The 57,671-nt window shown below is 50.1% G+C and carries 50 protein-coding genes (1 of these 50 only partly in view); 47 read left to right on the top strand and 3 right to left on the bottom strand.

Annotation, left to right across the window (positions count from 1 at the left end; all coding sequences use genetic code 11):
• The first annotated feature begins 711 nt into the window (after nt 1–711).
• From DFQ01_RS06740 to pduL, 42 genes are all read left to right on the top strand, one after another.
• Nucleotides 712–5,031, top strand: coding sequence for a PolC-type DNA polymerase III (locus tag DFQ01_RS06740; protein ID WP_110043113.1), 4,320 nt, complete (start codon nt 712–714; stop codon nt 5,029–5,031).
• A 236-nt stretch (nt 5,032–5,267) separates the two neighbouring features.
• Nucleotides 5,268–5,729 carry a ribosome maturation factor RimP gene (gene rimP / locus DFQ01_RS06745; protein ID WP_110043114.1) on the top strand — a complete coding sequence of 154 codons (462 nt, stop codon included), beginning with the start codon at nt 5,268–5,270 and terminating at the stop codon, nt 5,727–5,729.
• Nucleotides 5,730–5,766: 37 nt separating this feature from the next.
• Nucleotides 5,767–6,867, top strand: a complete 1,101-nt coding sequence (gene nusA, locus DFQ01_RS06750; protein ID WP_110043115.1) for a transcription termination factor NusA — start codon at nt 5,767–5,769, stop codon at nt 6,865–6,867.
• 45 nt (nt 6,868–6,912) lie between these two features.
• Nucleotides 6,913–7,227: an RNase P modulator RnpM gene (gene rnpM / locus DFQ01_RS06755; RefSeq protein ID WP_110043116.1), complete on the top strand. Its 315-nt coding sequence runs from the start codon at nt 6,913–6,915 to the stop codon at nt 7,225–7,227.
• Nucleotides 7,220–7,564 carry a L7Ae/L30e/S12e/Gadd45 family ribosomal protein gene (locus tag DFQ01_RS06760; RefSeq protein ID WP_110043117.1) on the top strand — a complete coding sequence of 115 codons (345 nt, stop codon included), beginning with the start codon at nt 7,220–7,222 and terminating at the stop codon, nt 7,562–7,564. Before rnpM ends, DFQ01_RS06760 begins: the two co-directional genes overlap by 8 nt.
• Nucleotides 7,536–10,601: a translation initiation factor IF-2 gene (gene infB / locus DFQ01_RS06765; RefSeq protein WP_110043118.1), complete on the top strand. Its 3,066-nt coding sequence runs from the start codon at nt 7,536–7,538 to the stop codon at nt 10,599–10,601. The genes DFQ01_RS06760 and infB overlap by 29 nt, the downstream gene beginning before the upstream one ends.
• 7 nt (nt 10,602–10,608) lie before the next feature.
• Nucleotides 10,609–10,965, top strand: a complete 357-nt coding sequence (gene rbfA, locus DFQ01_RS06770) for a 30S ribosome-binding factor RbfA (RefSeq protein WP_110043119.1) — start codon at nt 10,609–10,611, stop codon at nt 10,963–10,965.
• Nucleotides 10,962–11,981, top strand: coding sequence for a DHH family phosphoesterase (locus DFQ01_RS06775; protein WP_245946562.1), 1,020 nt, complete (start codon nt 10,962–10,964; stop codon nt 11,979–11,981). The genes rbfA and DFQ01_RS06775 overlap by 4 nt, the downstream gene beginning before the upstream one ends.
• 45 nt (nt 11,982–12,026) lie before the next feature.
• Nucleotides 12,027–12,935 (top strand): tRNA pseudouridine(55) synthase TruB, encoded by a 909-nt coding sequence (gene truB / locus DFQ01_RS06780; protein ID WP_110043120.1) that lies wholly within the window; start codon nt 12,027–12,029, stop codon nt 12,933–12,935.
• A 41-nt stretch (nt 12,936–12,976) separates the two neighbouring features.
• Nucleotides 12,977–13,963 (top strand): bifunctional riboflavin kinase/FAD synthetase, encoded by a 987-nt coding sequence (locus DFQ01_RS06785; protein ID WP_110043121.1) that lies wholly within the window; start codon nt 12,977–12,979, stop codon nt 13,961–13,963.
• Between the two features lie 184 nt (nt 13,964–14,147).
• The gene (gene rpsO, locus DFQ01_RS06790) at nt 14,148–14,417 is read left to right on the top strand and encodes a 30S ribosomal protein S15 (protein WP_110043122.1); all 270 of its coding nucleotides are present in this window, start codon (nt 14,148–14,150) and stop codon (nt 14,415–14,417) included.
• Nucleotides 14,418–14,554: 137 nt separating this feature from the next.
• Nucleotides 14,555–16,660: a polyribonucleotide nucleotidyltransferase gene (gene pnp, locus DFQ01_RS06795; protein WP_110043123.1), complete on the top strand. Its 2,106-nt coding sequence runs from the start codon at nt 14,555–14,557 to the stop codon at nt 16,658–16,660.
• A 218-nt stretch (nt 16,661–16,878) separates the two neighbouring features.
• A complete protein-coding gene (locus tag DFQ01_RS06800; protein ID WP_110043124.1) occupies nt 16,879–17,868 on the top strand; it encodes a polysaccharide deacetylase family protein in 990 nt (329 codons plus the stop codon).
• A 197-nt stretch (nt 17,869–18,065) separates the two neighbouring features.
• Nucleotides 18,066–19,331, top strand: a complete 1,266-nt coding sequence (locus DFQ01_RS06805) for a M16 family metallopeptidase (RefSeq protein WP_110043125.1) — start codon at nt 18,066–18,068, stop codon at nt 19,329–19,331.
• Nucleotides 19,276–19,755: a dUTP diphosphatase gene (dut, locus tag DFQ01_RS06810; protein ID WP_110043126.1), complete on the top strand. Its 480-nt coding sequence runs from the start codon at nt 19,276–19,278 to the stop codon at nt 19,753–19,755. Before DFQ01_RS06805 ends, dut begins: the two co-directional genes overlap by 56 nt.
• Nucleotides 19,756–20,240: 485 nt before the next feature.
• Nucleotides 20,241–21,140 (top strand): dipicolinate synthase subunit DpsA, encoded by a 900-nt coding sequence (gene dpsA / locus DFQ01_RS06815; RefSeq protein ID WP_110043127.1) that lies wholly within the window; start codon nt 20,241–20,243, stop codon nt 21,138–21,140.
• Nucleotides 21,137–21,730, top strand: coding sequence for a dipicolinate synthase subunit B (locus DFQ01_RS06820; protein ID WP_110043128.1), 594 nt, complete (start codon nt 21,137–21,139; stop codon nt 21,728–21,730). Before dpsA ends, DFQ01_RS06820 begins: the two co-directional genes overlap by 4 nt.
• A gap of 260 nt (nt 21,731–21,990) precedes the next feature.
• The gene (gene dapG / locus DFQ01_RS06825) at nt 21,991–23,202 is read left to right on the top strand and encodes an aspartate kinase (protein WP_110043129.1); all 1,212 of its coding nucleotides are present in this window, start codon (nt 21,991–21,993) and stop codon (nt 23,200–23,202) included.
• 90 nt (nt 23,203–23,292) lie between these two features.
• The gene (dapA, locus tag DFQ01_RS06830; protein WP_110043130.1) at nt 23,293–24,153 is read left to right on the top strand and encodes a 4-hydroxy-tetrahydrodipicolinate synthase; all 861 of its coding nucleotides are present in this window, start codon (nt 23,293–23,295) and stop codon (nt 24,151–24,153) included.
• Nucleotides 24,154–24,542: 389 nt separating this feature from the next.
• Nucleotides 24,543–26,222: a ribonuclease J gene (locus DFQ01_RS06835; RefSeq protein WP_110043131.1), complete on the top strand. Its 1,680-nt coding sequence runs from the start codon at nt 24,543–24,545 to the stop codon at nt 26,220–26,222.
• Between the two features lie 153 nt (nt 26,223–26,375).
• Nucleotides 26,376–27,131: a ClpP family protease gene (locus tag DFQ01_RS06840; protein ID WP_110043132.1), complete on the top strand. Its 756-nt coding sequence runs from the start codon at nt 26,376–26,378 to the stop codon at nt 27,129–27,131.
• Nucleotides 27,128–27,352: a YlzJ-like family protein gene (locus DFQ01_RS06845; protein WP_110043133.1), complete on the top strand. Its 225-nt coding sequence runs from the start codon at nt 27,128–27,130 to the stop codon at nt 27,350–27,352. The genes DFQ01_RS06840 and DFQ01_RS06845 overlap by 4 nt, the downstream gene beginning before the upstream one ends.
• 81 nt (nt 27,353–27,433) lie before the next feature.
• A complete protein-coding gene (locus DFQ01_RS06850) occupies nt 27,434–30,298 on the top strand; it encodes an FtsK/SpoIIIE family DNA translocase (RefSeq protein WP_110043134.1) in 2,865 nt (954 codons plus the stop codon).
• A gap of 377 nt (nt 30,299–30,675) precedes the next feature.
• On the top strand, nt 30,676–31,458 hold the full coding sequence (gene sleB / locus DFQ01_RS06855) for a spore cortex-lytic enzyme (protein ID WP_110043135.1): 783 nt from the start codon (nt 30,676–30,678) through the stop codon (nt 31,456–31,458).
• A 166-nt stretch (nt 31,459–31,624) separates the two neighbouring features.
• On the top strand, nt 31,625–32,905 hold the full coding sequence (gene yfmF / locus DFQ01_RS06860) for an EF-P 5-aminopentanol modification-associated protein YfmF (RefSeq protein ID WP_110043136.1): 1,281 nt from the start codon (nt 31,625–31,627) through the stop codon (nt 32,903–32,905).
• Between the two features lie 3 nt (nt 32,906–32,908).
• On the top strand, nt 32,909–34,201 hold the full coding sequence (gene yfmH, locus DFQ01_RS06865; RefSeq protein WP_110043137.1) for an EF-P 5-aminopentanol modification-associated protein YfmH: 1,293 nt from the start codon (nt 32,909–32,911) through the stop codon (nt 34,199–34,201).
• A 17-nt stretch (nt 34,202–34,218) separates the two neighbouring features.
• Nucleotides 34,219–34,947: an elongation factor P 5-aminopentanone reductase gene (gene ymfI, locus DFQ01_RS06870; protein ID WP_110043280.1), complete on the top strand. Its 729-nt coding sequence runs from the start codon at nt 34,219–34,221 to the stop codon at nt 34,945–34,947.
• Nucleotides 34,948–35,060: 113 nt separating this feature from the next.
• Complete coding sequence (locus tag DFQ01_RS06875; RefSeq protein ID WP_110043138.1) at nt 35,061–35,309, top strand: DUF3243 domain-containing protein; 249 nt, start codon at nt 35,061–35,063, stop codon at nt 35,307–35,309.
• Nucleotides 35,310–35,604: 295 nt separating this feature from the next.
• Nucleotides 35,605–36,369 carry a DUF3388 domain-containing protein gene (locus DFQ01_RS06880; RefSeq protein ID WP_110043139.1) on the top strand — a complete coding sequence of 255 codons (765 nt, stop codon included), beginning with the start codon at nt 35,605–35,607 and terminating at the stop codon, nt 36,367–36,369.
• Between the two features lie 47 nt (nt 36,370–36,416).
• Nucleotides 36,417–37,412 (top strand): helix-turn-helix domain-containing protein, encoded by a 996-nt coding sequence (locus tag DFQ01_RS06885; RefSeq protein ID WP_110043140.1) that lies wholly within the window; start codon nt 36,417–36,419, stop codon nt 37,410–37,412.
• Between the two features lie 126 nt (nt 37,413–37,538).
• Nucleotides 37,539–38,030 (top strand): YajQ family cyclic di-GMP-binding protein, encoded by a 492-nt coding sequence (locus tag DFQ01_RS06890; protein ID WP_110043141.1) that lies wholly within the window; start codon nt 37,539–37,541, stop codon nt 38,028–38,030.
• A gap of 233 nt (nt 38,031–38,263) precedes the next feature.
• Nucleotides 38,264–38,839, top strand: coding sequence for a CDP-diacylglycerol--glycerol-3-phosphate 3-phosphatidyltransferase (pgsA, locus tag DFQ01_RS06895; RefSeq protein ID WP_110043142.1), 576 nt, complete (start codon nt 38,264–38,266; stop codon nt 38,837–38,839).
• A 78-nt stretch (nt 38,840–38,917) separates the two neighbouring features.
• Nucleotides 38,918–40,177, top strand: coding sequence for a competence/damage-inducible protein A (locus tag DFQ01_RS06900; protein WP_110043143.1), 1,260 nt, complete (start codon nt 38,918–38,920; stop codon nt 40,175–40,177).
• 251 nt (nt 40,178–40,428) lie between these two features.
• Nucleotides 40,429–41,490 carry a recombinase RecA gene (gene recA / locus DFQ01_RS06910; RefSeq protein ID WP_110043281.1) on the top strand — a complete coding sequence of 354 codons (1,062 nt, stop codon included), beginning with the start codon at nt 40,429–40,431 and terminating at the stop codon, nt 41,488–41,490.
• An 82-nt stretch (nt 41,491–41,572) separates the two neighbouring features.
• A complete protein-coding gene (locus DFQ01_RS06915; protein WP_110043145.1) occupies nt 41,573–42,250 on the top strand; it encodes a regulatory protein RecX in 678 nt (225 codons plus the stop codon).
• 285 nt (nt 42,251–42,535) lie between these two features.
• Nucleotides 42,536–44,077 carry a ribonuclease Y gene (gene rny / locus DFQ01_RS06920; protein WP_110043146.1) on the top strand — a complete coding sequence of 514 codons (1,542 nt, stop codon included), beginning with the start codon at nt 42,536–42,538 and terminating at the stop codon, nt 44,075–44,077.
• A 755-nt stretch (nt 44,078–44,832) separates the two neighbouring features.
• On the top strand, nt 44,833–45,627 hold the full coding sequence (locus tag DFQ01_RS06930; protein WP_110043148.1) for a TIGR00282 family metallophosphoesterase: 795 nt from the start codon (nt 44,833–44,835) through the stop codon (nt 45,625–45,627).
• 200 nt (nt 45,628–45,827) lie between these two features.
• The gene (locus tag DFQ01_RS06935; RefSeq protein WP_006211249.1) at nt 45,828–46,088 is read left to right on the top strand and encodes a stage V sporulation protein S; all 261 of its coding nucleotides are present in this window, start codon (nt 45,828–45,830) and stop codon (nt 46,086–46,088) included.
• Nucleotides 46,089–46,201: 113 nt separating this feature from the next.
• On the top strand, nt 46,202–47,164 hold the full coding sequence (locus DFQ01_RS06940; protein ID WP_110043282.1) for a dipeptidase: 963 nt from the start codon (nt 46,202–46,204) through the stop codon (nt 47,162–47,164).
• 286 nt (nt 47,165–47,450) lie between these two features.
• Nucleotides 47,451–49,184 (top strand): 2-oxoacid:acceptor oxidoreductase subunit alpha, encoded by a 1,734-nt coding sequence (locus tag DFQ01_RS06945; RefSeq protein WP_110043149.1) that lies wholly within the window; start codon nt 47,451–47,453, stop codon nt 49,182–49,184.
• Entirely contained in the window at nt 49,185–50,051 is an 867-nt protein-coding gene (locus tag DFQ01_RS06950) for a 2-oxoacid:ferredoxin oxidoreductase subunit beta (protein ID WP_110043150.1), read from the top strand.
• Nucleotides 50,052–50,145: 94 nt separating this feature from the next.
• Entirely contained in the window at nt 50,146–50,718 is a 573-nt protein-coding gene (gene pduL, locus DFQ01_RS06955; RefSeq protein ID WP_110043283.1) for a phosphate propanoyltransferase, read from the top strand.
• A gap of 99 nt (nt 50,719–50,817) precedes the next feature.
• Here pduL and DFQ01_RS06960 read toward each other — a convergent pair whose 3' ends face one another.
• Nucleotides 50,818–51,495 carry an LrgB family protein gene (locus DFQ01_RS06960; RefSeq protein WP_110043151.1) on the bottom strand — a complete coding sequence of 226 codons (678 nt, stop codon included), beginning with the start codon at nt 51,493–51,495 and terminating at the stop codon, nt 50,818–50,820.
• Nucleotides 51,492–51,896, bottom strand: coding sequence for a CidA/LrgA family protein (locus DFQ01_RS06965; protein ID WP_110043152.1), 405 nt, complete (start codon nt 51,894–51,896; stop codon nt 51,492–51,494). The genes DFQ01_RS06960 and DFQ01_RS06965 overlap by 4 nt, the downstream gene beginning before the upstream one ends.
• Nucleotides 51,897–52,003: 107 nt before the next feature.
• On the opposite strand from DFQ01_RS06965, the gene DFQ01_RS06970 reads away from it, so the two are divergent.
• The 4 genes from DFQ01_RS06970 to DFQ01_RS06985 all read left to right on the top strand — a co-directional run bounded on the left by DFQ01_RS06970 (nt 52,004) and on the right by DFQ01_RS06985 (nt 56,505).
• A complete protein-coding gene (locus tag DFQ01_RS06970) occupies nt 52,004–52,900 on the top strand; it encodes a LysR family transcriptional regulator (RefSeq protein ID WP_174812757.1) in 897 nt (298 codons plus the stop codon).
• A 115-nt stretch (nt 52,901–53,015) separates the two neighbouring features.
• Nucleotides 53,016–54,575, top strand: coding sequence for a tRNA (N6-isopentenyl adenosine(37)-C2)-methylthiotransferase MiaB (gene miaB / locus DFQ01_RS06975; RefSeq protein WP_110043153.1), 1,560 nt, complete (start codon nt 53,016–53,018; stop codon nt 54,573–54,575).
• Nucleotides 54,576–54,632: 57 nt separating this feature from the next.
• Nucleotides 54,633–55,127, top strand: coding sequence for a YlbF/YmcA family competence regulator (locus DFQ01_RS06980; protein ID WP_110043154.1), 495 nt, complete (start codon nt 54,633–54,635; stop codon nt 55,125–55,127).
• 214 nt (nt 55,128–55,341) lie between these two features.
• Nucleotides 55,342–56,505, top strand: a complete 1,164-nt coding sequence (locus DFQ01_RS06985; RefSeq protein WP_110043155.1) for an iron-containing alcohol dehydrogenase — start codon at nt 55,342–55,344, stop codon at nt 56,503–56,505.
• Between the two features lie 81 nt (nt 56,506–56,586).
• On the opposite strand, the gene DFQ01_RS06990 is transcribed toward DFQ01_RS06985, so the two are convergent.
• The gene (locus DFQ01_RS06990) at nt 56,587–57,207 is read right to left on the bottom strand and encodes a biotin transporter BioY (RefSeq protein WP_110043156.1); all 621 of its coding nucleotides are present in this window, start codon (nt 57,205–57,207) and stop codon (nt 56,587–56,589) included.
• Nucleotides 57,208–57,343: 136 nt separating this feature from the next.
• On the opposite strand from DFQ01_RS06990, the gene DFQ01_RS06995 reads away from it, so the two are divergent.
• Nucleotides 57,344–57,671: the start of an ATP-binding cassette domain-containing protein gene (locus DFQ01_RS06995; RefSeq protein WP_146216838.1), read on the top strand. Its footprint extends 542 nt past the window's final position; the window shows 328 of its 870 coding nt (coding positions 1–328); it begins with the start codon at nt 57,344–57,346; its stop codon lies beyond the right edge, outside the window.

Below are 57,671 nucleotides of genomic sequence, written 5' to 3' on the forward strand. Positions count from 1 at the left end.
AGCACCAACCAACAGCGTGTCCCGTAGGGACGACAAGCGGCTTAATCGCACGCACCGACGATCGAGCTCGATCATAGCATTTCATTCATCAACCGTACCTAGATACATCATCCGTAAAGCGTGTCCCGAACAGGGACGAAAGCGACTCCACCTCCCACACAGCTAAACTGCGTATCCAGGAGTCCAGAGGGCGGAGCCCTTTGGAGCCCTCCCTCTTCGGAGAGGGAGGGTTTGGGTGGGAGTGGGAAGTTGGGTTTCAGGGCTTCGCCCCTCATCAGCGGTTCCCAAGGGGCGAAGCCCCTAATTCACGGTCGGGCACCAACCAACAGCGTGTCCCGTAGGGACGACAAGCGGCTTAATCGCACGCACCGACGATCGAGCTCGATCATAGCATTTCATTCATCAACCGTACCTAGATACATCATCCGTAAAGCGTGTCCCGAACAGGGACGAAAGCGACTCCACCTCCCACACAGCTAAACTGCGTATCCAGGAGTCCAGAGGGCGGAGCCCTTTGGAGCCCTCCCTCTTCGGAGAGGGAGGGTTTGGGTGGGAGTGGAGAAGTTGGGTTTCAGGGGCTTCGCCCCTCATCAGCGGTTCCCAAGGGGCGAAGCCCCTTATAACAAAGGGGGTTGGGGATTCATCCCCAATTTTAACTAAAAAGGGGGCATGGGGAACTCCTCATTGTCCTCTCAGGAAAGGAATAAAGTTATGGACTCTAATAAGCGTCAGCGGTTCGAGCTGCTTATGCGTCAGGCGCAGCTGCCGGAAGAAATGATTCATACGCATTTTCAAGACGGACATATCGAGCGGGTTGTCGTCAGTGAAACCAATCGACAGTGGACGCTTCATATTCATAAACCATCCTTGGTTCCAATGACGGCGTTCTCGTTGTTCACACGAACGATTGCTGAACGTCTTTCACATATTGCAGCGATATCCGTTGTCATGCATTACGATAACACAATCGCAACATCTGTTATTTCGAAGGAATATTGGCCATTATTCGTTGAATATGCACAACGCGAGATGGTATCGGTTAATGGCTGGCTGGCAAGGGCCGGCATCGAGGCACACGAGGATACACTAAGTATTCTAATGATGGATCAGACAGGTCTTGAGCTCGCCAAGAAAAAAGGAATCGATGAGGCCGTATCGCGTTTTTACGACGATCGGTTTGCACGGAATGTACGTGTGAAGCTGATTGCATCACAAGGACACGAGAGCAAGCTGGAAGCGCTCGAACAGTTTGCACGCAAATTGGAGCAAGAAGAACGTGAAGCGATTCAGCAGCTCATGGTAAGCGCACCTGTAGAATCGTTTGATGATGCGGCTGATGATGGTGAAGTGCCGCTCGCAGTTGGCTATGATATCCGTGAAGAAGCTGTTCCGATTATGAACATCCGTGAAGAAGAGAAGAAGATTGCGGTACAAGGTACTGTATTTGGTCTAGAAGTGAAAGAGCTGCGTAACGGCAGCACGCTGTTTACCTTCAACGTAACCGACTTCTCGGATTCCATCGCGATGAAAATGTTTGCGAAAACGAAGGAAGACGTCAAGATTCTTAGTCAGCTCTCGAATGGCAAATGGATCAAGGCACGTGGTCGCGTCGAGTATGACCGATTCATGATGGAACCAGAACTCGTCATGATGCCGAACGATTTGCATGAAGTGAAAGCCCCTGCAGACCGTAAGGATGAAGCAGCCGAGAAGCGGGTTGAATTCCACCTTCATACGTCAATGAGCACGATGGATGCTGTTACTTCGATTAGTGATTACGTGAAAACCGCTGCCAAGTGGGGCCACAAAGCAATCGCGGTTACTGATCACAGCAACGTTCACTGTTTCCCAGAAGCGGCGAAAGCAGCGAAGAAGCATGGCATTAACGTGCTGTATGGTGTTGAAGCCAACGTCGTCAATGATTCCGTTCCGATGGTCATCAACCCCCGCGAGCAATCGCTGCTCGACAGTGAATATATCGTATTCGATATCGAGACCACGGGTCTGTCGATTATTAACTGTAAGATTATCGAGCTTGCAGGTGTCAAAATGCGCAATGGTCAAGAAGTCGACCGCTTCTCGACCTTCATCAACCCGCACGAGAAAATTCCTTACCATATCCAGCAGCTCACCAACATCAACGATGAGATGGTTGCAGACGCTCCTGATCTTGAACCGAAGCTGCGCGAATTCGTTGAGTTTATCGGTGACACGGTGCTCGTTGCGCACAATGCGCGTTTTGATATCGGGTTTATCCAAGCGAATTGCAAGGCGATCGGACTTCCTGAAGTACAAAATCCTGTGCTCGATACACTGGAGCTCGCTCGTTTCATACATCCGACGATGAAAAACCACCGGCTGAATACGCTCTCTGATAAGTACAAAATTAGCCTTGACAACCATCACCGAGCAATCGATGACTCGATCGCGCTTGGCGGCGTTTTGTTCGGACTACTGAAGGACTGCGCCGATCGGAATATTACAGGACTTCATCAGCTGAACGATTATGCCGGACTCGACCTATCGAATCAGCGTCCCTTCCACTGCGGTGTTTATGCACTTAATGGTACAGGCAAAAAAAATCTATTCAAGCTGATTTCGATGTCACATACACAGCATTTCAAGAAAGTAGCTATTATGCCGAAGAGCAAGCTGACCGCTATGCGTGAAGGACTGCTTATCATTTCTGGCTGTGAGAAAGGTGAATTCTTCGAAACCGTACTTAATAAGACGGAGGAAGAGGCAGAGGAAGTCGCACATTTCTATGATGTATTGGAGATTCAACCTGTTGATTTCTACATGCATCTAGTTGAAAAAGGGTTCGTCGCCAGCCGTGCGGAGATCGAAGAGGCGCTTCGCCGCGTTGTTCGTATTGGCGCTAAGCTGAACAAGCTCGTTATCGCAACAGGTAACGTTCACTATATGAATCCGCGTGACAAAGTGTTCCGGGATATTACGATTCAAGGCATCACTGGCTTCAGCCCGCTGAAAGGGATGCGCAAGCCGGATGCACATTTCCGTACAACAGATGAGATGCTTCGTGAGTTCTCTTTCCTAGGGGAAGAGAAAGCATATGAAGTCGTCATCCGCAACACGAATGAGCTCGCGGATCGATTCGAGAAATTCGATATGTTCCCTAGCAAGCTGTTCACACCGATTATCGAAGGCGCAGAGGAAGAAATTCGTTCGACCTGCTACAACACAGCCAAGTCACTTTACGGAGAAGAGCTGCCGGAGGTTATTATTCAGCGCCTTGAGAAAGAGCTTGTGCCGATTATCAGCTACGGCTTCTCGGCCAACTATTTGATCTCGGCACGTCTGGTTAAGAAATCGAATGAAGATGGCTATCTCGTAGGCTCCCGTGGATCCGTAGGTTCTTCGATCGTAGCAACGTTCCTCGGAATCTCGGAAGTTAACCCGCTGCCACCACACTACCTATGTCCGTCCCCGGCGTGTAAGCATAGTGAATGGTTCCTGGATGGCAGCATTCGCAGCGGTTTCGACTTGCCGAACAAGTCGTGTCCGAATTGCGGTTCTCCGATGAAGGGTGAAGGCCAAGATATTCCGTTCGAGACGTTCCTTGGATTTAAGGGTGATAAGGTTCCCGATATCGACTTAAACTTCTCAGGCGTTTATCAGCCGGTTGCGCATAACTACACGAAGGTCATGTTCGGCGAGAAATGCGTATTCCGTGCAGGTACGATAGGCACCGTTGCGGAGAAAACCGCTTATGGCTTCGCTAAGAAATATGAAGAAGAGCAGGGCAAGAAGTGGCGTGGAGCTGAGCTGAGCCGACTAGCATCAGGCTGCACAGGTGTAAAGAGAAGCACGGGCCAGCATCCGGGCGGTATTGTTGTTGTGCCGGACTACATCGAGGTAGAGGATGTTACGCCGGTTCAGTATCCGGCTGATGATGTCAATGCAGAATGGAAGACGACTCATTTTGATTATCACGCCTTTGAAGAAAACTTACTCAAGCTCGATATACTCGGACACGATGATCCGACGATGATGCGGATGCTGCAGGACTTGACTGGCGTCGATCCGACGTCGATTCCGATGAACGATCCAAAGGTGATGAGCATCTTTAACTCGACGGATGCACTTGGTGTCATGCCGCAGCAAATTCGATCCGCCGTTGCGACATACGGTGTTCCCGAGATGGGTACAAAGTTTGTTCGTCAGATGCTTGAAGAGACGAAACCAGCAACGTTCGCCGACTTACTGCAGATTTCTGGGTTGTCTCACGGAACAGGCGTATGGCTTGGCAATGCGCAAGAGCTGATTAAGAACAATACATGTACGATCAAGACCGTTATTGGTTGTCGTGACGAGATCATGTTGTTCCTCATCTACAAAGCGGGCATGGACGCCGCACTTGCATTCAAAATTACAGAGAGCGTACGTAAAGGTAGAGGTTTGACACCAGAGTGGATCGAAGAGATGAAGAACTGCAAAGTGCCGCAGTGGTACATTGATTCTTGCTTGAAGATCGAATACATGTTCCCGAAAGCCCATGCTGCGGCATACGTTATCTCGGCTGTTCGTACGGCTTACTTCAAACTGTATTATCCGATCCAATTCTATGCGACCTACTTCTCCGTTCGGATATCAGAGGACTTCGACCTTGATCTGCTGTGCCAAGGCTATGATGCAATCTTCCGTAAGCTCGAAGAGATTGAGAACAAGGGCTTTAACGCTACGCCGAAAGAAAAGAACAGCGTTTCGCAGCTAGAGATGGCATTAGAGATGACATCTCGCGGGTTCTCATTTAAGCCAATTGATCTTTACCGTTCGGATGCGACAAACTTTATCGTGGATGGCAATTCGCTGATCCCACCGTTTTCGGCTATTGCCGGAATCGGCGAGAACGCGGCGAAGAATATTGCGGGTGCACGTGAGGAAGGCGAGTTCCTATCAATAGAAGACTTCCAGATGAAATCAAAGGCAACGAAGACGATTGTCGAGGTTCTGACCGGCATGGGCTGCTTCCGTGGATTGCCGGAGTCGAACCAACTGTCGCTCTTCTAACCAAGTATTATCTGATCTAATGGCTTTAATTTCTCCGGAATGAAACGTATTGTCTCATTAATATAACGTTGACAGTCGTTTCACCTTGAACAAGGCGGTTGTCACCTGTCATATGGTTATGTTATAATTTTTCTGGTAAAGATGTGGATAGGCTGACTGACAAAGAGTGGGGAAACCCACTCTTTACGTTTTGTCTCGCCATTTTTCCATTGTCACATTCGGGAGGTTCGTAACATTTGAGCAATTCGAAAATCAAACAAATCGTCGAAGACATGGTCAAACCTTTCATCGACGAGAACGGATTTGAGCTTGTTGACGTTGAATATGTGAAGGAAGGCAGCAATTACTTCCTGCGCGTATTTGTCGATAAGGAGGGCGGCATCGATATCGATGAGTGCGGTCGCGTAAGTGAATATTTGAGCGAACGTCTCGACGAGAAGGATCCGATCACGGAAGCGTATTTCCTGGAGGTTTCTTCGCCCGGTGCTGAGCGCCCTCTCAAAAAACCGGAAGACGTGCACAAAGCGGTCGGTAAGCATATCTATGTAACTACGTACGAGCCAATTAAAGGGCACAAGGAATTTGAAGGACTGCTGCAATCGTTCGACGGAGAGCTCGTGAAGATGCGTGTCGGACAAAGCAACGTTGAAATTCCATATGCTAAAGTTGCCTCGGCCCGCTTGGCTATTGTATTCTAGCACGTCTGTCATCGTATGAAAGGGGGAGCTCATTGCAATGAGCATGGAGTTTATTGAAGCTTTAGGTGAGATCGAGCGAGAGAAAGGGATCAGCAAAGACATCCTGATCGATGCCATCGAAGCTGCGCTCATTTCCAGTTATAAGCGTAATTTCAACACTGCACAAAATGTACGCGTTGACATTAACCGGACGACGGGCGTTATTAAAGTGTACGCACGTAAGACGGTTGTTGACGAGGTGCTTGATCCTCGCATGGAAATTTCAGTAGAAGCAGCACGCGAGATTAATCCGCATTACACAATCGATGATATTGCTGACATTGAAGTAACACCGCGCGATTTTGGCCGGATTGCAGCTCAGACCGCTAAGCAGGTCGTTACACAGCGCATCCGCGAAGCTGAGCGCGGTCTTATTTATAACGCGTTCATCGATAAGGAAGAAGATATCGTGAACGGTATCGTTCAACGTCAAGATACACGCAATCTGTTCGTTGATCTTGGCAAGGTTGAAGCAGTGCTTCCGCTGACGGAATTGATGCCAACCGACAAATTCAAGCACGGCGATCGTGTGAAGTCGTATATCACGAAAGTTGAGAACACGACTAAGGGGCCACAAATCATTATGTCCCGTACACACCCAGGCCTGTTGAAGCGTCTGTTCGAGCTTGAAGTTCCAGAAATTTATGACGGTGTCGTTGAGATTCGTTCCGTTGCACGCGAAGCGGGCTTCCGTTCGAAGATTGCCGTTCATTCCCGTAATTCGGAAGTTGATCCGGTCGGCTCCTGCGTAGGTCCAAAGGGCATGCGCGTACAGACAATTGTCAACGAGCTGAAAGGCGAGAAGATCGATATCGTTCGCTGGTCGGAAAATATCGACGAGTACGTTGCGAATGCACTGAGCCCGTCCAAAGTATTGGAAGTTATCGTATTCGAGCAGGAGAAAATGGCGCGCGTAATCGTGCCTGACTATCAACTATCGCTCGCAATCGGTATTAAAGGCCAGAATGCGCGTCTTGCAGCAAAGCTGACTGGCTGGAAGATTGATATTAAGAGCGAGACGCAAGCGGAACAAGAGTTCGGTCGTCCGAGATCGCCAGAGAGCGATACGATGCATCAGGATTCGGTATCGATCGACTAATCGTTCAACAAGATAGAGAGCTTGCTTCAGAGAGGAGGGAGCACGGTGAAACCGAGAAAAGTGCCGCTGCGCAAATGTATTGCTTGTCAACGAATGATGCCTAAGAAGGAGCTCATTCGGGTTGTACGGACACCAGAAGCAAATGTTCTGATCGATCTGACAGGGAAAAAGGCGGGCAGAGGCGCCTACTTGTGCGGACAAGTCGATTGTTTCCGGCTGGCTAAGAAGAGCCGGGCATTCGATCGAGCGTTGAAAGCGCAAGTAGAGCCGGTCATCTACGACCAACTGGAGCAGGATTTCATAGCGGTAGAGGATGAATTCATTGCCAATAAGGAACGTGCAGAGGACGACGATGAGTAAAGCACTTTCACATCTGGGCATGGCAATGAGAGCCGGTAAGCTTGTTACCGGAGACGATACGGTTCTGAAGTCGATAAGGCAAGGCAAAGCACATCTAGTCATCGTTGCGGGGGATGCTTCGGACAACACGAAGAAGAAGTATCGTGACAAGTGCGGCTATTATAATGTCAAACTAGCCGAAGCGTTCGATCGAGTGGAACTGGGCAAGGCGATCGGGAAGGAAGCCCGCGTGCTGGTGGCGGTCACCGACGCAGGATTCGCCCGAATGATCGTTGGTCAGTTGAGCTCACATTCGGAGGTGGACCATATTGACAAAACAACCGGACAGCAAAGATAACAATAAAGATAAGCTTCGCGTATACGAATATGCCAAATCGCTCAATATGAGCAGTAAAGAAATTATTACGATCTTGAAACGGCTTAATTTGCCGGTGAATAATCATATGAGTGTCATGGAGAACAATATGGTCTCCAAGGTTGAAGGATTCTTTCGTGATATTAAACAAAGTGCCGCAGTTAAACGTGCCTCCGAAACAGCTACTGTATCTGCGGCGCCAACACCGAAACACCAGGATAACCGAAAGGCGGCGCCTGCTGTAGAGCAAGCTGCAGCACAGCCGCAATCGGATCCAAACAAAAATCATTTACAGGATAGACAGGGGACTATGAATTCTATTAAAACGACAACGAACACAACCAACCAAGCAGGCGAACAACAGGAGCAGCGCAGCACCGAACAACGTAGTACTGAACAGCAAGCTCCAAGTCAACAGAATACGAATAGTACGCAAGGCGGCAATCGCGGACCAGGCCAAGGCGGCGGATACCGCGGCCAAGGCGGTCAAGGCGGTAATCGTGGACCAGGTCAAGGCGGCGGTGGATACCGTGGTCAAGGCGGCGGCCAAGGAGGCCAAGGCGGCGGTGGATATCGCGGTCAAGGCGGCGGTCAAGGAGGCCAAGGCGGCGGTGGATACCGCGGTCAAGGCGGCGGCCAAGGAGGCCAAGGCGGCGGTGGATACCGTGGTCAAGGCGGCGGTCAAGGAGGCCAAGGCGGCGGTGGATACCGTGGTCAAGGCGGCGGTCAAGGAGGCCAAGGCGGTCAAGGCGGCGGCGGATATCGCGGCGGTCAAGGCGGCGGCCAAGGAGGCCAAGGTGGTCAAGGCGGCGGATATCGCGGTCAGAGCGGCCAAGGTGGTCAAGGAGGCCAAGGCGGTGGATACCGCGGTGGTCAAGGCGGTCAAGGTGGCGGTCAAGGTAGACCAGCCGGCCAAGGCGGCGGATTCCGTGGTGGTCAAGGTGGCGGCCAAGGCGGCGCAGGCAGACCAGCAGGTCAAGGCGGCGGCGGTCGTCCGTCATTTGGCGGCGGCGGCGCACCTGGCGGTGGCGCACGCGGCGGCGCTTCAAGCGCGCCATCCCAAAGCTCACGTTCTGAGAACAGCGGTGCTTCCAGCAACTGGGCTTCGAGAAAAGGAAATCAAAAAAACCACAACAATAACAACAATGGTGGCCGACGCTTCGACGATGATAACAAAGGCGGCTTCCGTTCACCTCGTGGCGGCAAAGGCGGCAGAAACAACCGCGGAGCTAGCAACCAGCCTCCACGTGAGAAAATCGACAACACGCCGAAGAAAATTATCGTTCGTGGTTCGATGACGGTTGGCGAGTTGGCAAAATTGCTCCATAAGGATGCTTCAGAAGTTATCAAGAAGCTGATCTTTATGGGGGTAATGGCAACAATTAACCAAGAAGTTGATCTCGATACGATCCAACTGATCGCAACAGAGATGGGCGTCGAGGAAGTCGAAGTGAAGATCCGCGTTGAAGAAGACCAATTCGAAACAGTCGAAGAGGTTGATGACGAGGCAGATCTGGAAGCACGTCCACCGGTTGTAACGATCATGGGTCACGTTGACCATGGTAAAACGACGCTGCTTGACGCGATTCGCCACACGAACGTTACGGGCGGAGAAGCGGGCGGCATTACGCAGCACATCGGTGCATACCAAGTTGAAGTTCACGGCAAGAAAATTACGTTCCTTGATACACCAGGCCACGAAGCGTTCACGCTCATGCGCGCCCGCGGTGCTCAAGTAACGGATATTACGATTATCGTTGTCGCAGCAGACGACGGCGTCATGCCGCAGACGGTTGAAGCAGTCAACCATGCGAAGGCAGCAGGCGTACCGATTATCGTTGCCGTTAACAAAATCGATAAACCGGAAGCAAATCCGGATAAAATTAAACAAGAACTCACCGAGTACGGCCTTGTACCAGAGGAATGGGGCGGCGACACGATCTTCGTCAACCTGTCCGCGAAGCAGCGGATCAACCTCGAAGGTCTGCTTGAGATGATTTTGCTCGTAGCTGAAGTGAACGACTACAAAGCGAACCCGAACAAACGTGCTCGCGGTACCGTTCTCGAGGCAGAGCTTGATAAAGGCAAAGGCCCTGTTGCACGTATCCTCGTTCAGCATGGTACGCTTAAAGTCGGCGATGCATTTATTGCCGGCAACAGCTTCGGCCGCGTTCGCGCAATGGTGAACGATAAAGGCCGTCGTCTGAAGGAAGTGGGACCTTCGACACCTGTCGAAATTACCGGTCTGACGGAAGTTCCACTTGCAGGCGATCCGTTCCTCGCGTACGAGGACGAGCGCAAAGCACGTCAAATTGCGGAAACGCGTATGACGAAGGCGCGTCAGTCGGAGCTTACGACGACGACACGCGTAACGCTTGATGATTTGTTCCAGCATATTAAAGACGGCGAGATCAAAGATCTTAATGTCATTATCAAGGGCGACGTACAAGGCTCCGTTGAGGCTCTCAAAGGCGCACTAGCGAAAATCGACATCGAAGGCGTACGTGTTCGTGTCATTCACAGCGGCGCAGGTGCAATTACGGAATCCGATATTAACCTTGCTTCGGCATCGAATGCGATCGTTATCGGCTTCAACGTTCGTCCAGAGGCACAGGCAGCTGCTCAAGCTGAGCATGAGAAGGTCGATGTTCGTCTGCATAACATTATTTACAATGTTATCGATGAGATCGAGCATGCAATGAAGGGCATGTTGGACCCAATCTTCAAAGAAGTTGTTATTGGTCACGCAGAAGTGCGCATGCTAATCAAAGTGACCAAAGTCGGCACGATCGCCGGAAGCATGGTTACTGATGGTAAAATGCAACGCAACGCAGAAGCACGCGTTACACGCGGAGGCAAAGTCATTTTCACAGGCAAAATTGACTCGCTCAAGCGCTTTAAGGATGATGTCAAGGAAGTCGCGCAAGGCTACGAGTGCGGTATCTCGCTCGACAAGTTTAACGACATTCTAGAAGGGGACATCATCGAAGCCTACGTGATGGAAAAGGTAGAGAGGTGATCGCTTAATGGCTAAAATCCGAGTCGGACGGGTCGGCGAACAAATTAAAAAAGAGCTGAGCCAAATTATTCAATCGGAATTGAAGGATCCTCGCATCGGATTCATTACGGTTACTGGTGTTGAAGTGACGAATGATTTGTCCCAAGCCAAAGTGTTCCTTAGTGTATTGGGAAGCGAAGAGCAGAAGGAAGAATCGCTGAAGGCCATTGCAAAAGGCACAGGCTTCATTCGCTCGGAGCTGGGCAAGCGGATGCGTCTGCGCCATACGCCAGATCTCGTATTCAAATTTGATGCGAGTATCGAATATGGCAGCCGTATTGAGTCGCTGCTTGAACAGATCAATCGCGGGGAACGACACGTATGACCAATCAGGCGATGCTCAGTTCGGAGAGCTACTCAGCTCTACTCGAGCAGGCATTGACGTTCATGCATGAGGGAGACGACTTTCTGGTCGTCTCTCACGTGCAACCTGACGGTGATGCAATTAGCTCGACTGTTGTTGTCGGATGGCTGCTGACTAAGCTTGGCAAACGTTTTACGCTAATCAACGAAGGGGAAGTTCCTTCGCGTCTTCAATTTCTAACTCTTACCGATACGATTATTAATTACAGCAAGTCACAGCTGAATCGTAAGTTCAACCGCGTCATTGCTGTCGATTGTGCCGATTTTCGGCGTATCGGAGAAGTGGCGTCTTGTTTTTCTGAGGGCTATCAGCTTCTTAATATCGATCATCATCCAACGAATGACGCTTTCGGCGTTCATAATATTATTCATCCAGAAGCGGCAGCAACCGTTGAGATTTTGTTTGATTTGTTAAGACATGCTGGTATTACACCGGATGAGCCGGCAGCAACTGCGATTTATACGGGCCTTCTGACGGATACGGGCGGTTTCCGATATTCCAACACAACCTCACATGTCATGGAAATGGCTTCTGAGCTGCTTAAGCTTGGTGTGAACGGCCACTGGATCGCGGATTACTTGCTCGAGCGGATGACGATGCCGCAGCTTAAGCTGCTTCAGCTTGGACTCAGCAGATTGACTTTTTCCGAAGATAATCGTATTGGCTGGTTATACATAGAAGCAAATGATCTCGCCCACACTGGCGCTGCGCCTGAGGATCTTGAAGGATTGGTCAACTATGCGCGCAACGTTGATGGCGTAGAAGTTGGTATGCTGTTCAAGGAGCTTAAGAACGGTCATGTAAAAGTTAGCTTACGATCAGCCGGGTTGGTTGACGTAGCGGCTATTGCGCAATCGTTTGGTGGCGGCGGACATGTTCGTGCAGCTGGCTGCAAACACGATGGGCCGCTGGAACAGTCAATGCTGCAATTGGTGGAAGCAGTGAGAAAAACTCTGTCGGGGCTTATTCAAGATTGAGCGGCCGCGCATAGACGATGTGGAACGAAAGGCGTTGAACGATTGATGGATGGCATATTGGCGGTATGGAAGCCAGCTGGTTGGACAAGCCATGACGTTGTGGCGAAGGTGCGGGGCATTACGCGAGAGCGGCGCATCGGACATGCAGGCACGCTCGATCCCCAAGTTACAGGCGTACTGCCGCTTTGCATCGGACGCGCGACGCGTGTCGTCGAATACTTGCAAGAACAGCCTAAAGCTTATCAAGCTGTATTGCAGCTCGGCGTGGCGACGGATACCGAGGATATGACAGGAACACCTATAGAGGAAGTTGATGAGGTCTCGGTTACAGAAGAACAAGTAAACGAGGTGCTCGCTTCATTCATTGGTGAAATCGATCAAATACCGCCGATGTATTCAGCGGTTAAGGTCGATGGACAACGTTTGTACGATCTAGCAAGACAAGGGGTAACGATAGAACGCAAATCGCGTAAGGTTACGATCTATAGCATTAATTTGCTCGGGTTTGAACAAGATGCAAGAAGACCTCGCATTCGGTTCGACGTACATTGCTCAAAAGGCACCTATATTCGCACCTTGTGTGTCGATATCGGTAAACGTCTTGGCGTACCAGCTTCGATGGCAGAGCTTGTCCGTACAATGTCGGCAGGGTTTACTGAGGAGCATTGCCTAACGCTTGAAGAGGTTGCAAGCTTACAGGCAGATGGCCTGCTGCAATCGAAGCTAATGTCTGCGGATGCTGCACTTGTTCATATGCCGAAGGTCGTTGTAAAGCAGATTGCGGCTAAGAATGCGCTGCAAGGACAAAAAATTGCTGCGCATCGTCTTCTCAGCGAGAATTCGCTCTTACCTAAACAGTCTGTTCGATTGTATGATGAGGATGATCGTTTTCTTGGCGTATTCGAATGGAATGCCGAGGCACGGCTATTGTCTCCTGTCAAAGTATTTAATTAACAATACGACAGAATTTGAACAGAATTGCGGGTGTTTGTGCTATGGAACTGATCTCCATCGGTTTTCCGTTATCCGATTCGAAGTTAGCTTCGAAGGACGAGCAGCTGTCTATTGCGATCGGTCATTTTGACGGAGTCCACAAAGGACATCAGAACGTAATCAAGCGTGCAGTTGATGCCGCTCGCCAGCAAGGGCTGAAATCGGCCGTCATGACTTTTCATCCTCACCCGAAAGCAGTGCTCGGGCAGGGCGAGCAGTACTTCAGCTGTTTAACACCGCTTGAGAGCAAGCTGGCTCAATTCGAGGCGCTTGGTGTTGACTATGTGTTCGTTATGAAGTTTGATCATAGCTTCGCCAGTATTTCTCCTGAACGATTTGTATCGGAGGTACTCGTACCACTCGGCGTTCGCCATACGGTGGTCGGATTTGACTTCCGCTACGGCAGTCGAGGTGCAGGGGATGCTCAGATGCTTGGAACGTTAGGGAGCGAACAGGGGCTTACAACGGAGGTTGTTGAGCCACTGCTCTTACAGGGTCAGAAGATCAGCAGCACCTACGTACGCGAAGCGCTGGATCAAGGGAATATGGCACTTGTTGAAGACCTGCTTGGTCGGTCATATGAGGTTGAAGGCGTTGTCGTGCATGGTCATGCTCGGGGTCGACTGATTGGCTTCCCGACAGCTAACGTAGGGCTGACCCAGCCATACATTACACCACGGCTTGGCGTATATGCCGCACAGGTTGTCATTGGTGGTCAAGTTTATCCAGCTGTTCTGAATCATGGGATGAAGCCGACATTCAAGGATGGGGAGAAGGCGCCAGTGCTCGAAGCTCATCTTATCGGATTTTCCGGTGATTTGTATGATCAGTCGATACGAATTCGATTTATTTCGTTCATTCGTCCAGAGCATAAATTTGCCTCCGTCGATGAGTTGATTGCACAAATTGGCCGCGACCGTGATGAAGCGGCTGCACAGCTTGAAGAGCTTCAATCGAAAGAAGCGTCGCCGGTTAGTCGTAACCTATAATGTGACGGAATGCACAAGCAACGGCAGTTTACATGGGCCATGCTTTTGTGCTATACTGTAACACGTTGCTGCTTACATGGACAGTTTTCGCTGTCGATACAGCACAGGAACCTTAGCTTGGTTATTCGCTCTCACCGGCGGTGACGAGGCTGATGGCGATTATTTGATTAGGAGGTGAACTAGGATGGCAATCACGCAAGAGCGTAAGAATGAAATTATCGAAACGCACAAGAAACACGCGAGCGATACGGGATCCCCAGAGGTTCAAGTCGCTATCCTTACGGAAAACATCGTTAACTTGACGAACCACCTGCGGACGCACAAGAAGGACCACCACTCCCGCCGCGGTTTGCTCAAGATGGTAGGCCAACGCCGTAAACTGCTGGCATACCTGAAGAACAACGACGTTAAACGTTACAGCGCATTGATCGAAAAACTCGGCCTTCGCCGATAAGCATCGAAAAAAGCAACCTAGCCTTTCTTCGGTCCGACAAACGGGCGGATGTGGCAGGTTGCTTTTTGTAATGTTAAAGAAATCTGAATTGTTTGCCATGTATGCATGATTCATGCAACATGGTCAGGAGGGATAGTATGCTGCAAAAAGTGGAAATGTCGCTTGGTGGACGCCCGCTCGTGCTGGAAACAGGACGTTTGGCTAAACAGGCGAATGCTGCTGTAACGGTTCGTTACGGCGAAACAGTCGTGCTTTGTACGGTTACCGCTTCTTCGGAACCGAAGGACCTCGACTTCTTCCCATTGACTGTAAACTACGAAGAAAAGCTGTATGCAGTCGGTAAAATTCCAGGTGGTTTCATCAAACGTGAAGGCCGTCCGAGCGAGAAAGCGATTTTGTCGAGCCGTCTGACGGACCGTCCAATTCGCCCATTGTTCCCAGAAGGCTTCCGTAACGATGTTCAAATCGTTAATTTGGTTATGAGCGTCGATCAAGACTGCTCGCCAGAAATCGCTGCAATGATCGGTACGTCTGCTGCGTTGTCGATCTCCGATGTTCCATTCAATGGTCCAATCGGCGGTGTTGTCGTTGGCCGTATTGATGGTCAATTCATCATCAACCCAACGGTTGAGCAAGAAGCAGCAAGCGATATTTTTGTTGTCGTATCGGGTACGCGCGATGCGATCATGATGGTGGAAGCAGAAGCGAATGAAGTGCCAGAGAGCGTCATGCTTGAAGCTATCATGTTCGGCCACGATGAGATCCGCAATATCGTTGCGACGATTGAAGAACTGCAATCGATTGCTGGTAAAGACAAGATGGAAGTGAAGCTGCATGCTGTTGACGGTACGGTCAACGAAGCGGTTCGCGCCTATGCTTCTGAACGTCTGAACGAAGCGATTCGTATTCCTGAGAAGCATGCTCGCCAAGAGGCGATTGACGCTATCAACGTGGAGACGGTTGCCCACTTCAACGAAGTATATGCTGAGACACCGGAATTCATGGACGACGTGAAAGAAGTACTTTATGACATCGTCAAAGAAGAAGTACGTCGTCTCATTACGCATGATAAAATCCGTCCTGACGGCCGTGCGCTTAATGAGATTCGTCCGATCGAGTGCGATACGTCCTTGCTGCCACGTACTCACGGTTCGGGTCTGTTCACACGTGGTCAAACGCAGGCGCTTAGCATTTGTACGCTTGGTGCGCTTGGTGATGTACAAATTCTCGATGGCATCTCGCCAGAAGAATCCAAACGTTTCATGCACCATTATAACTTCCCGCCGTTCTCCGTTGGCGAAGCACGTCCTCTTCGTGCTCCAGGCCGTCGCGAAATCGGTCACGGTGCACTCGGTGAGCGCGCTCTGTCGAAAGTTATTCCGCCTGAATCTGAATTCCCATACACGATCCGTCTCGTATCCGAGGTTCTTGAATCGAACGGCTCGACATCACAAGCAAGTATTTGCGCAAGCACGCTTGCAATGATGGACGCAGGGGTTCCGATAAAAGCACCGGTAGCCGGCATTGCAATGGGTCTGATTAAAGACGGTGATCACTTCTCAATCCTGTCCGACATTCAAGGGATGGAAGACCACCTCGGCGATATGGACTTCAAAGTTGCAGGTACGGCAGCTGGCGTAACGGCAATTCAAATGGACATTAAGATCGACGGTATCGACCGTGCGATTCTGACGCAGGCACTTGATCAAGCACGCGAAGGCCGTATGCACATCCTTGGCAAAATGCTTGAAGTAATTAACGAGCCGCGCAAAAACCTGTCAAAATACGCACCGAAGATTATGACGCTTCGCATTAATCCGGACAAGATCCGTGATGTAATCGGCGCAGGCGGCAAAATCATCAACAAAATCATCGAAGAGACGGGTGTCAAAATCGACATCGAGCAGGACGGCATGGTGTACATCGCTTCTTCTAATGAAGAGATGAACCAGAAAGCTCGTTCGATTATCGAAGGCATCGTCCGCGAAGTTGTTGTTGGCGAAATCTACCTCGGTACGGTAAAACGGATTGAGAAATTCGGCGCATTCGTCGAAATCCTGCCGAACAAGGACGGTCTCGTTCACATTTCGCAAGTATCGACTGAGCGTATTGCGAAGATCGAGGACGTGCTGAAGATTGGCGATCAAATTACGGTTAAAGTAACAGAGATCGACCAACAAGGCCGCATCAATCTGTCGCGCAAAGCAGTACTGACGCAGGAATCGGAAGTTTCCTCGCAATAAGACGACTGCGTGTGGTTCTAGGCATAGCCGAACTCACGCAGCGTTCTAATCATACGCATGTATGATGCAGCAGCATCTATAGCCTAAACGACGAAGAGCCAGATTTGATCTGTCTCTTTTTTTGTTGGTTAAATTTATGACTTAGTAAGGATTGGAACAACCGCATATTCTCGTCCCATTTCTCATACATTGTGAGCATGGGAAAGGTGGGAGTTCGGATGAAGGTTGGCAAAGTTGCGGCGATGGCAGGATGTGTACTTGCTATCCTCGCTCTAGTGAAGCTTAACGAGCCTTTCAGTGAATACATACAAGCGATGCGGAGTACGGGCAGTCAAGTGGAGACCTCGTCTCCAGCCTACAGTGATCATACGAATGAGCGTTTACTTCAAGAAATTCGAAATGAGGCTGCGCAGCGGAACATAAAGCCGATCGATGCGAAGCTTGACCGTGTGTGGAAAGCAATTCCCGGCTATAACGGGCTTGAGGTAGATGTCGATCGTACGTATGCCGCCAATGTCAGCAATGATGCTGGTGCACCGTTAAAACTTTTTTATAAAGAAACCGCACCTGCCGTCAATTTGAATGATCTTGGTGCGCAGCCTGTATATCGCGGCAATCCGAATAAGCAAATGGTATCGCTGATGATCAATGTCGCATGGGGAAATGAATTTCTTGAGCCAATGCTGAAAACGCTAGAAGAAGAAAATGTGAAGGCTACTTTCTTCCTTGATGGCACATGGCTAAGAAATAATCCTGACCTAGCAAAGAAGATTCTAGCGGGAGGTCACGAGCTCTCCAACCATGCGTACAATCATCCGAATATGAGTACACTTAGCCGCGATGCACAGTATCAGCAAATCGCGAAGACGGAGGCGCTCCTTGAATCTGTGCTGGGCGTGAAGGACAATCGTTGGTTCGCACCGCCATCTGGTGATTATAATGGAACAACCGTATCGATCGCGCATTCACAGGGACTGCGAACCGTGCTGTGGACAATAGATACCATTGATTGGAGGAAACCGCCGGCTTCGACGATTTTGAGCCGAGTTCGCAATAAGCTGCAGCCAGGTGCGCTTATTCTCATGCATCCTACAGCTTCAACACGCGATGCGCTGCCTGATCTGATTAAAATGATTAAGTCGAAGGGCTATCAGCTTGGAACGGTCAGCGATACGTTATCACCAAAGCGTACGGACGCGGGCGGTTGAGTGGTGTCACTTAATTTGTTATAGTGGTACTATCTATTGAACGGTAGGACACTGCTCCTCGTGTCTATGTTCAAATCCAACAAAGTATACGATTTCACCAATACTTAGTTTGGATTTTCCTGGGAAGAAATGCACTGTGCCGTTTGATGGACGTCTCAGTCGTTTCACCTTGCGTCAAAACGAAGGAGGACTCTTAATTGAAGAAATATTCATTGAGCAATGGTTTGCGAGTCATTGTTGAGCCGATCCCAACGTGCAGATCGGTTTCTTTCGGCATTTGGGTCAAGACAGGCTCGCGACATGAGAATACACAAGATAATGGTATTTCCCATTTTATTGAGCACATGCTGTTTAAAGGAACTGAACGGTTTACAGCAAAAGATATTGCCGATGTGTTTGATGGCATTGGCGGCAACGTCAATGCGTTCACATCAAAGGAATATACGTGCTATTTTGCCAAAGTGCTGGATCAGCATTTGCCAATCGCGGTTGATGCACTAGCGGATATGTTCTTCAAGTCCCAATTGGATGAAGAAGAGCTTGCCAAAGAGAAGAACGTCATCCTCGAAGAAATTGCGATGTACGAAGACACGCCAGACGATAAGGTACATGATGATGCGTCCCGTGCAGCTTATGGCGATCACCCGCTAGCTTATTCAATCCTCGGCCTTCAGGATCGGCTTCAAGCGATGACGAGCAGCGATCTTCGCAGCTATATGCAGCGTCAATATCGTCTTGACAATGTCGTTATTAGCGTAGCCGGCAATGTAGAAGAACAGAGCTTGATTGAGCTGCTGGAGAAGCATTTTGGCGGGTTCACGAATTCAGGCGTGGCGGAGACGCTCGATACGCCAGTGTTCAACGGCAATTATTTGTTCCATAAGAAGCAGACGGAGCAAAATCATATTTGCATCTCGTTCCCGGGCTGCTCAATTGCAGACCCGAACCTGTATGCGATGGTGCTGCTCAATAATGCGCTTGGCGGCGGCATGAGCTCCCGGCTGTTCCAAGAGATCCGTGAGAAACGCGGCCTTGCATACTCGGTGTACTCGTACCATACTTCGTTCGCCGATACGGGGTTGTTCACAATCTATGCAGGTACTGCGCCGAAGCAGACGGCCGACGTCTTGAACATTACGATGGATATACTTGGCGAGCTTGCGGCTAAAGGTCTGACGGATGCAGAGCTTCATCGTGGCAAAGAGCAGCTTAAGGGCAGCCTCATTCTCAGTCTGGAGAGCACGAGCAGCCGGATGAACCGTAACGGCAAAAACGAGCTGATGCTCGGAAGACACTATACGCTTGATCAAATGCTGGAGCGTATCGATGAAGTAACCATGTCCGATATTGCGGACATGACGAAGAAATTGCTCAGCGTTCCATTTGCGACAGCTGTCGTAGGAACGAATGATAAGGCAGCGGCGAAGCTCAGGAGGGATCAGTTTGTTTCAGGTTCTGTTTAAACGCCTCCCAGGCAATGAGGACGTCAAGCTCCCGGAGCGGATGTCCGCAGCGGCAGCTGGCTTCGATCTGCATGCAGCAGTGGCGGAGCCAACTACGATTGCCCCAGGCGAACGCAAACTTATTCCGACTGGCTTCGCGATGGCGATGCCGGAACAGCTCGAAGCGCAAATCCGCCCTCGCAGCGGTTTAGCGTTCAAGCATGGCATCACATGCCTCAACTCGCCAGGCACGATCGACGCTGATTACCGCGGCGAAGTGAAAGTGCTGCTGATCAACTTAGGTCAAGAGCCATTCGTGATCACACGCGGCGAACGTATCGCTCAGATGGTATTCCAGACCGTCCCGGCGATCACCATCGCCGAAACCGACGAACTCCCTGACACCGTCCGCGGCGCAGGCGGCTTCGGCCATACAGGCGTATAAAAGTAATCACCCGTAAGACCTCATCTCCACTTCAGTGGAAGCTGAGGTCTTTTTCGTTCCAACCAACGTATGTCCCACTCGTCGTGCCTCCAAAGACTATAACGGTTGCCATAGTGGCTATTTCCAAGTAATCTAACCCATTCGAAAGCTAACGGTTGCTACAATCGTTATCGATCAACCAACCCTGCATTTCTCCCCGAAAATGCGCCAGTAAGCACAATAGCAACCGTTACATCGCTAAATCCTCCGTTTCACCCCCATTAAGCTCTCTCGCAACCGTTTACAGTGGCTCCGTCTTACTCCACAATTGTTTCAGCACCAAATCCCCTTGAAGGGAATGGGTATCAAAGCGTTATCGCTGAAACGCAAGAGGGCTCACACGAATAAATTGGGGTCAAAGGGACCTCCCTTAATCATTCACCCCCTTATAGGCTATCGCATATGATGCTCTATATCTTATGAGCGCAGAAAGGAGTGAAGCCTTCATGCTCACCGGCGTTCATGTCCTGCTGATCGGCGGCGATGCCCGTCAGCTCGAAGTGATTCGCAAGCTGACGGAGCTGGACGCTACTGTCACAGTTGTCGGGTTCGAGGGGCTGCATACGTCACTAGATGGCGCTATACACGCTGAATTGCGCGACGAACTGTTCGACGTTGCGGACGTGCTTCTGCTTCCCGCTGTCGGAACAGATGATTCCGGCCTTGTGACTGCCGTATTCAGTGATCGGGAGCTGAAGCTGACATCAGCGCAAATCGGACGTTTGCCGAAGCATGCGGTCGTATATGCAGGGATGGCTAAGCCTTACCTCGTGAACCTATGCGCAGAACACAGCATTGGACTCGTCGAGCTGTTTGAACGGGATGATGTGGCAATATATAACTCGATTCCGACTGCTGAGGGTGCCATTATGATGGCGATTCAGAATACGGATATTACGATTCATGGCTCCAACTGCATGGTGCTCGGAATCGGTAGAACAGGGCTGACACTCGCAAGAACTTTGCAAGGTTTGGGCGCTAAAGTTAAGGTGGGCGTTCGGCGTGAAGAGCACTTCGCACGCGCATGGGAGATGGGTTTTCTCCCGTTTTATACGGATCGTTTGATGCACGAAGTTGGTAACATTGACTTGCTTTTTAATACAATTCCGACTATGATAGTCACAGCGCAAATTATTGCGAATTTGCCCTCCAGGGCGGTCATTATCGACCTTGCATCCAAGCCTGGCGGTACCGATTTTCGGTTCGCTGAGAAGCGTGGAATGAAGGCGATGCTGGCTCCCGGTCTCCCGGGTATCGTCGCGCCGAAGACGGCTGGACGAATCATAGCGGATTGCTTATGCCAATTAATTTTGGACAATGCGAAGCTGTGGGGGGAGAGACCATGAACTGGTCGGGGATAACGGTCGGTTACGCTTTGACAGGATCACACTGCACGTTTGCTGAGGTGATGCCGCATATTCAACGGTTCGTTGATCTGGGAGCGAATGTTGTTCCAATCGCATCTCATACATTAATGACGACAGATACGCGGTTTGGCACTTCGGAACATTGGCAGTCTGAGCTGAAACGGATTACGGGGAACGATATTATCTCGACGATTGTTCAAGCTGAGCCGCTCGGACCGTCGAAGCTGATTGATGTGCTGCTAATAGCGCCTCTCACGGGCAATTCGACGAGCCGTTTGGCGAATGCATTGACCGATAGCGCACCATTGATGGCAGCGAAAGCGCAGATGCGCAACGGACGTCCCGTCGTGCTTGCTATTTCTACGAATGACGGTCTCGGATTGAATGCAGCCAATATTGCAAAGCTTCTCGTCGCGAAGAACATCTATTTCGTCCCGTTTGGCCAAGACAATCCGGAGCAGAAACCAAATTCCTTGGTTGCCCGTATGGATCTTGTAGTCGAAGCGTGTGAAGCTGCTCTTCAAGGAAAACAGCTTCAACCGATGCTAGTCGAGCGTTTTCTGTACTAGATGGAATTGTAATGCGTTATACATCTTTGAAATGCTTCGATAGAGCTTTTCTCATAGATACACGCCTGAAGTAGGGGAGACGAATGGTTAACAGCCATTGTCCCCTCCACGCGTTCGGGCAGTTGTCTTCCGTGCGTTCACACTGGCGCTGTTTGGAACGCTGTTCACCATACAATTATCTGTTTTACGCCATCATACCCATTCGAATAGCTGCTCCCGGCGTCTATAGTCTTCATTGACCAATTTGGAGGACTGACATCATGCGAATACTTGTTCAAAAGTTCGGGGGCACCTCGCTTGCTACAGAGCAAGCGAGGGAATTTGTCATTCGTCATATCGCAAGGGAACGGGATCGTGGCTATGCACTTGTCGTTGTCGTGTCCGCGATGGGGCGCGAGGGTGATCCGTACGCAACGGATACGCTCCTTAAGATGATTGCTAGTAATGGCGATTCTCTGCCTGCAAGAGAGAAGGACCTGCTGCTTGGCTGTGGCGAGATTATCTCGACTGCTGTCCTGGTCAGCAAGCTTCGATCTGAAGGTATTAATGCTTCTGGTCTAACAGGCGGAGCAGCTGGCGTAATTACAGATTCGACTTTTGGCTCAGCACGTATTGTTGAAGTACGTACTGAAGCCTTAATTGAAACACTGCAGCGCGGAGATGTTGCAGTCGTGGCAGGATTTCAAGGTCGGACGGAGAATAGTGAACTAACGACACTCGGAAGAGGCGGCAGCGATACATCTGCAACGGCACTTGGCGCTGCGCTTCGTGCTGAACGAGTTGACATCTATACCGACGTTAACGGTATCTTGACAGCCGATCCACGCATTGTGTCCGAAGCGAAGCCGCTTACGGTTGTCGGGTATGCAGAGATTTGCAATATGGCAAGACAAGGAGCAAAGGTCATTCATCCGCGAGCAGTAGAGATTGCACAGCAGGCGCGAATTCCGCTGCGTGTTCGGTCGACATTCTCCGAGGATGAAGGTACGCTTGTTACGGATGATCGGACATTCGCCGGCACATCTGTTCGTGATAAGCATGTAACGGGAATTGCACACGTTGCTGGGGTTACCCAAATATCGGTCTATGCCCGTGAGGGACAGGTCGATGTGCAGCTGCAAGTTTTTCAATCGATGGCTCGTCATGGAATCAGCGTTGATTTTATTAACGTTACACCAGGAGGAGCTGTCTATACCGTATTCGACCGCGATGCGGAGAAAGCAGTTCAAGTGCTGGAGAAGCTCGGCTATATACCCAATGCGGTCAGCGGTTGTGCCAAAGTTTCGGTTATCGGCGGCGGCATGAACGGTGTTCCTGGCATTATGGCAAGGATCGTCGAAGCACTAAGTGAGGCGAGTATCCCTATTCTTCAATCGGCGGACTCCAATACGACGATTTGGGTTCTCGTAAGGCAGGAGAACATGGCAGACGCGCTGCGCGCACTGCACACGAAGTTCGAACTGCATTTATAGCGACAATGGCGGTGCAAGCGGTGAAAATGCCGCTTGTCCCGATCTATACAATAAGATGTCTACGGTTTCAACTAGGCAGGAGGAATCGTCATGGATTTTGGCAGATTAATGACAGCAATGGCAACACCATTTGATGCAGAGGGCTCAATTGATTGGGAAGCAACAGGTAGATTAATTGATTATTTAATCGAAGAACAGTTATCCGACACATTGGTCATCGCCGGCACGACTGGCGAAGCACCTACGCTGAACGAAGCGGAGAAAGAACAATTGTTCCGTTTCTCAGTTCAACGTGCTGGCGGCCGCGCGAAAATCATCGCGGGTACAGGAAGCAACGACACAGCGCATACGATTCATATGACAGCTATGGCTGAGGCTTGTGGCGTCGATGGCATTTTACTTGTTACTCCTTATTACAACAAGCCAAATCAAGAGGGACTATACCAGCATTTCAAAGCAATTGCTGAGTCGACGAAGCTTCCGATCATGCTTTACAATGTTCCGTCCCGTACGGGTATCAACATGACGACAGCGACGACGTTGCGTTTGGCTGAATTGCCTAACGTTGTTGCAACCAAAGATTGTGCACCACTTGATCAGTTGGCTGAAATTGCAGAGAATGCTCCTTCTCATTTCCGTGTCTACAGCGGTGATGACAGCGCGGCGTTGCCTGCATTAGCAGTTGGAGCCTATGGTATTGTTAGCGTTGCCAGTCACGTAATTGGCGCTGATATGAAAGCAATGATCAATGCTTATTTGGAAGGCGATGTTCGCAAGGCATCTAAGCTTCATGCCAAGAGCTTGCCGATCTTCAAAGGTCTGTTCATTTACCCGAGCCCAGCTCCGGTCAAATATGCATTGGCGCTGAAAGGCCTATCGGTCGGCGGCGTCCGCCTGCCGCTTGTCACAATGACAGATGCAGAGGGCGAATACTTGCGCCAACTTGTTTAATCGGCAGCCATTTAGCCGATCTGAAGCGGGAATGTAACCGGTGCATCGGCCGCAAGCACAGCTTGTTGGCGAAGCATCGGTTTTTTATTTAGAATTTATAATTTTTCGAGATTGTAGGAAAGAATAAATTCTTACTAGCGATAAAACCTACTACATAAGTGCAGTCGCACATCCAGCCTCGATAAATGAGGCGACAGCCGGTTCACCTTGTATTCCATCTTTTGTATCATGTATAATGAGGTACAAGTGACTCGGTGCGGCAATTTTATGAAGAAGGAACCGGTTAACGTAGAGCGGTGTTTCAAAGATACGACCCTTACAAATATAAATAATGCTTACGAAGCTGATGACGACGCTTACGCAAAGCTTTATAGGAGGTATAGATTCAGTTGTCCAAGAAGAATAATCAAGATAAACTGCTCATTTTCGCCCTAGGTGGCGTAGGTGAGATCGGTAAGAACATGTATGCCATTCAGTATGGCAGCGACATTGTCATTGTTGATGCGGGTTTGAAATTCCCTGAAGAAGATATGCTCGGTATCGACATCGTAATTCCAGATATTTCGTATTTGCTTGAGAATCGCGACAAAGTTCGCGGTATTCTCGTTACACACGGTCACGAAGACCACATCGGTGGCTTGCCGTTTGTACTGAAAAGTCTGAACGTTCCTGTATTTGGCACGAAGCTGACACTTGGTCTGATCGAAGGCAAGCTGAAGGAAGCTGGATTGCTCGGTGAGACGAAGCGTATTCTCATCAATGCGGATTCCGAAGTGCAACTCGGTTCGATCACAGCTACGTTCTTCAAAACAAACCACAGTATTCCAGATTCGCTTGGCGTATGCTTGGACACGCCCGAAGGCCGCGTTGTACATACAGGCGACTTTAAGTTCGATCACACGCCTGTTAACGGCGAGTTCGCAGATCTTCAGCGTATTGCTGAGATCGGCAGCAAAGGTGTACTTGCGCTGCTGTCTGACAGCACGAACGCAGAACGCCCAGGTTTTACGCCTTCCGAGAGCGTTGTTGGTCATAATCTAGAAGAGATTTTCCGTAAAGCAACGCAGCGTGTTGTTGTTGCAACGTTCGCATCGAACGTTCACCGTATTCAACAGGTTGTAAATGCAGCAGCGGCTACTCGCCGTAAAATCGCAGTTGTTGGTCGTTCGATGGTTAACGTTGTATCGATCGCTGGTGAACTCGGCTACCTGAACATTCCGGAAGGCATGATCATCGAGCCAGAAGAAGTGAACAAAATGGCAGCAGACCGCGTCGTCATTTTGTGCACAGGCAGCCAAGGCGAGCCGATGTCCGCATTAACGCGTATGGCACGCTCGACGCACCGCAAAATTGACATTTTGCCAGGCGATACGGTTATTATTGCAGCAACACCAATTCCGGGTAACGAACGTCACGTAGGGCGTACAGTTGATGAACTGTTCCGTCTTGGCGCTAACGTTATTTACGGACCAGGATCGGTATCCGGCGTTCACGTTTCCGGTCACGGCAGCCAAGAAGAGCTGAAACTGATGCTCAACTTGATCCGTCCGAAATTCTTTATTCCAATCCACGGTGAATATCGTATGCTCCGCCTGCATGCTCAACTTGGTGAAGCAGTAGGTATCGAGCGTGAGAATATCTTCATCATCGATAACGGTGATACGGTCGAGTTCCAGAATGGTGCAGCTCGTAAAGGCTCGAAAGTACAAGCTGGTAACGTACTGATTGACGGTCTTGGCGTTGGTGATGTAGGTAACATCGTACTTCGTGACCGCAAGCTTCTGTCGCAAGACGGTATTCTCGTTGTCGTTGTTACACTGAGCAAGCAGGATGGAACAATCCTGTCCGGTCCGGACATCATTTCGCGTGGTTTCGTCTACGTACGTGAATCCGAAGGTCTGCTGGACGAAGCAAACCGCATCGTCACTTCGACGCTGAACAAGCTGATGAACGACAATGTGAACGAGTGGGCATCGCTGAAGACGAATGTGAAGGACGCGCTTGGCCGCTTCCTGTATGAGCAAACGCGCCGTCGTCCAATGATCCTGCCGATCATTATGGAAGTATAATAAATCAGTAAAGATAGAGGATGCAGCAAAGCGCTGAATAAGCGTGATGCTGCATCCTTTTTTCGTTCCAATATCGCAATCGACTGCATAATCATCCACTCCAATACCATACTATGACGAGCTACATTCCGTCTGATAAAGGAGCATACCGTGATGAATGAAGAGCTCGTCGAGTTGAAGTCGGAGCAGCCGGAGCCGGCCACGCCGGCGGATGATAAACGCAAACCACCTTCTGTCGTTGAGACGATTACGCAATTAGGGCAAACATCAACGCCAGCCCCTGCGGAGTCGAACATTTATTGTATGACGATCATTGGTCAGGTCGAAGGGCATCTCGTACTGCCACCGCAAAATAAAACGACCAAATATGAGCATTTGATTCCACAGCTAGTCGCGGCCGAGCAGAACCCGAAGATTGAGGGCATTCTGATCGTGCTCAACACAGTAGGTGGAGACGTGGAAGCTGGACTTGCGATCGCAGAGATGATTGCATCGTTATCCAAGCCTACGGTAACGCTAGTGTTAGGTGGAGGACATTCGATTGGTGTGCCAATCGCCGTATCTGCCAATCAATCTTATATCGCGGAGTCCGCAACAATGACGATCCACCCGATACGGATGAACGGGCTTGTGATTGGCGTTCCGCAGACATTCGAATATTTGGATAAAATGCAGGAGCGCGTCGTTCGGTTCGTTACCACCCATTCCAAGGTAAGTGAACAGCAGTTCAAGGAGCTTATGTTCAAAACCGGTGAACTGACGCGTGATATCGGTACGACCGTTATCGGCTCGGACGCTGTGAAGTACGGCCTCATAGATGCAATCGGCGGTATCGGAGAGGCTTTAGCCTCGCTAAATGCGCTTATTAGTCAGCGGCGTGCAGCGCCTGCAGGAGTGCTGCCGTCATGACGCTCTATACTTCAATGCCGTTAGAGCTTGTGCTCGCTGGAATGAACGATGAACGTGAGCCGCTAATTGAGCTGGAGCAGGATGGGGCATTAATGCAGCTTGCTCCACTTGCACCAGGCATCGGGAAGCTCGTTCGACTCGTTCATGCACCGCTCGATCATTACTTAAATCCGCGCTTTCAGCCAGGTGCTTACATTGTTTACAGCTCGCCCACAGATTGATTGTGGACGGGCTGTTTTCGTTTTTGCTCGATAGGAACAATTGTCCACCTATGGTATAATCGTTAATTAGAGGTGAGCAGAATGGCGAAGCGTAGACGTAAGGCGCGCAAATCGATAGGCGAAAGCCTGAAGTATGAGATATACGGAATTTTGCTCATAACATTATCGGTTATTGCCCTATCTGGAGAGGCGGCTGTTGGCCGTTCCTTGTCCAAGTTGTTTGGATTACTGCTAGGCAAATATTACTTTGTAATCGCGTTAGTAGGCGTCTATGTCGGCTTAACCGTCATGGTGAAGCGAGCATGGCCCAAAGGATGGTCAAGCCGTAAAACGGGCATTTTGGTGCTTATACTGGGTCTAACCTTATGGAGCTCGATAGCAGAGATCGATCGTAAATTCGATCCTGTCGATTCAGCGGTTGAGATGACAGCAAGCAGTATATTACATCAACTAGGCAGCGATTTGCAGGGTCAGCTCCTATCACCGGAAGCTCCATCAGGATCGGTTATGTCACGAGACATAGCTGGCGGATATGCCGGTGCTGTGCAATATACGATTTTGTATGCGCTTTTTGGGGTGTACGGAACGAAATTCCTACTTCTTGTAATGTTCGCGATCTCGATTATGCTCATTACAGGCAAGTCGTACATCGATATTCTTCAAGGAGCTAGAAAACGCATAGGTCGCTTGATCATCCTTCTGAGGGCCAAATATGCGAACCGACGCCCACGTACGGTAGCGGTTTCAGCCGCGAGAGCAGCAGGGCAGGGTGCAGGTACACCGTTGGCACGGCGTTCTATTGATGATTTTGACGATGACGCCGATGAAGATGATGACGATGGAACGTCGCCAGCTTCAAACAGGAGAAGCTCGCTTCTATTCCCTTGGATGCGGAATCGTCAACAGCCAGCTGAGCAGCATACAGCTGAACCTCGCGAATGGACGATGGACCACGATGATGAGCAAGAAGAGGCTCCACCGCAGCGACAGCCGCGCACACCAGTTGTACGCATACATAGTGACCGTGATCGAAGTAGTGATTCAGCAGATGAACAACAGCAGCACGCCGAGGAGAGACCATCAGAGTCGATTCTGAGCCGAATGCTTCGTCGTGCGGGCAGTCCAGATACGCGTGTGCCTCAGCAGGCAGAATCTGCATCTGAGCAAGGCTATCATGAGGCTGATGAAACCCCACCTTGGGCACAAGAACACAACGAATTCGAGGAGAATGCTGAGGACGATACTCCGTTTGATATGCCGGAGGGGTATTCACAGCAGCGTGTTGCTCCTTCATCCTTGTCTCCTGCGTTTGAGGATGGCCAAGATGAGCACAATGGTCAGGGCGGGCAGTATGACGACGCGGAAATCGATGAAGACTCTGTCGATCATCATGTTCATTATGATCAGGAAGAGATGCATCAACCTGAAATACATGAATCGGAAGCTCTGCAATCGGAATCTGGTGACAGTGCAGCGACTGACTCTGTTCCACATTCAGTAGTGCCGAAGGCGAAGCCGTATAAGCTGCCTTCCTTATCGCTGCTAGCGAAGCCGGCTGGTGGAGGTAAAGGATCAGATGGTGTTGATCGACTGGAGTCGCAGCGGAAGCTCGAAGCCACACTTGAAAGCTTTGGCGTCCGAGCGAAGGTGCTTGATGTTGTGCAAGGTCCTGCGGTAACCCGATATGAGGTTCAGCCAGCAACTGGCGTTAAAGTTAGCCGAATTGTTGGTTTGCAGGATGACATTGCACTTGCATTAGCTGCTAAAGATATCCGGATGGAAGCGCCAATTCCAGGTAAGTCGGCAATTGGCATCGAGGTGCCGAACTCGGAAGTTTCCGTCGTCACGATGCGCGAGGTAATGGAGTCGAACGCATTCCAAAATGCAGGCTCGAAACTGTCCATTGCATTCGGCCGTGACATTTCTGGACAATCGATTGTCGGCAACTTGGCGAAGATGCCCCACTTGCTCGTCGCAGGTGCGACCGGTTCAGGTAAATCGGTATGTATCAACGGCATCATCACTAGCATTCTATACAAGGCGAAGCCTGATGAAGTGAAATTTATGATGATCGACCCGAAGATGGTCGAGCTCAATATGTACAACGGCATTCCGCACTTATTGGCACCGGTAGTTACGGATCCACGGCGCGCATCACTTGCACTGAAGAAAATTGTCGTCGAGATGGAGAAACGATATGAGCTGTTCTCCAAATCAGGTACTCGTAACATCGAAGGCTATAACAATCTAATGGAGTCCAATCCAGCTGCTGTACTGCCTTATATCGTTGTCATCGTCGACGAGCTTGCCGACCTGATGATGGTCGCTGCCAACGACGTCGAGGATGCGATTACACGTCTTGCACAGATGGCTCGTGCCGCAGGTATTCACTTGATCATCGCGACGCAGCGCCCTTCGGTAGACGTCATCACTGGTGTCATCAAGGCGAACATTCCATCTCGGATCGCTTTCGGTGTATCATCCCAGGTGGATTCCCGTACGATTCTCGATATGGCTGGCGCCGAGAAGCTGCTCGGCCGCGGCGATATGCTGTTCTTGCCGGTCGGCATGTCGAAGCCGATCCGGGTACAAGGTGCATTCTTATCCGATCCAGAAGTCGAGTCGATCGTTGAGCACTGTAGATCGCAAGGGGAAGCAGAGTATAAGCCGGAGCTTGTTCCAGAGATCGATGACTCCGGGAATGGACAGGATGAAGAGATACTGGACGAGCTGTTCGATCAAGCGGTTGGCATCGTAGTAGATGCGAAGCAAGCATCCGTTTCCCTGCTCCAGCGCAGAATGCGCGTTGGTTACACGCGTGCGGCACGTCTCATTGACCAGATGGAAGCCAAAGGCGTTGTCGGCCCTTACGAAGGCAGCAAGCCACGCGAAGTGCTGTGGACACCAGACCACGCCAACGCACGCACCAGCGGCCAGCAGAACTAAATAAACTAATAAAATGCTCGAAGCCCCCGGCTTCGAGCATTTTTAATTTTTGGTGAACAAAGCTTGCCCCAAAGGGCACGCGACTCCATGCACACTGCAGCTCTAATACGCCTCTGTCCCAACACCGACCCCTTCCGGGGTCCAGGGGACGGGAGTCCCATGGGGTCCTCCCTAGCAGGGAGGATTTAGGCGGGTAGAAATCTAGGTGGGTAGAAATTTTTGATGTAGTACTTTATAAATTGATGTTTAAAAGGAATTATTGGAGTCAATGGGGCTCCGCCCCTTTCATGCATAGAAACGTTAGCCGTTTCTCATACTACCGACAGGATGCGCTTCAAAATACTTACCAACTTGCATGAGAAAGGCAGATCCAGAACATGAGAAATCGCCTGATAGTGATGACGGTTGTCATTGTGCTGCTGTTGTTCGGAGCGTATTCGCTCCACTATGCGGACAAAGGCAAGTCTGCAGAGACGTTCAGCAGCGCGATCATTAAGCTGGGCTCCTCCGGCAAAGACGTGACTGAATTGCAGGGCAGGTTAAAGTTTCTAGGTTATTACAGCAGTTCGATTGATGGTCAATTCGGTTACACAACTTTGAATGCTGTGAAGTGGTTCCAATGGAAGTTTGGAATGAAGGCTGACGGTGTTGTGGGCGCACAGACGAAGCTGAAGCTGTGGAATGCAACGAAGAACTGGGCACCTTCCGCAAGCGATCAATCTTCGTCGTCAGGGTCGAGCGGAACCGATAAATCGACTTCGACGGGCACCACTACAACAATCAGTAAATCGAACCGTTTGGGCCTTACAGACAACGATATCAAAATTATGGCGAATGCTGTGTACGGCGAATCACGTGGTGAGCCGTATGAAGGTCAAGTTGCTGTCGCAGCCGTTATTCTCAACCGGTTGAAATCGCCAAGCTTCCCGAACTCGATTTCGGGTGTTATTTATCAGCCTGGTGCGTTTACTGCAGTAGCAGATGGTCAAATCAATTTGACGCCTAATGAGACGGCGAAGCGGGCCGTTCAGGATGCGATTAACGGCTGGGATCCTAGTGGCGGATGCATCTATTATTTCAACCCAGATACAGCAACTTCCGCATGGATTTGGTCGCGCCCGCAAGTGAAAACAATCGGGAAGCACATTTTCTGTATGTAAAAGGTTGTATAAACAGGTCTAACAAACAGAAGCAGCCCGCCTGTTCAGGCGCAGGTTGCTTCTGCCTTTTCCAATCCGTTAGAATGGTAATTGAACAGGATGGATTGGAATAGATTTACTATGGATGACAAAGCGATCAAGCTGGAATATGGAAGGGGCTGACGGTATGAGTTCCAACACTTTTGAACGAGGCCGGGTGAACCGGATTCGGCTGCATGTAATGCCAACGACCCGGTTCAAAACGTTCGCGATTACGCTATATGCAGGCATTCCACTGGAGGAGAATCAAGTTACTTCGACAGCGCTGCTGCCATTTGTTTTCCGTCGCGGAACGTCTACAACACCGGAAACGATTGCTCTTCGTGAGCGCTTGGACGATCTGTATGGAGCAGGTTTTGGTTTTGATGTGTTCAAGCGTGGCAACAATCAATTCATCCAGTTCCGTATGGATGTCATTAACGATGCATTCGTTGAATCGAAGGAGTCGCTGCTTGCTGCTTCTCTTCGTTATTTGGGCGAGGTTGTATCGGAGCCGCTGCTGGAGAGCGGGCATTTTGCAACAAAATATGTGCAATCTGAGCGCGATACGCTGCGTAAGCGTTTAGAAGCCATCATTAATGATAAGATTCGTTATGCTTCCGAGCGCTGTACAGAAGTGATGTGCGAGGGAGATCCATACCGACTGCACGCGCTTGGCAACCGTGCCGATCTGCCGAATATTTCAGCGGAATCGCTGTATGAACGGTATCATCAATGGATTAACGAAGCGGTATTTGATTTGTACATAGCTGGCGATACATCACTCGCTGAAGTTGAGACATTGGTTGCAGAAGCTTTCAAGCTGCCGGATGGCGATATCGGTGCCTTCGCATCGACGGACGTTCGTTCGGATGCACGTGAAGTGAAGACCGTTGTTGAGAAAATGGACGTGAAACAAGGGAAGCTCAACCTTGGTTTAAGGACCGGAATCAGCTATGGTGACGATCAATATCCGGCGCTTCTTGTTTATAATGGCGTTTTGGGTGCTTACCCGCACTCGAAACTGTTTATAAATGTACGTGAGAAAGCGAGTCTGGCATATTATGCATCCTCGCGCATTGATGGGCATAAAGGTCTGCTTACGATTCAATCGGGCATTGAGATCGACAAGTACGAGCGAGCGCTGACGATTATCAAAGAGCAAATTGCGGACATTCAAGCCGGCAAAATCAGTGAGCTTGAAATCGATCAGACGAAGGCGATGCTCGTTAACTCCGTCCGAGAAATGCAGGATTCAGCTGCTGAGCTGATTGCATATGATTTCAATGCACAGTTCTCCGGCAGCACCCGCACAGCGGAGGCGTTCATTGCACAGATTCAAGCCGTTACTGCGGACGATATTGTTCAGATTGCGAATGGTATTCATCTCGACACCGTATACTTCTTACGCGACAGGAAGGAGGCATAGGCAATGGAAACACTAGCTTATCCAGGCGTGCAGGAGACCCTGTACCGCGAAGTGATGCCAGGTGGCCTAGAGGTTTTTGTACTTCCGAAGGAAGGGTTTCAGAAGACATATGCAACCTTCTCGACCAAATACGGGTCTGTCGATAATCGGTTTGGTGTAGAGGGAAAACCACTTGTTAGTGTCCCAGATGGTATTGCCCATTTTCTAGAGCACAAAATGTTTGAGGAGCCAACGGGGGATATTTTCGCCACCTTCTCCAAACAAGGTGCTTCCGCCAACGCTTATACGAGCTTCGACCGCACGGTCTATCTGTTCTCGGCAACGGAGCAAATTCCGGCAAACCTCGAAACGCTCATCGACTTTGTCCAGCATCCTTATTTCACGGATGAGAACGTAAACAAGGAGAAGGGCATTATCGAGCAGGAGATTCAAATGTATCAGGACAATCCGGATTGGCGCGTCTACTTCGGCTTGTTCGATGCAATGTACCATGCGCATCCGATTCATATCGATATTGCGGGTACGGTAGAATCCATTTATCAGATCGACAAAGAGACGCTGTATAGCTGCTATGAGACGTTCTACCATCCGACGAACATGATTCTGTTCGTTGTGGGCGGTGTGGATGCCAAAGAAGTGTTCGAGCTTGTACGTCGCAATCAAGAGCGTAAGTCGTTCCCGCCGCAGGGTCGCATCATTCGTTCGTTTGATCCGGAGCCAACTTCGGTCAAGGAGTCGAGAAAGCTGCTAAACTTGCCGGTATCGCTGCCGAAATGCATGTTTGGTTTCAAAGAAACGAAGGTAGGCTTCTCGGGTGAAGCTTTGCAGAGACGGGAAGTTGCAACGCGCATCATGCTAGACATCGTCTTCGGCGCCAGCTCGCCGTTGTACCAATCGCTGTATGACGAAGGGTTAATCTCTGACTCGTTCTCACATGAATATAATGCTTCGCCAGAATACAGCTTCTCTGTTATCGGCGGAGAGACGAGGGATCCTGATGCACTGCTGGCTCATGTCCGTGAGGCGGTCGATAAGCTGCTGACTGCAGGCATTAGCAGTGAAGCGTTCGAACGTTCCCGTCGTAAAAAAATCGGTGGATACTTGCGTATGCTCAATTCCCCTGAGGCTATTGCCGGAGAATTTACGCGGTATCGTTTCCGTGGCGGCGACTTGTTCGCACTGCTGCCGCAATATGAGCAGGTCACCCTGCAAGAGGTCAACGACCGTCTACGCGAGCATTTCGACTGGAATCAGCTTGCTGTTTCGGTGGTTGCTTCCGAGGAGAAGTCGAGTTGAGCAAACCGCTTCACGAAATGACGGTGCTCATCACCGGGGGAAGCCGCGGCATCGGCGCTGCCATCGCGCAGCGCTTCGCCGCGGAGCGGATGAACATCATCATTCATTATTTGCAATCGCATGAGGCAGCCAACGAGACGGCACGCCGCTGTATGCGGCTTGGGTCGAATGTTATGACGATCTCGGCTGATTTGCGATCAAAGGATCAAATCATACGAATGCGGGACAAGTTGGAAGACCGTGGACTGATACCCGATATTCTCGTTAATAATGCAGGCGTCGCCCATTACGGTATGCTGTCAGATGTGACGGAGCAGGAGTGGGATGATGTGATGTCTGTCAACCTGAAGAGCATGTTTCTAACGACGCAGCTGTTTATGGCGCCGATGATACGCCAGCGGTTCGGACGGGTGATTAACGTATCCTCGGTATGGGGGCAGTCTGGTGCTTCTTGTGAAGTGCTGTATTCTACGACCAAAGGCGGCATGAACGCATTCACGAAAGCGCTCGCGAAGGAGCTTGCGCCTTCTGGTGTGACGGTTAATGCGGTTGCACCAGGCGCAGTGGATACCGTTATGCTGGACAAGCTTGATAGCTCGGAGAAGCAAGCGCTCGAGCAGGAAATTCCGCTTGGCCGTTTCGCACAGCCTGATGAGATTGCTTCATTGGTTTATTTCTTATCGCTGCCTGAGTCTGCGTACATAACGGGACAAGTGATCAGTCCGAATGGCGGCTGGATGACTTGATTCTATAATTGTTCGAATAGACAGGCGGATACTCGCGCACACTACAATCGTTGCTCACTCAGCCGTTGTTGTTGTTGAATGAAGCAGCAGACCATTGTAGGAGGCGAAGACCAGTGTCCACGGTCCTTTCGAATTTCGATTCATGGAAGCAATTTTTAGCTGATCGTCTTGAGCAGGGTAAGAAATTAGGACTTACTGATGATACCATTGCGAATCTTGCGTTCGAGATCGGCTCATTCCTTGACGAGCGTGTAGATCCGAAAAATGAAGAGCAGCGGGTACTCAAAGAAATTTGGGATGCCGGTGACGAAGATGAACGCAAAACGCTGGCAAGACTTATGTGCAAGCTTGTGCAGCATTAATGTCGGTTGTTAAAGGTGAAACAGCTGCTGCCACTTTTGTGGCACAGTTTGTTTCATCCCTGAGAAATCCAAGACTAAGTATAGGCTGATGACTTATACTTTCTTGGGTTTTGACAAAGGCTCCCGTCATGGGGGCTTTTTTCCGCATCAGAGTTTAAAAGTTTTAACTAAAGAACGTTGTAGTCAGGGAGAGGCTGCCAAGTCACTGGAACATTCATGCATTCGCTTGCAGGAAAGTGACGAAAATTGTAGAATTAATTTTTGAAGATTGAACGGCAAATGGGGACGGTGGAAAATGGAAAAGCGGCAGTGGTACATGGAATACAAAATACATAAAAATCGTCCTGGTCTGCTTGGCAATATTGCTTCCTTGCTCGGGATGATGAGTGTTAACATCTTGACGATTAATGGCGTTGAGGATCGTACGCGAGGCATGCTCCTCGAGACCGATGACGACGGCAAAATCGATCTGCTTGGCCAGATGCTTGCGAAGATGGATTACATTACGGTGAATAAGCTTCGCCCGCCTACGCTGCTGGATATTCTGGCTGTACGTCACGGGCGTTATATCGAGCGAGACTCGGATGATAAGAAAACGTTTCGTTTTACACGGGATGAGCTCGGTGTACTGGTCGATTTTCTCGGTGAAATTTTCAAACGGGAAGGCAATCAAGTTATCGGCTTGCGCGGCATGCCGCGTGTAGGGAAGACGGAATCGATTATCGCAGGCAGCGTTTGCTCGAATAAAAGATGGACATTCGTTTCTTCAACGCTGCTTCGCCAAACGGTGCGCAGCCAGCTGTCTGAGGAAGAGATGAATCCGAACAGCATCTTTATCATTGACGGAATCGTCAGCACAATGCGTTCCAATGAGCGCCATTATGCGCTTATTCAAGAGCTCATGGCGATGCCGGCTACGAAGATTATCGAGCATCCCGATATTTTCATAAAAGAATCACACTACGATTACAGCACTTTTGATACGATTATAGAGCTGCGTAATACGCCGGATGAAGAGATTTCGTACGAAGCGATTACAAACGGCTTACATGATTTCTAGATCAACAAATCAGCGCATATAGACCAGAGACATCAGGAGGTGAAGATATGTCAGATTTAGGAGAACTGCTTAAGAAAGCACGTGAGCAAAGCGGTATGTCGCTTGATGATATTCAAGAGTCTACAAAAATCCGCAAACGGTACCTAGAAGCAATTGAATCAGGCGACTACAAAGTGCTGCCAGGGAGTTTTTACGTTCGTGCGTTCGTGAAGACGTATGCAGAGACGCTCGGGCTGAACGCGGATGACGTACTTCGCTTATACAAACACGAAATGCCGGCAGCGCCGCCTGATCCGGCTGTAGAGCCGATGATCAAACAACCGCGTAGAGCGTCGCAAACATCATCCGACCGATGGAGCAAGTTTGGCTTCACGGGCATTATGCTGTCGTTCGTTATCGTTATTGCTGCAGTTGTGTGGATCTATGCGATCAATAACTCCGACACGAATGATAATGCACATAAGGTCGATGATCAGACGAAGATTACGGACTCCACCGATATTCCGAAGGAGACGGAGCCGAATACGACGACGGATCAGCAGCCAAACACAAACACGGGTACGACGGGGAACGATACCGGCACTAATGTGCCAGCACAGCAGCCTGAACCGCCAGTCCAAGCTACCACGGTCACGTTATCGGGCAAGTCGGGACGTGTGGATCTGTATGACGTAGGACCTAGCGGAGATCACCAGCTGAAGTTTACAGTTAAGGGCGGTACGAGCTGGATCGAAGTTCGTGAAGGCGGCTCTAAAGGCAAAGAGCTGTACTCTGGTTTGGCAGCTGATGGTACAGAGCAGACATTCCCGCTTACGGGATCTACGTACATGAATGTTGGCCGTGCGGATCTGGTTGAAATCTCGATTGATGACGTTGTAGTAGAGGACGGCAATCGGACGACGACCAAGAAGCTGCAGTTCAATCCGGTCTCGGCTGATGCAGGCACTGGCACCGGCACTGGTACGAATAAAGGGACTGACACGGGTACAGGTACAAATGCAACAAATCAAGATCAAGCAGGCGAAGTTCAGAACGTTCAATAACATTTCGCTGACAAAAAGGCATTCGCCTCCTGTGCGGATGCCTTTTCTTGTGAGCGCTTTTCGGTTATAATACGGCACAAGTATACGAAAGTGTAATGTTTATTTTACAAAGGAGCGATTAAAGTCATGAGTGCAGAAAGTTCATTTGATATTGTGTCGAAAGTGGATATGCAGGAGTTGAATAATGCGATTACGCAAGCGGAGCGGGAGCTCGAGACGCGTTTTGACTTCAAAGGCAGCAAGTCGAGCATCAAACTGGACAAGGAAGAGCTGGTCATCGCTTCGGATGATGAGTTTAAGCTCAGCAACGTTATCGATATTCTTGTGGCGAAGATGGTTAAGCGTGGTGTTCCGGTTAAAAACCTTGATTACGGTAAAATTGAGCCCGCTAGTGGGTCGACGGTTCGCCAGCACATTAAGCTTCGCACAGGTATTGAACAGGACATTGCCAAAAAAATTAATATTCTAATCCGCGACTCGAAAGTCAAGGTGAAGAGTCAGATTCAAGGGGATCAAATTCGGGTAACAGGAAAAAGCAGAGACGACCTACAGGCTGTCATTGCGCTTCTTCGTGGCGCAGATTTGCCGATTGAGCTGCAATTCATTAACTACCGCTAAACAAGATCATAAGCCTACTGCTGCTCTAGCGCGCTGTCCTTTGGTTCATTTTGACACGCTATAGGGCATGTATTATACTTTATGAGATAGCTTTATGGAGTCAGATCTGGGGGATTGCACGAAATGACAGAACGACAATTCAGAGCGCAAATGCTGTGCGATATGGCAGCGGGACAATGGAACAGCAGCTCGAAGGGTACGCCACTCACCACCCTTAGCGGGGAGGAGATGCTGTGAACTTAGCGAACAAGATTACAATCGCCCGTATTTTCCTCGTTCCAATCATTATGATTTTTTTGTTGATCAAATTGGATTTGGAGCCGATTCACTTTGATGATTTCTCGATTACATACAATCAGATTGTAGCCGCTCTTATCTTCATCATTGCTGCAAGCACGGACGGACTGGACGGCTACATCGCTCGGAAGAATAAAATCGTAACGAACCTCGGCAAGCTGCTGGATCCTCTTGCAGATAAGGTGCTCGTTGCTGCTGTACTGATCTCGTTGGTTGAAATGGATAAGCTGGATGCATGGATTGCGGTCGTTATTATTTGCCGCGAGTTTGCTGTGACTGGCTTAAGACAAATCGCGCTTCTTGAGAACAAAGTAATTGCTGCAAGCAAGTGGGGCAAATGGAAGACAGCTGTTCAGATTACGATGATTATCGCGCTTATGCTGAACAACTTCCCATTCACTTTCATCGATATTCGTTTTGATCTTTTCGCAAGCTGGGTAGCGGCGATCATTACGGTTTACTCCGGTATCGATTATTTTGTAAAGAATAAAAACCTGATACCAATTGCCTAAAATACACGGACATCCTCCATTCTGGGGGGTGTCCTTCCTTTACTACAGCATTTATGTTACGAAAGGGAGGCTCATCCGATGAAAGCAGAAATCATTGCGGTTGGTACTGAACTGCTGCTTGGACAAATCGTCAATACGAATGCTCAATTTTTGTCTCGCCGCTTGGCCGATCTAGGCATTGACGTTTATTATCAGACGGTTGTCGGAGACAATCCTAACCGTATTCGCAGTGCAATCGAGACGGCTCGCAGCAGGGCGGATCTGCTGCTGTTTACAGGGGGCTTAGGGCCTACGCAGGATGATTTGACTAAGGATGTGCTGGCTGAATACCTCGGGCGGGAAATGACGTATGATCAGCCTTCTATGGACAAAATCGTGGCGTTCTTCCAGAACCGCGGCATACATATGGTTGAGAGCAACAAGAGGCAGGCAACATCGATTGTCGGAGCTGTGCCGCTGTTTAATGAAGCGGGCCTTGCGGTTGGCAATGCATTGCATGTCGATGGTACACGTTACCTGCTGCTGCCAGGACCGCCTCGTGAGATGAAGCCGATGTTTGAGGGACCTGCTCTCACTTGGCTGCTTGGAGAACTAGGTACTGCGATTCCGCTCTATTCAAGACTTCTTAAGTTTGCTGGTATCGGCGAATCGAAGCTGGAGCATGATCTGCTGCCTCTGATTGAAGGTCAGACCGACCCGACAATTGCGCCATATGCCAAAGAAGGCGAAGTCGCCATTCGGGTCTCGACGAAAGCTGCGACGGCTATGGAAGCACAGCGGAAAATCGACGAAACAGTCGATAACATTAAACAGCTTGTTGGCGCTCATCTGTATGCACAGGAAGACATTCCATTAGAAGAAGCCGTCGTGCGTCTGCTTCGTTTGTCGAATCGTACAATGGCGTCCGCGGAGAGCTGCTCAGGCGGCTTGTTCGCAGAACTCATTACGAACATTCCAGGCAGCAGCGGCGAGTACGCAGGTGGTGTTGTTACTTATACGAATATGATGAAGCATCAGCTGCTTGGTATCCCGTTGTCACAGCTTGAAGGGGAGGGTGCACCTGGTGCGATCAGCGAATCGACTGCTCAGATGATGGCCGAACGTGTTAGAGAGATCGCTGATGCAGACTTCGGAATTTCCATTACAGGTGTTGCTGGCCCAGCAGAGTCGGAGGGTAAACCAGTAGGGCTAGTTTATTTCGCGATAGCACAGCGTGCCAAGCCTACAGACGTTCACACGATGCATTTGGGCGGCACACGAGACATTATCCGTGTACGCGCCGTAAAAGCGGTGCTGTACCGCTTTTGGCAGGCCTTAGGCGGCGGTACAGAGGTGTAAGAAGAGCTTGGCTTGCATGGAGGATGGAGCGCTTAATTTCTCTTGCCCGTGCCAAGTAATCATGATATAGTAGCGATAGTTAACGGAGGAACCGTAGCGAATGGATCATTTGCTGCGGTTCTTTTTGTTCTTAGGGGTATGATCCATATGCTCCTTAGAAAAAAAAGCGAATGTATGTTCGAAAAAATGCTTGGCAACAGGAACGAAATAAGCTATGATTACATTATAAAGAGCAAAGGGATGTGAGTTCGTTGTCAGATCGTCGCGCAGCGTTAGAAATGGCACTACGCCAGATTGAGAAGCAGTTCGGTAAAGGCTCCATCATGAAACTAGGCGAATCGACGCATATGCAAGTTGAGACCGTTTCAAGCGGCGCGCTTGCTTTAGATATTGCCCTTGGAATTGGCGGATTTCCTCGTGGTCGTATTATTGAAGTGTACGGGCCGGAGTCTTCCGGTAAGACGACGGTTGCGCTTCACGCAATCGCAGAAGTACAGAAGATTGGTGGACAAGCTGCATTCATCGATGCCGAGCATGCGCTGGACCCACTGTATGCAAGCAAGCTAGGCATCAACATTGACGAACTGCTGCTCTCGCAGCCAGATACGGGTGAACAAGCGCTTGAGATCGCTGAAGCACTTGTACGCAGCGGCGCTGTCGACATTATCGTCATTGACTCCGTAGCAGCACTTGTGCCAAAGGCCGAGATCGAAGGCGATATGGGTGATTCCCACGTTGGTCTGCAAGCACGTCTGATGTCGCAAGCACTCCGTAAGCTGTCTGGTGCGATCAACAAGTCGAAAGTTATCGCGATCTTTATTAACCAGCTTCGTGAGAAAGTTGGCGTCATGTTCGGTAACCCTGAGACAACGCCAGGCGGCCGTGCCCTTAAGTTCTACTCCAGCGTACGTCTTGATGTTCGTCGGATTGAATCGATCAAACAAGGCAACGATGTGGTTGGTAACCGCACGCGTATTAAAGTTGTCAAGAATAAGGTTGCTCCTCCGTTCAAGCAAGCTGAGCTGGACATTATGTACGGCGAAGGTATCTCGCGTGAAGGCAGCATTATCGATATTGGTACAGAGCTCGACATCGTTCAGAAGAGTGGTGCATGGTTCTCGTACAATGGCGATCGCCTCGGCCAAGGCCGCGAGAATGCGAAGCAATTCTTGAAAGACAATAAAGAAGTTGCTGCAACGATTGAGCAGCAAATTCGCCAAGCAACACAACTTTCCGAATCTACTCTTCAAGCAGCAGCGCTTGCCGCTGAGAAAGAGGAAGAAGAAGAGCCAACGTTCGAAGATCTGCTGTAAGTCAGCAACCACATAAGCAAGAAGAGAAAGGCACCTTATTTGAGGTGCCTTTCCTCGTTCATGAGGAGGTTACATTTGGACGATGATTTACACGGTTACATCGGTCGAACAGGATGCCAAGCAGCACCGACGATATCATATTTATATGGATGGAATGCCGGAGCCGATGCTGTCTGTCCATGAAGATTTGCTTATCCGTCATCGGTTGTTCAAGGGATTAGAGCTGTCAGCGTCTGCAATCGCAGATATTCAGGCTGAAGACAACAAATATCGCGCTTATGCGATGGCAATCCATTATTTGGGCTTTCGCCCGCGAACGAGCAAAGAAATCGAGTGGTATTTGCAGCGTAAGGAGATCGAACCTGAACCGATTGCTTATGCCATAGAACGGCTGGAACAGGAACGGCTAATAGATGATGAGGACTATGCACGACGTTTCGCGCAGAGCCGACTAAGAACAGGCGGCAAGGGGCGGCTGCTCATTAAGCAGGAGCTGAAAATGCGTGGTGTAGATAAGCATACAGCGGATGCGGCATCTCGAGAACTTGAGCGCGATACCGAGCAAGCATCTGCCGATCATGCGGCAGCAAAGAAGTGGCGTTCGATGACTGGAGAAATATATGACAAGCGGCGTAAGCTTACACAATTTTTGCTGCGGCGAGGCTTTCCTATGGACGTAGCGATGCAGGCTGTGAAGCAAGTATCGGCCGATCAAGGGAGCACTCCTGACGATGAAGAGTTAGGGTGGCTTGACAATTGATTTTGTCAAAAGATAAAATGATTTTGTATTCTTTCTTTTTGAATCGATTTTCCTTCCAAAAATTGATTCGAAACAGACTATTTTCACTACGTTTAGTCGATTATTCGGTATGGAACCGGCTAAGACAAGGTGAAACGGCTGCTGCCTTCCTATTAATTGGCACAGTTCGTTTCATTCCGGTGAAATCCAAGCATAAGGATAAGGTGAAAACTTATACTTTCTTGGATTTAAACAAAATATCATCCCAAGCGTTGAAACTTGGTGTGCAACGGGGAGGTGAACAAGATGCCCACGGCTGTATGGATCTTGATCGTTCTCGTTGTTGGTGCGATTTTCTTTGGGATAGGTTATTTCATTCGCAAATCGATCGCCGAAGCCAAAATTCAAAGCGCTGAACAAGCCGCTACTGTCATCGTAGAGAATGCGAAGAAAGAAGCGGAAGCGCTGAAGAAAGAAACTGTGCTTGAGGCGAAAGATGAAGTCCACAAGCTCCGTTCTGAAGCTGAACGCGATATTCGCGAGCGGCGCAATGAAACGTCTCGTCAAGAGCGTCGTCTCCAGCAGAAAGAAGAGACTCTGGATAAAAAATTAGAAGCGCTTGAGCGCAAAGAAGAACAAGTTGCCAACAAGGAGAAACGAATCGAGGAAACGCAATCGCAAATCGATGTTCTCTACAAGCAGCAAGTAACTGAGCTAGAACGGATTTCGAATCTTTCGATGGAAGATGCTCGCAGCATCATTTTGTCCAACGTAGAGCAGGAAGTTCGTCATGAAACGGCTCAAATGATCAAGGAAATCGAGCAGCAAGCGAAGGAAGAAGCGGATAAAAAGGCGCGCGACATTATTTCGTTGGCTATTCAACGTTGTGCGGCTGACCACGTCGCAGAGACGACTGTCTCTGTCGTAGCTCTTCCGAATGAGGAAATGAAAGGCCGCATCATCGGACGTGAAGGCCGCAACATTCGCGCCTTGGAAACTTTGACCGGTATCGATCTCATTATCGACGATACACCGGAAGCGGTCATACTGTCGGGCTTCGACCCGATCCGTCGGGAAATCGCCCGGACTTCCTTGGAGAAGCTTGTCGCAGATGGACGGATTCACCCTGCACGAATCGAAGAAATGGTCGAAAAATCCCGCAAAGAAGTGGACGAGCGTATCCGCGAATATGGGGAACAGGCTACTTTCGAGGTTGGTGTGCATGGTCTGCATCCGGACTTGATCAAAATTTTGGGCCGTTTGAAATATCGTACAAGCTACGGTCAGAACGTACTCAAGCATTCGATGGAGGTCGCGTACCTTACAGGTCTTATGGCTGCCGAGTTGGGTGAGGATGTTACGCTTGCTAAGCGTGCAGGCTTGCTCCACGATATCGGTAAAGCACTTGACCACGAAGTCGAAGGCTCGCACGTTGAGATCGGCGTAGAGCTTGCTAAGAAGTACAAGGAGCATCCAGTCGTTATTAACAGTATCGCATCCCACCATGGTGATTGCGAAGCGACGTCGGTTATCGCAATGCTCGTTGGCGCAGCTGACGCTTTGTCGGCAGCACGTCCAGGAGCACGCCGCGAGACGCTCGAAACGTACATCAAGCGTCTGGAGAAGCTCGAAGAAATTTCCGAATCGTTCGAAGGCGTCGAGAAGTCGTACGCCATCCAAGCTGGCCGCGAAGTTCGCGTCATGGTTCAGCCTGAGAAGATCGACGACACGGAAGCGTTCCGCCTAGCACGCGATATCACGAAAAAAATCGAGAACGAGCTCGATTATCCGGGCCACATCAAGGTTACGGTTATTCGCGAAACGCGCGCTGTCGAATACGCAAAATAATGACCAGAGACGCAAGTGGCTGACCATCAGCCACTTGCGTCGTTTTTTATGGGAAACTCTACAGAGTTTCTACCCACCCAAACCATCCCTGCTAGGGATGCCCCGGGGGTTCCACCCCTGGACCCCGGAAGGAGGCACGTGGGAGAGACAGAGGCGCAAGATGGACACGTGGGGAGAGGGAATCGCGTGCCCTAAGGGCACAGCTTCAGTTGCGCATGGGAAGAAACAAGTGACATACTGTTTGATCAATGTTAAATTAGATTATTCATCCCACATATATCGTTAGCGCAGCGCTTTGCAGTACATAATGAACAATAGGCGTTTGATAGTTACTGGTGGTGCACGAACAAAAGTTATGCCCCCATTCGCGACCGTGGAAACGGGAGTCCATGCAATCCTCATTAGCAGGAAGGGTTTGGGTGAGGAGATATGTTGGGTTCAACAGGAGCGAAGCTCCTACACCCATCTCGAACAAAAGTTGTACCCCGTAGGGAGTACACGACGCCCAGCACGCAGTAATGCGATTGCTCCGATAGTCGATCATACAGCCCCTTCCGGGGTCCAGGGGGCGGTAGCCCCATGGGGTCCTCCCTTGCAGGGAGGATTTAGGCGGGTAGAAAAACATGGGGTACAAAATGGGGCGAAGCCCCTTATTCAGCTATAACTGGGGGTCGCCGAGGGGCACAACCCCTAGAAACAATCATTAGTGGGGTCAAGGGGCGACCAGCCCCATGAAATAAACCGGAGGTTTTATGATGAGAATTCTTTTTATCGGCGATATTGTCGGCAGTGTTGGCCGAGCAGCAGTAAAGAAAGTGCTCCCAGCGCTGAAGACTAAATATAATCCGCACATTATTATTGCGAATGGCGAGAATTCGGCGGCGGGGCGTGGCATTACCGCTACGATTGCGAAGGAACTTTTCGACGCAGGCGTTCACGGCATTACGATGGGGAATCATACGTGGGACAACCGTGACATATTCGAATGGATCGACGACGAGCAGCGCATCGTTCGTCCGGCCAACTATGCACCAGAAGCGCCGGGTAGAGGGGCTGCCATTATTAAGGCTAACGGAAAGACGCTCGCGATCATTAACATTCAAGGCCGCACATTCCTGCCTCCGATCGATTGTCCGTTCCGCACGGCGGACGCTTTGATCGAGGAGATGAGCAGCAAGACGAATCAGATCCTTGTCGATTTCCACGCGGAGGCGACGTCGGAGAAGATTGCAATGGGCTGGCATTTGGATGGCCGCGCATCGCTCGTTGTGGGTACGCATACGCATGTGCAGACGAATGACGATCGCATTTTGCCACAAGGTACGGCTTATCTTACGGATGTAGGGATGGTCGGTCCACGTGATGGCGTACTCGGGATGGAGCGCACGGCGGTGCTGCACAAATTCCTGACGCAGCTGCCGACTCGTTTCGTCGTTGACGAGGGCGATTGGCACTTCCATGCCGTCCTGGTAGATACGGATGACGCGACGGGAAAAGCAACATCGATTCAAAAAATTCGCCAAACAGAAGAAACGTTGATGTTCTTCTAGGGTTGTATATCCTGCACCATGAAACGATCCCGCATAAATGGATAGGCCGCGGTTCAGTTTTCTTAAATAAATTGTTCTAAATGTCAAACAATTCGGAATAGTGAACAAAGTACAAGCAAGAAAAGAAGGAATCTTTCTGCCGCCCTCGAATAGTTATAACTAGTGGAATTAACCCATCATTCCCGAGGAGGTACTTTTTCATGGAAGTATTAAAAGTTTCAGCAAAGTCCAATCCAAACTCTGTTGCTGGCGCGCTAGCTGGTGTTTTGAGAGAACGAGGCGGCGCAGAACTTCAGGCTATCGGGGCTGGTGCGTTAAACCAAGCGATTAAGGCAGTTGCGATTGCAAGAGGGTTCGTAGCGCCTAGTGGCGTCGATCTGATTTGTATTCCTGCTTTCACGGACATTGTAATTGATGGCGAAGACCGCACTGCGATCAAGTTGATCGTTGAGCCTAGATGATATGCATCGGGAACGTTTCAGCACAATAGTTACGAAATGGATAAACCTGTTTACATATTTGTAGGCAGGTTTTTTGCATGCTGCATAACAATATAGGAAGGAATGAAGCTGCAATGCGAGAACCCGCCTCATCACCTTATCCGCTAGTGGATTTTCACTGTGATGTGCTGTGGAAGCTGCTGGAGCATGAGGAGCTCTCATTCGATGATCATTCGGATAGTCGCATAGATGTAACCCCAGGAAGGCTTCAAGCCTCGCAGGCGATTCTACAGACGTTTGCCATATATACATCCCCACAGAAAGCAAGCCAAGCTGCAATATGGAAAAGCGTTGATCTCTTTTATGACAAAGTGCTGAGCAATCCGCGAATGCATTTGATTCGAGATGCTGCAGACATTGATCATGCAATGAATAACGGTTTAACAGGCGCACTGCTTTCCCTTGAAGGGGTCGATGGACTGCAAGGCGATTTCACGATGCTGAGGCTTCTGTACCGCCTTGGGCTGCGCGCAGTAGGACTTACATGGAATCATGCGAATTGGGCAGCAGATGGCGTGCTGGAGCCCAGACAGGGCGGTCTGACAGCCAAGGGCGGTCAATTCGTTGAGGAATGTGAACGACTGGGCATCATACTTGATGTGTCGCATCTGACCGAACGGGGCTTCTGGGAGCTGGCAGACCGCGTGAAGCGGCCGTTTATTGCTTCGCATTCGAATGCGAAGGCACTGTGCCCACATGCGCGCAATCTGACCGACGATCAGATCAAAGCGCTCATCGCGATCGATGGCCGAATCGGGATTACGTATGTACCCTATTTCGTCCGAGAAGACGGTAAAGCGACCATCATTGACGTGCTGCGTCATATCGAGCATGTAGCGGGACTTGGCGGAGCGAAGCAGCTAATGCTGGGGTCTGATTTTGATGGAATCGAACAGTATGTGCAATCGCTGCGCCATCCGGCGGATGTCCGGAAACTAGTAAATGAAATGCTGAAAGTATTTCCAGAGCAAGTTGTAACCGATATCACCTCGGCTAATGCGATTCGGTTCCTAAAGCAGCAATTACCTGCAAAATAACCGGAAAGTCGATTGTTTATTCTCTAAATGGCACGAATGTCATCGAAAAGACAGATCATTTATTCAGTATTTATTAAGGCCTCTAGTCTTGCAATTTGATGCTAGCTCTCATAAAATTTAAATGATAATCATTTTTAATACGTAATCATTTATTCGCTATTGGCCTAAGCACCTACCTCTAAGCGCGGTTGCTCACCAATACAACGGAATCGATAGAGGTTCACACAACTAATCGCACACATATATCCGAATGCTGTTGCGTTCTATAAAAGAGGAGATGGACGTTTTGATCAGTCAATTATCATGGAAGATCGGGGGACAACAGGGGGAAGGCGTTGAAAGTACGGACCGCATTTTCTCCACTGCGTTGAACCGCCTCGGTTACTATTTGTACGGATACCGCCATTTCTCTTCTCGCATCAAAGGTGGACATACGAATAATAAAATTCGGATTAGCACGAGTCCCATTCGCGCGATCTCCGATGATTTAGATATTCTTGTTGCATTCGATCAGGAGAGCATCGATCTCAATGCCCACGAACTGCGGGCAGGCGGCGTTGTTGTCGCGGATGCGAAGTTCAACCCCGTAGTGCCTGAAGGAATTGATGCGAAGCTGTTTGCCGTTCCGATTACGGCAATCGCTGAAGGTCTTGGAACATCCCTAATGAAGAATATGGTTGCTTCTGGCGCATCGTGGGCTCTTCTTGGCCTGCCGCTTGAAGTATTCAATAAAGCCGTTGAGGAAGAGTTCGGCCGTAAAGGTGCTGCAGTCGTTGAGAAGAACATCGAAGCGGTACGACAAGGCGCAGAATTCGTGCTCGAGCAAGCAGGTGGCCCGATCGAAGCGTTCAAGCTGGAGCCTGCAGACGGCAAGCAGAAGATGTTCATTATCGGTAACGAAGCCATTGGTCTCGGTACGATCGCAGCAGGCTGCCGCCTCATGTCGGCTTATCCGATTACGCCTGCATCCGAGATTATGGAATATTTGATCAAAAAGCTGCCGAAGTTCGGCGGTACGGTTGTGCAAACTGAAGATGAGATCGCAGCAGTAACGATGGCAATCGGCGCGAACTACGCAGGTGTTCGCACGATGACGGCATCGGCTGGTCCAGGCTTGTCGCTCATGATGGAGGCAATCGGTCTGGCAGGTATGACGGAGCAGCCGCTCGTCATCGTCGATACGCAGCGCGGAGGCCCTTCGACGGGTCTGCCAACGAAGCAGGAGCAATCCGACCTGAACGCAATGGTATACGGTACACACGGCGAAATTCCGAAGGTAGTCGTAGCGCCTGCATCGATTGAAGACTGCTTCTATGACATGATCGAGGCGTTCAACGTGGCCGAACAGTATCAGGTTCCAGTTATCGTGATGACGGACCTTCAGCTGTCGCTTGGTAAACAGTCCTGCGAAATGCTTGACTACGACCAAATTGTTATCAAGCGCGGCAAGCTGGTTGACGAAGTGCCGGCTCTGGGTGACAATGAGCTGTTCAAACGTTACGAATTTACGGAAGACGGCGTTTCGCCGCGTGTGCTTCCAGGCGTGAAGGGCGGTATCCACCACGTAACGGGCGTCGAGCATGATGAGAGCGGACGTCCTTCGGAGAGCACGATCAACCGTAAGAAAATGATGGATAAACGTCTGAGGAAGCTGCAGGCGCTGCAATTCCGTGACGCGATCCGCGTGGATGCTCCATACGAGCAAGCCGATCTGCTTATTATCGGTATGGGCTCGACTGGCGGTACCATTGATGAAGCGCGCAATAGACTGGAAGCAGACGGCTTGAAGACGAATCATGTGACGGTTCGCTTGATCGCACCATTCCCAACGGATCAACTTACACCGTACTTGAACAGCGCGAAGCGCGTTGTTGTACTGGAGAATAACGCAACGGCACAGCTCGCGTCGCAGATCAAAATGCACGCAGGTTATGCTGATAAAATTCATAGCATCTTGAAATATGACGGCAGTCCGTTCCTGCCAACCGAAGTGTACAAAGCATGCAAGGAGTTGAACTAAGTGGCTACATTTAAAGATTTTCGCAATAACATTAAGCCGAACTGGTGCCCAGGCTGCGGTGACTTCTCAATCCAAGCAGCGATTCAGCGGGCTGCGGCGAACGTAGGCCTTGAGCCTGAAGACCTTGCTGTCATTTCGGGTATCGGTTGTTCGGGGCGGATTTCCGGTTATATTAACGCTTACGGCTTGCACGGTATTCACGGCCGCGCACTCCCAATCGCGCAAGGCGTTAAGCTGGCGAACCGCGAGTTGACGGTTATCGCTTCCGGCGGTGACGGTGACGGCTTTGCGATCGGTATGGGCCACACGGTTCATGCCATCCGTCGTAACTTGGACATTACGTACATCGTAATGGATAACCAAATCTACGGTCTGACGAAAGGTCAAACGTCCCCACGCAGTGCGGAAGGCTTCAAGACGAAGTCGACGCCAGAGGGTTCGATCGAAACGACGCTGTCTCCGCTCGAGATCGCGCTGTCGGCGGGTGCAACGTTCGTTGCTCAATCGTTCTCCAGTGACCTGAAGCAGCTCACGGCATTGATCGAGCAGGGCATTGCCCACAAAGGCTTCTCGTTCATCAACGTATTCAGCCCTTGCGTAACGTTCAATAAAGTCAATACGTATGATTGGTTCAAGGAGAACATCGTTAACCTGGCGGAGTTCCCAGAATACGACCCAACGAGCCGGATCGGAGCCATGACGAAAATTATGGAAACAGGCGGTCTGCTGACAGGTCTGATTTATCAGAACAAGGAACGCAAATCGTACGAGGATATGATCGTTGGCTTCAAAGAAGAGGCGCTCAGCTCACAATCGCTCGACATCAGCCGCGAAGCATTCGACAAGTTGGTTGCCGAGTTCCAATAATAAAAGGTATAATAAGGCATACGGCTAGCTCTTTAGTCGTATGCCTTTTCTTGTTATTACTATAGCGAAAGCGTTAAAGGACGGCGATGAACCAATGGCGAAGACAGTACCAGTAGGCGTATCTGCAAGACACATACATTTGACAGCGGAGCATGTCGCGATCCTGTTCGGCGCAGGCTATGAGCTGACAGAGATGAAACCATTGTCGCAGCCAGGTCAGTATGCTGCGAATGAAACAGTGGCTGTAATCGGTCCCAAAGGCACGTTCCAGAAGGTTCGTATTCTTGGGCCGGTGCGTCCAGCAACTCAGCTGGAAATTTCGCGTACGGATGCATTCTCGATTGGCGTGAAGCCGCCAGTGCGAGAGTCTGGTGATATTAAAGGTTCGGCTGGTGTTACGATTCAAGGACCAGCAGGGGAAGTAACGATTGAAGAGGGCGTTATTGTTGCAGCCCGTCACATTCATTTCCATACGAGCGATGCTGAGAACTGGGGTATCGTGGACAAGCAGAAGCTGCGTGTACGCGTAGGCGGTGAGCGCGGCGTTATTTTTGAAAATGTCGTTGCGCGTGTATCCCCGAATTTCGCGTTGGACATGCATATCGATACCGATGAAGCGAATGCAGCGGGAGTCGAGAACGGACAGCAAGCCGAAATCATCGATTAATATACGGCTGCGGAACATAAGAAGCGGTCACCGCTGGAGAGTATCCAGTGAGTGACCGCTTCTTCGTACATATAGATATTTCAAGCTAATCAGACATCTTCAGTAGATCAACCGAGCGAAGGCGGGCATCGCAACAATAGCAAGCAAAGCCGCGATGATCATCGACACGCTGGCGATCGCACCTGCGAGCGAGCCAAGCTCGAATGCTTTGGATGTGCCGGCCCCGTGAGCGGATGTTCCAAGCATGACGCCTCTTGTGACGTCGCTCTCGACACGCAGCATTCGAATAATAGCCGGGCCGAACAAGCTGCCTGTCAGGCCGGTAATCATGACGAGCGCAGCGGTGAATGCAGGGTTGCCGCCGAGTGTTGCGGATAAGTTCATCGCGATTGGCGTCGTAACGGATCGCGGGATTAAGCTTTCCGTTAGCGTCGCGTTCAGATGGAAGAAGCCGCCTGCTGCCGCGGCACAAATGACAGAAGCTGCCGATCCTGCGCTGACGCCGCACACAATTTCGAGCGCGTGCTTTTTCAGAATCGGATAATTCCGATACAGCGGGACTGCTAAAGCAACCGTAGCTGGCTTAAGCAGATCCGACAACCAATGCGCGCCGCTGTTAAAGTCGCCATACGGAATGCCAGTCACAAGCAGTATGCCGACTAGAAGCACTGGCGTGATAAGCATCGGCGACAGTATGAATATCGGGAATCGGGTGTATAGCAAGCGTGAAGCGACATAGATGCCGATCGTAACGAGCAGGCAAAGGATCGGAATCATGAATGACTCACCTCGTTGCGGCGTCCGAGACGTCTAGCTTTGCTGGCTTTAATAAGCCCGGATGGCAGTGCGATTGCAGCCATGACCACGACTGTGCCGATAACGACAGCGATCAGCAGCGTTAAGCCGTTCGTACGAACGATGTCCTCATATTGTATGATGCCGACGCACGGCGGAATAAAAAATAGCAGCATTTGCGCGAGCAGCCAATTGGCCCCTCGCTCGATCCACTGGAGGCGGACAATACCGCTCTTAAGCAATGCGAACAAGATAATTGCACCAATGATGCTTCCAGGAACGGGCAAATGCAGCCATTGTGCAGCTCGATCCGAACCGATCGCAAGTGCCGATAGCAGGGCAATCTGTACAATCGTGAGCGACAAGTTTTTAAGTGTAAGCATGTCGATGCATTCCCCTTTCATATTGAAGTATACGAGCGCACGTGGTATAGGTAAAATGAATAATAAGAATGGCTTTCATGACTTTTATCTATGGGAAGGGATGCATTATCGATATCAAACATTTGCAGTATGTGATCGAGGTTGCTCGAACAGGCAGCTTCACGAAGGCGGCTCAGACGATGTTCGTTAGTCAGCCAACGATCAGCAAGATGATTAAATCAGTCGAGGAGGAGCTGGGCGTTGAGCTGTTCGATCGTTCAGGTCCACGTATCGTACCGACAGACGTCGGACAGTTGATCGTCGATCAAGCGAACGTGATTACGCACGCCTTCGGCAATCTAACGGCTGGGCTGGACGATCTCGCAACACTGCGCAGAGGCAAGCTTCGTATTGGACTGCCTCCGATGGCAGGCGCTGGATATTTCGCAGAACCGATCGGACGCTTTCATGCGAAGTACCCGGGCATTGCCATTGAATTGGCAGAGGATGGCGCGAAGCGGATTGAATCGGATATTGAGAGCGGCGCACTTGATTTCGGCGTAGTGCTGCTTCCAACCAAATCAGAGCTGTTTGAATCGATTCTGATCGCGGATGAGCGGCTCATGCTTCTCGTTCATCCCGAGCATCGTTATGCAGCGAGAACCGATGTCCGTCTGAATGAGCTTGCAGCAGAGTCATTCATCTCCTTTAGCGAAGGCTTTGCCTTACATGATCGAATTCCAGCGGCTTGTCTAGCAGAAGGCTTCCAGCCCAATGTCGTATGTGAAAGCTCGCAGTGGGATTTGATCGTACGGCTCGTTGCAGCCAATCTAGGCGTAGCGCTGCTGCCGGAGACGATATGTAAGGAAGCTGGAAGCGGGGTGGCGGCCATTGCATTGGAATCGCCGATCATTCCCTGGCAGTTGGCTTTCGTCTGGCGGAAGGATCGTTACTTGTCCTATGCAGCGAAAGAATGGATACGATATCTCGGTACGGTTTTTCCAGGCGGTCAATCTTCGAAATGAGGTTGAACGAGTTTCGACATCATAGCCATTCTCGGAACAGAATGGTATACTATAGACTTGAATCATTCCTACATAATTGAGCTTGAATATATGAAGAAAGCGAAGTGAAAGGGCAATGGCGAAAGATAATCAAGAGACAAAGGATTACGCCAAATATTTCGACTTTTCTAATATACAGACAAGCGTGGACGACAGTGGCGTCCGCAAAATGCGTTTGAATGGCCGTAACATTGCAATTCATGCTGAGCCCAGTCATCGCGATGAGAAGCAGCGTGGCAAACAACAAATTCAAGTGCATTACGAGAATGCGATCCCTGATGAGCTTCTGACGCTTGGACAGGGCAAGCGCTATCTCATCTACACATACGGTTGTCAGATGAACGAACATGACACGGAAGTTATGAAAGGCATGTTCGAACAGATGGGTTATACCGAGACAACGGATCGTTTGGAAGCGGATGTCATTTTGCTTAATACATGCGCGATTCGAGAAAATGCCGAGGACAAAGTGTTCGGCGAGCTGGGTCACTATAAGGCATTAAAGCGCGAGCGACCTAACCTGCTGCTGGGCGTTTGCGGTTGTATGTCACAGGAAGAATCCGTCGTCAACCGCATAATGGAGAAGCAGCAGCATGTCGATCTCGTGTTCGGTACGCATAACATCCACCGGCTTCCTTATTTGCTGCAGAACGCCTACTACAATAAAGAGATGGTTGTCGAGGTCTGGTCCAAGGAAGGCGACATTATCGAGAATCTGCCGAAGAAACGTGAAGGCATGCGAGCATGGGTGAACATCATGTACGGCTGCGATAAGTTCTGCACGTACTGCATCGTGCCTTATACGCGTGGCAAGGAGCGGAGTCGTCGTCCAGAAGACGTCATTGCAGAAGTTCGTGAGCTTGCACGTCAAGGCTACAAAGAGGTTACGCTGCTTGGTCAGAACGTCAATGCTTACGGCAAAGACTTCGAAGACAGCGAGTACCGGTTCGGCGATTTGATGGCAGATATTTCGACAATCAATATTCCAAGAATTCGCTTCACTACGAGTCATCCGCGTGACTTCGACGATCATCTGATTGAGGTGTTGGCGGGCAAGGGAAATCTCGTGGAACATATTCACCTTCCTGTGCAGTCCGGCAGCTCGGAAGTATTGAAGCGGATGAGCCGTAAGTATTCGCGGGAGCGCTTCCTTGAATTGGTAGGTAAAATTAAGAAAGCGATTCCCGGTGTCGTGCTGTCGACGGATATCATCGTCGGCTTCCCGGGCGAAACCGAAGAGCAGTTCGAAGAAACGCTGTCACTCGTCCGTGAAGTCGGCTTCGAGATGGCATACACATTTATTTATTCGCCGCGTGAAGGTACGCCTGCCGCGGATATGGAAGACAATGTGCCGTTTGAAGAGAAGAAGGCACGGCTGGCACGATTGAACGACTTGATGGCAGAGCTCGGCCGCAAAGGCAACGAACAGCTGCACGGTCAAATCGTCGAAGTGCTGGTGGAAGGTGAAAGCAAGAACAAGGCGAACGTGCTGTCCGGTCGTACGCGGACGAACAAGCTCGTTCACTTCGAAGGACCGAAGGAATGGATCGGTCAATTCATTCAAGTGCGAGTGACGGAGCCGCTTACCTGGCATATTAAGGGAGAGCCTGTCCTGCATGAAGAAGCAGTATCTTAATTAAGAATTTCAGAAGAAGATAAACGATACGCTAACGTAGCGATAGGAGAGATAACAATGGCTGAGCAGCACGCACATACTTGCGGGCATGACCACGATCACGACCATGACCACGAGAACGGACGGTGTGTTCCTAGCTTCCATACGCGCGATTTGATCGTTCGTAAGGACGTGATGGAGAAGGCAAAAGAATTGGCAGACTTGATCTATACTTCGGAAGAGGTAGAGCGTTACCGTCAAGCAGAGAAGCAGATCCAAGGACATGAGCGCGTTCAATCGCTCATGGCGCTGCTGAAGAAGAAGCAGAAGGAAGTCGTTGCTTTCGAGAAGACATTCAAGAACGAGACGATGGCGAAGAAGATTGAACAGGAAATGGCCGAGCTGCAGGATGAACTGGACGGCATGCCGATCGTTTCCCAGTTCCAGCAAAGCCAATCGGACATCAATTATATGCTTCAGCTCGTGATCGGTGTTGTACGCGATACGGTTGCTCAGAAGCTTGAGGTTGAAGGCGCTACGGAGCAGGATGAGCCTGCAGATTGCAGCAATTAAGCCTTAAATGAACGAAACAGGGAAAGCGATATGCGCTTTTCCTGTTTTTTCGTTTGTGCAATAGGATAAATTAAGATCGATAGAACAAGAAAAGATGCCCAAACTTCATATTGTTGATAAAACCTATCTCGAAACGCGGGATTGACCTGGCAATTCGTTTTTATCATAATAGAGAAGTGTAGTTGTACATAACCGGAAGGGGAGATTAAGCAGCATGCGTCCTTTTGTCTATCGGAATCCAACAAAACTGATTTTTGGCGATCAATCGCTTCATCACATCACAGCTGAGGCTGAGAAATATGGGAAGAAAGTGCTGCTCGTATACGGCGGAGGCAGCATTAAGCGTAACGGCTTGTACAATGAAGTGCTCGAGCTGTTGGGACAAGCTGGCTGCAGCGTATTCGAATTGGCTGGCGTAGAGCCGAACCCACGTTTGTCGACGGTTCACCGTGGTGCTGACATTATTCGTCAGGAGGGCATCGATTGGGTGCTTGCTGTAGGCGGCGGCAGTACGCTGGATTGTGCCAAAGCGATCGCAGCTGCGGCGAAGTACGACGGCAACTTCTGGGACATTGTAACGAAAAAAGCAACGGTTCAATCCGCACTGCCACTTGGTACGGTACTGACGCTGGCTGCGACGGGTTCGGAGATGAACTCGAACTCGGTTATTACGAACGAAGAGACAGAGGAGAAGCACGGCTGGGCTAGTCCGCATGTGTACCCAGCTTTCTCGATTCTAGATGCCAAGTGGACAGCTTCCGCACCTAAGGATCATACGGTATACGGCATCGTCGATATGATGGCGCATGTGTTCGAACAATATTTCCACCACGACGCTCGTACGCCTGTGCAAGACGGCTTCAGCGAATCGATTTTGCGTGCAGTTGTAGAAACAGCACCGCATCTGGTCAATGACCTAACGAATGTACAATATCGCGAAACGATTTTGTACTGCGGTACGATGGCGCTGAATGGTACGCTGTCGATGGGTATTCTAGGCGACTGGGCGAACCATGATATGGAGCACGCGGTATCGGCTGTGTACGATATTCCGCACGGCGGCGGCCTTGCGATTTTGTTCCCGAACTGGATGACCTATGTACTTGACGACAATGTCGCACGTTTCCGCCAGTTCGCGGTTAACGTATTCGGCATCCGCGAAGACGGACGTTCGGATCGTGAAATTGCCGAAGCGGGCATTCAAGCACTGCGTGATTTCTGGAACTCGATCGGCGCTCCTTCGCGTCTGTCTGATTACAACATTGACGCAAGCCGACTCGAAGAGATGGCGGATAAAACAGTTGGCGGTAGCACGCGCGGTCACTTCCGCAAGCTGACGAAGGAAGACGTAGTTAACATCTACCGTCTGTCGCTGTAAAATCGCGATAAGGCCAGCTTTGCAAGCACGGCGCACAGCTTAATAGGCATTGATATGCCGCAAAAGAAAAACAGGGAGAGCCTAGTGGCTCATCCCTGTTTTGTGTGTTGCGGAGGTGTAGGCTGTTGATTGCTTAGCATGACGTGCTGCAATGAACGGATAGAGTGACATCGTAAGTCCGGTTGCAACGACGGCTTTCAGCGCATCGCCTGCCAGGTATGGGTAGCAGCCTTTAATCATCGCTTGATGGAATGAGTAATTAACCGAATGCATGAGCCATGGCACGCCGGACACGTAGCTGAGCAGCGAACCGAATACTTCGAAGACGAGGAATAGTCCAACGATCATTGCGGTCCGATTCGACGCCAGGCGGCTGTTCATCAGCTTTACGACGAACAACCCAACGAAGAAGGCGTTGAATGGGAATGCAGCAATGAAGCCGCCTGTTGGGCCAGTCATGTACGATAGTCCGCCTTGACCGTGCAGGAGCGGCAGTCCGGTCGCCGTGAGCAGCAGCACAATCATAATGCTGGAGAAGCCGAGCCTTGCTCCGAGGAAGGCGCCTGCGAGCATGACGGCGAGATTTTGTAGGGTGATTGGTACTGCAGAGAAGCCTAGTTCGAATTTAACGGCACTTAGCGCGATGAAGAGAGCGCCGAACAGTGCGGTGAAGACGATGCTGCGAAGTGATGATGCTTTCATAATTGCACCTTCCTATGTCGTTTGATATATGTTAACCTATAATCATATAAACTTGGTTAACGAAAAGAATCATAGCACACGTTTTCCGATATAGGAAGAGGTTGGGTGAATTATTTTGCAGCGAGAACGTTGGAGGTTGAGATCGGTTGATTTGTTCGTACAGTCAGCGGTATCTCATAGACCCGGGAATAACGGCGGGAACAATCCGCTCGTACATACAATGGAGCATCATCTGCTTCATCAAATTGATCTAACCATTAAGCACGGAGAATGGGTGTTTCTTGTTGGATCGAATGGCAGTGGCAAGAGCACATTGGCACGGCTTCTTGCAGGACTTGGGCATGCGCGAGTCACAGGGGATATCGCTAGAATGGAAGACGCTTCGTTCGCTCCGCTCGTCGCACAAAATCCGGAAGCTGCGCTTGTCGGGATGACACCCGAAGAAGATGCTATACTGCTGCTGG

It is taken from the genome of Paenibacillus cellulosilyticus (genome assembly GCF_003182255.1).
Classification (GTDB): Bacteria; Bacillota; Bacilli; order Paenibacillales; family Paenibacillaceae; genus Paenibacillus_T; species Paenibacillus_T cellulosilyticus.

Bases quoted from the DNA above. Each gene is read 5' to 3' on its own strand.
- DFQ01_RS06740 (WP_110043113.1), top strand. From the start codon at position 712: ATGGACTCTAATAAGCGTCAGCGGTTCGAGCTGCTTATGCGTCAGGCG.
- nusA (WP_110043115.1), top strand. From the start codon at position 5,767: ATGAGCATGGAGTTTATTGAAGCTTTAGGTGAGATCGAGCGAGAGAAA.
- DFQ01_RS06760 (WP_110043117.1), top strand. From the start codon at position 7,220: ATGAGTAAAGCACTTTCACATCTGGGCATGGCAATGAGAGCCGGTAAG.
- rbfA (WP_110043119.1), top strand. From the start codon at position 10,609: ATGGCTAAAATCCGAGTCGGACGGGTCGGCGAACAAATTAAAAAAGAG.
- DFQ01_RS06775 (WP_245946562.1), top strand. From the start codon at position 10,962: ATGACCAATCAGGCGATGCTCAGTTCGGAGAGCTACTCAGCTCTACTC.
- truB (WP_110043120.1), top strand. From the start codon at position 12,027: ATGGATGGCATATTGGCGGTATGGAAGCCAGCTGGTTGGACAAGCCAT.
- DFQ01_RS06785 (WP_110043121.1), top strand. From the start codon at position 12,977: ATGGAACTGATCTCCATCGGTTTTCCGTTATCCGATTCGAAGTTAGCT.
- rpsO (WP_110043122.1), top strand. From the start codon at position 14,148: ATGGCAATCACGCAAGAGCGTAAGAATGAAATTATCGAAACGCACAAG.
- pnp (WP_110043123.1), top strand. From the start codon at position 14,555: ATGCTGCAAAAAGTGGAAATGTCGCTTGGTGGACGCCCGCTCGTGCTG.
- DFQ01_RS06800 (WP_110043124.1), top strand. From the start codon at position 16,879: ATGAAGGTTGGCAAAGTTGCGGCGATGGCAGGATGTGTACTTGCTATC.
- dut (WP_110043126.1), top strand. From the start codon at position 19,276: ATGATAAGGCAGCGGCGAAGCTCAGGAGGGATCAGTTTGTTTCAGGTT.
- dpsA (WP_110043127.1), top strand. From the start codon at position 20,241: ATGCTCACCGGCGTTCATGTCCTGCTGATCGGCGGCGATGCCCGTCAG.
- DFQ01_RS06820 (WP_110043128.1), top strand. From the start codon at position 21,137: ATGAACTGGTCGGGGATAACGGTCGGTTACGCTTTGACAGGATCACAC.
- dapG (WP_110043129.1), top strand. From the start codon at position 21,991: ATGCGAATACTTGTTCAAAAGTTCGGGGGCACCTCGCTTGCTACAGAG.
- dapA (WP_110043130.1), top strand. From the start codon at position 23,293: ATGGATTTTGGCAGATTAATGACAGCAATGGCAACACCATTTGATGCA.
- DFQ01_RS06840 (WP_110043132.1), top strand. From the start codon at position 26,376: ATGAATGAAGAGCTCGTCGAGTTGAAGTCGGAGCAGCCGGAGCCGGCC.
- DFQ01_RS06845 (WP_110043133.1), top strand. From the start codon at position 27,128: ATGACGCTCTATACTTCAATGCCGTTAGAGCTTGTGCTCGCTGGAATG.
- DFQ01_RS06850 (WP_110043134.1), top strand. From the start codon at position 27,434: ATGGCGAAGCGTAGACGTAAGGCGCGCAAATCGATAGGCGAAAGCCTG.
- sleB (WP_110043135.1), top strand. From the start codon at position 30,676: ATGAGAAATCGCCTGATAGTGATGACGGTTGTCATTGTGCTGCTGTTG.
- yfmF (WP_110043136.1), top strand. From the start codon at position 31,625: ATGAGTTCCAACACTTTTGAACGAGGCCGGGTGAACCGGATTCGGCTG.
- yfmH (WP_110043137.1), top strand. From the start codon at position 32,909: ATGGAAACACTAGCTTATCCAGGCGTGCAGGAGACCCTGTACCGCGAA.
- ymfI (WP_110043280.1), top strand. From the start codon at position 34,219: ATGACGGTGCTCATCACCGGGGGAAGCCGCGGCATCGGCGCTGCCATC.
- DFQ01_RS06880 (WP_110043139.1), top strand. From the start codon at position 35,605: ATGGAAAAGCGGCAGTGGTACATGGAATACAAAATACATAAAAATCGT.
- DFQ01_RS06885 (WP_110043140.1), top strand. From the start codon at position 36,417: ATGTCAGATTTAGGAGAACTGCTTAAGAAAGCACGTGAGCAAAGCGGT.
- DFQ01_RS06890 (WP_110043141.1), top strand. From the start codon at position 37,539: ATGAGTGCAGAAAGTTCATTTGATATTGTGTCGAAAGTGGATATGCAG.
- DFQ01_RS06900 (WP_110043143.1), top strand. From the start codon at position 38,918: ATGAAAGCAGAAATCATTGCGGTTGGTACTGAACTGCTGCTTGGACAA.
- DFQ01_RS06915 (WP_110043145.1), top strand. From the start codon at position 41,573: ATGATTTACACGGTTACATCGGTCGAACAGGATGCCAAGCAGCACCGA.
- rny (WP_110043146.1), top strand. From the start codon at position 42,536: ATGCCCACGGCTGTATGGATCTTGATCGTTCTCGTTGTTGGTGCGATT.
- DFQ01_RS06930 (WP_110043148.1), top strand. From the start codon at position 44,833: ATGAGAATTCTTTTTATCGGCGATATTGTCGGCAGTGTTGGCCGAGCA.
- DFQ01_RS06935 (WP_006211249.1), top strand. From the start codon at position 45,828: ATGGAAGTATTAAAAGTTTCAGCAAAGTCCAATCCAAACTCTGTTGCT.
- DFQ01_RS06940 (WP_110043282.1), top strand. From the start codon at position 46,202: ATGCGAGAACCCGCCTCATCACCTTATCCGCTAGTGGATTTTCACTGT.
- pduL (WP_110043283.1), top strand. From the start codon at position 50,146: ATGGCGAAGACAGTACCAGTAGGCGTATCTGCAAGACACATACATTTG.
- DFQ01_RS06960 (WP_110043151.1), bottom strand. From the start codon at position 51,495: ATGATTCCGATCCTTTGCCTGCTCGTTACGATCGGCATCTATGTCGCT.
- DFQ01_RS06965 (WP_110043152.1), bottom strand. From the start codon at position 51,896: ATGCTTACACTTAAAAACTTGTCGCTCACGATTGTACAGATTGCCCTG.
- miaB (WP_110043153.1), top strand. From the start codon at position 53,016: ATGGCGAAAGATAATCAAGAGACAAAGGATTACGCCAAATATTTCGAC.
- DFQ01_RS06980 (WP_110043154.1), top strand. From the start codon at position 54,633: ATGGCTGAGCAGCACGCACATACTTGCGGGCATGACCACGATCACGAC.
- DFQ01_RS06985 (WP_110043155.1), top strand. From the start codon at position 55,342: ATGCGTCCTTTTGTCTATCGGAATCCAACAAAACTGATTTTTGGCGAT.
- DFQ01_RS06990 (WP_110043156.1), bottom strand. From the start codon at position 57,207: ATGAAAGCATCATCACTTCGCAGCATCGTCTTCACCGCACTGTTCGGC.